The following is a 57671-nucleotide window of genomic DNA, read 5'->3' as shown; positions in this document are numbered from 1 at the left end:
AGAACCCGCTCGGCGTGATGGTCATCGGAACCGATCCGGCCCACGACGAAGAAACGGCCGCCCATCAGGTCGCGGGGCGAGCATTGGCGAACGACAACGAAGCCCTGCTGGTCGATAACTTCGCCAAGAGTTTGAAGCTGTCCGTCGATTCGCAAATCCGCTTGCTGTCACGCGCCGGGATCAGCGAGCTACGTGTCGTCGGCCTGGTCGAGCCGAGTGGCATCGCCGGATTCAACGGCGGTTCGGTCGTATTTGTCACGTTGCCGGCAGCGCGAAAGCTGTTCAAGCTGGACGACCAGGCGACAGCGATCCCCATTGTTCTGACCGACGATGCCGATTTGGACAGCGTGCAAGCCGCGATCACACCGTTGCTGCCAGAGGGTCTGGTGGTCCGCTCTCCCGCCACGCGAGGTGACCTGGCGCAGCATAGCCTACTAGGTGCGGAGCAAGGGCTGTCGGCCCTGAGCGTGGTTTCGATCGTGGCTGGTGCCTTCGTAATCCTCAATTCGTTCCTCATGAGTCTGGGAGAACGGCGGCGGCAACTGGCGATTCTCCGCGCGATCGGCGTGACGAGCAGCCAAATCACGAGCCTTTTGCTACGAGAAGCTCTGATCCTGGGTGTCGTCGGCATGGTTATCGGCATGGCCGTCGGGCTGCTCGTCTCGGTGATGCTCGTAGGAGGCATGGAGCAACTGCTCGGCGTGACGCTGCGACGCCTGGAGCTTGCGCCACAGCCGTTTATCCTCGCCGCGCTGTTTGGTCCAGGCATGGCCGTAATGGCAACCCTTTCGCCGGCGCGCCGTGCCGCTCGGCGCCCGCCGTTACCCGACTTGCTAGGTCTGCAGGTGCAAGGCAACGATGCGATTGTCACGCGCATGCTTCGCATCGGGGCCGTGATCGGCATTGCTGCCATCGCCGGTGTCGGAGCGTTCATCGGTCGCTGGCTGCCGGGCCCTCTGCAGCGCGCGGTGCCAGCACCGCTATTGGGTTTGATTCTGATTAGCGGCGTTCTGCTGACCCCTGCCCTGTATCCGTACGTCGCGGCCCTGATTGCCAGACTGCTCAAGCCGGTATGGGGGATCGAGGGACGGTTGGCCGTACAGCAACTATCGCGTAATGCCCTGCGCAGTGGCCTGACTGCCGCTGTGCTGTGCGTAGCCTTGGTGATCTCGATCGCAATGGGGCAATCGATCCGCAACAACATTCGCGACATCGAGCAATGGTCGGTCCGCACCTTCAAGGCCGATTACCTGCTGCGCAGCACGCTGCCTGAGTTGAGCTACGCCGTCACCGCGCATTTGCCCGAAGAGCTGCGTAACGAGCTGCGTGCGCTGCCCGACGTTGCAGCCGTTCACGAGCTGAATCTGGTGCAAGCAAAGACCGGCGACGAGGCGGTTGTGATCGTCGCCCGATCGTTCGACGCCGAAGCGACCGAAGCTCTAGATATCGCCGAGGGGTCGCAAGCCGATATCACGCGAGGCCTGTTGGCGGGCGAAGCCGTGATCGGCACAGCGCTCGCGCGGAGATTGAATCTGAACGTCGGAGACTCGCTGGAGTTGAACACCCGCCGTGGCAGTCGCACGGTTCGCATCGCGGGCACCGTGACGGAATACATCGCCGGTGGAATGGCAGCCTATCTCGAGCGGAAGGCTGCCCAGCAGTTATTCCAGTTCGATGGCGTCGACGTTTATATGGTGACCGCGCAACCTGGGGCGACCGCGGCCTTGGGGAAGACTATGGCGACCTTCAGTGAATCCCGCGGCTACATGTTGCAGTCGAATGCCGAATTTCGCGCCCGTATCCATTACATGATGGCCGGGGTCATTGGCTTTCTGTGGCTACTCCTGGCATTGGTCTTTTTCGTGGCCTCGCTAGGCATCGTTAACACGCTAACAATGAATGTCATGGAGCAAACCCGAGAAATCGCCGTGCTCCGCAGCGTGGCCCTTTGCCGGTCTCAGGTCCGCCGGATGATCCTGTTTCAGGCCCTCAACCTGGGCTTGTGCAGCCTGGTCCCGGGGGTAGCTATCGGCCTGTTGCTGGCATTTTTGATGAATTTGTCTACCCATGTCCTGCTGGGGCAGCCGGTCGAATTCTATGCCGACGGCTGGTTTGTGCTGGCATGCAGCGGGGCCTGCCTGCTGATCGCTTCGGCGGCCGCCTGGATTCCTGCCCGACGCGCTTCGCGACTTGAGATCGTTCGTGCGTTACAATACGAATAGCACGTCCCACTGCGACCACTCGGTCTTGGCTTTCGGGTTGCTTCTTCGAGGCGACAACGACAGCGCAATGCGAACGCAAAATTCACGATCTTATAAGTATTTAAAACTTGCACGATGCCGTGGCGTCACAGACGCGGCATTTGCTAGTCGCTTCACGTTGCGCGACGGGTGTATAATGACGCGATCAAGTCCGACTGGCCCAGGTTTTGGTCTTGATGCGAAACCCGCTATGCCGTTACTTTCCTCCCGGAGCATGACGCACCGCCCATTCGCACGCCGACGATTTGACGTATCTTCCTTCGCCGGTCGAAATGGTGTTTGACAGGGAGCGCACGATGGTGAGGAGTTTCAGAGTGGTAGTTTTGGGCCTTTGTCTGATCGGAATTTCATCCGCGGGCAGGGCTGAAGAGAAAAAGGGATCGCTCGTAATCATCGGCGGTGCCTTACGTTCAACAGACAGTCAGGTCTGGGAACGTGACATTTGGGAGCGCATCGTCGAGTTGGCAGGAGGCGAAGCCGCGCAGATCGCGGTCTTCCCCACCGCTAGCGGAACTCCGCTGGATAGTGGCGAGCGGGCCGTGGCCGCGCTGCGAAAGGCCGGCGCCGATGCTTTCGTTGTCCCCCTGGGCCTGATGAATGTCGACGTTGACTTCCGCAAGGTGGTCGTCGACGAAGACATGGTCGAAAAGGTCCGGCACGCGACTGGAGTCTTCTTCACTGGCGGCGATCAAAAGCGAATCACCAAAGCCCTGCGGACAGAAGAAGGCGAAAACACGCCGCTTCTGGAAGCCATCTGGCAAGTCTACAACGATGGCGGCGTCATCGCTGGCACTAGCGCCGGAGCTGCCGTGCTTAGCCGTGTCATGTTTGCCGACCCCGATACCGTGCTAGCGACTCTGAAAAAGGGCGTGAAGTTCGGTAAAGAGATCGACGAAGGACTCGGTTTCCTCGATCACGGCTGGTTTATCGAACAGCATTGCCTCACCCGCGGCCGCTTTGCCCGTGCGCTGGTGGCCATGCACTCGCAAGGGCTGAAATTCGGCATCGGCGTCGACGAAAACACCGCCTGCGTCGTGCGCAACGGAACCGAGGTCGAAGTCGTCGGCTTCAAGGGGGCCGTCGTGCTCGATCTCTCGAATGCCAGCCACGATCCTGATGTATCGGGCTTCAACCTTAAGAACGTCCGCATGACCTATCTCGATCACGGTGACACCTTCGACCTGACCACCCTCACCGTGACACCGGCCAAGCAAAAAGTCGCTGGCTCGATGCCGCATGGCGAAGAGCTCGACTCCGAAGCCGAACCGTTCATGTTCCCTGATATCCTGGCCAACACCACGGTGGTCGAGGTGCTCAGTCGGCTGATGCAACGCCGCAAGGTCGAGGCGATCGGGCTGGCCTTCGACGGACTGGCTGCTCGTCAAGAGCCGACGCAGGGCTTCGAATTCCGCTTCTATCCCGGCGAAGATAGCGCTGGATGGTACGGAGATGTTCCGGCCGGTACGGGATTCACGGTCAGCAACATCCACTTGGATGTACGGCCGATCGAAATCTCGGGACCGCTTTACAAGTAGTAGCTGTAGCCGCACGCTCGCGTGCGGACCGCTCGCTTTCTATTCATGACGCGCTGCATCGTCGACGGTCGTCGCGCAGCAGGGTCTATTGCAGACCTGCCAATTGGCATGCGTAACTCACTCCATGCGCCACGGCCTTCCCCGCTAAAGCACTCGAAGGCACGTGATCGCTTCACGGTCACATGTGGGTCGCAGCGCCTTTGCCAGCGGCCTTTTCGCAGGCGCATGTCGTATTTGTAATCTGTCCTAGTTGTCCGTAGTTGTGACAATGAGGTCACGCCCAAGCTTAGCGCCAGCCAAATTCTGGACTTTTCTACTACAACTATAGTTGATACGATCTGGCCCTCGTCTTGCAGGACAAGACGGAAGTCAGGGGCTCGTTTCGAATGTCCGACCTCATGGAGGAATGCCGCCATGCCCCTTCAGCCACGATTCTTCGCGATCGCGCTCATCGCATTCGCGCTCGCCGGGATCAGTGCTACGAACAATCTCGCCCAGGCCGTACCTCCTGCTGCTCAAGCCCCGTCGCTTGTGCCGGGACAAATCGAAACCCGCGCCAGCCGCGTATTTATTCGGGTGGGAAAGACCGGCCTGGGGCACGAGCATGGTGTCGAAGGCCACATCAAGTCCGGATCTGTGCAACTGGGGGCGACGGCCAACGCGGGACAAATCGTTTTCGACGTCACCTCGTTTCAAGCTGATACCCCCGCCGCGCGGCAATACGTCGGACTGGAAGGGACGACCGACGCCGATACGCAGCGGCAAGTAAACGCCAATATGCTCGGCCCCAGCGTGCTCGACGTGCAACGCTACCCCACGGCGACGCTTAAAGTGAATTCCATTCAGCCGGTGCGTGTCGATCGAACAGATGCACTGCCCCAGTATCAGATTGACGGAGATTTCACGCTCCATGGCGCCACGCGCAAGGTTCGCATCCTGGCCGAGGCGTCATCGGCGACGGGCTACACGCGCCTACGCGGGAACTTCGCGATCTTGCAGACCGACTACGGCATTACTCCGTACAGCAAGGCTTTTGGTGCGATCGGCGTTGCCGACAGCCTGACCATTTACGGCGACCTGTGGATCGCCACGAGCCCGGGAGCGAAGTGATGATTCAAAATCGCCGCTTGCAACCCGAGCTGATGGATCAGCCCGACCTCGATCCAGCCCTGCATGTGCAGGCGCTGCGCGGCCTGCAGCGAATCAACGTAATCAGCCGCAGCGCCGCGATACTCTGGCCGCCGCTCGCCGCGTTGGCGAAAGAGACGACGAGGCCTCTGCGCGTGCTCGACATTGCCTGCGGCGGCGGCGACAACGCCGTGGCCGTGGCTCGTCTGGCGACTCGCGCCGGAGTCTCGATAACCATTGACGGTTGCGATATCAGCCCCTGCGCCGTCGAGGAGGCGCAGCGCCGTTCCACAGCTGCGCAATTGAGCAATGTGCAATTCTTCGCCCGCGACGTGCTGGCACAGCCGCTGCCAGACCGCTACGACGTGATCATGACGTCCCTGTTCTTGCATCATTTGCCAGAGCAGCAAGCCGTCGACCTGCTGGCCAGCATGGCGAAAGCAGCGCACCGCGCTGTATTGGTCTGCGATTTGCAACGCAGTTGGCTCGGCTATGGTTTGGCCTGGGTCGGTTGTCACATGTTGACCACTTCCCCGATTGTCCACGTCGACGGCCCCCGTTCGGTGGAAGCCGCTTTCGCCGCCGATGAGATCAGTAAGTTGGCTATGCGCAGCGGCCTGGATGGCGCGATCATTACGCATCACTGGCCGCAACGCTGGCTGCTCGCCTGGAGGAAATCATGAACGTCGCGCCAACGATTAACATCGCCCAGGCAAGCGCTCCGCTATGGGACGCGATCGTGATCGGCGCCGGACCCGCAGGTGCGATAGCGGCGCTTGAGTTGGTGCGACGCGGCCACTCGACATTGCTCGTCGAGCGTTGTGCGTTTCCCCGCGCAAAAGTTTGTGGCGGCTGTTTGAATAGCGGTGCCCTGGTAATGCTGAAGGAACTCGGACTCGAGCACACGCTTAGCGCCGGCTATGCGGCCCCGGTCAATCGATTTGTGGTGCATGCGCGCAAGCGCGCGGTGGCACTCGATCTGCCGGCAGGCGCAGCCATTGAACGTGCGGCCTTCGACGCGGCCCTCACGGCCGCCGCGATCGACGCCGGCGTCGCCTTCCTTCCCGAAACAACTGCCACGGTTACCTCCGGCGACTCGCCCGACAGTGCATCACGAACCGTCACACTGACCAGTACGGACCAGCAAATCTCCACCGCCCACGGTCGAGTCGTCTTGGCCGCGGACGGACTGGGGCACGCCAGTGTCCGTCACCTGGAAGCGTTCCGCGCGAGTACCGTCGCCGAGGCGCGAATCGGTCTGGGGCTAACCGTTCGCGAACCCCACGGTGCCTACGATTCCGGCGCGATTCACATGGGAGTGGCCCGGCACGGATACGTGGGGCTCGTGCGCACGGCCGACGGGAATCTGAACGTCGCGGCTGCCGTCGATCCCGCGGCGCTGCGTGCGGCCGGCGGCCCCGCCAATCTCATCAACGAAATTCTGCGCGAGGCCAACATGGCGATGCTGTCCGCCGTCGATACGCGTGCCTGGCGCGGGACTCTTCCGCTGACGCGAGCGAGCGGCACGCTCGCCGATCGGCGTGTGTTTCTGCTCGGCGATGCGGCCGGCTATGTCGAGCCATTTACAGGCGAAGGAATGGGCTGGGCCATTGCCTCGGCCACGGCGGTCGTTCCCTATGCCCAGCGGTTGATCACTACAAGCGACGAATCGTGCGAGCTCACATGGCAAGCCGTGCAACAGCGGCAGATCGCGCGCGGGCAATTCGCCTGCCGCATCTTGGCGCCGCTCCTGCGCCGCCCGCTGATCGTCGAAATGGCGCTTCGCGCGCTGCAGGCAGTTCCGTCCGTGGCCAATCCACTTGTGCGGCGCATTCAGTCGGGGCCCGTCCCTTTGCAAACGAGTATGTCATGAGCGTGGAAATTGCAGGCATTGGAACCGCCGTGCCGGAACATCAAATCGAGCAAGACGATGCCGCCGAACAGGCGTCGCAAATCTGCTGCCAGACGCAGGTTCAGCAGCGTTTGGTAAAGACCCTCTATCGTCGCGCCGGGGTGCGTACGCGACATAGTGTCGTCCTCAATTCGGACACCAACGGCCGGCCGGCGGAACAAAGCTTTTACACGCAAACCGAATCTGGTCCCACCACGGGCCAGCGCATGGTCGCCTACGAGGCCAGCGCCGCGCCGCTGGCCCTGGCGGCAGCACGCGAGGCGTTGGAAAAAGCAGATGTCGCACCCGCCGAAATCACCCACCTGGTAACGGTCTCCTGCAGTGGCTTTGCATCGCCGGGTTTCGACTTGGCATTGATCAGCCGCCTCGGCCTGACGTCGGAAACGTCGCGCACGCACGTCGGATTCATGGGCTGCCATGGCGCACTAAATGGCATGCGCGTGGCTAATTCGTTTGTCCAACATGATCGCGCAGCTTGCGCCCTGTTGTGCGCGGTCGAACTCTGCAGCTTGCATCATCAATACCGCTGGGATCCCGAGCAGATTGTCGCCAACGCGCTATTCGCTGATGGTGCCGGCGCGCTGGTCCTGCGCGGCCAAGAAATGAATTCCGCGAACTGGCACGTGGTCGCCCAGCGCTCGGCCGTGATCCCGGACACCGAGGAGATGATGAGTTGGCGCATCGGCGATCATGGTTTCCAAATGACCCTTTCGGCCCAGGTGCCGCAATTGCTTGACGAGCAACTGCGGCCGTGGCTGGCCGGCTGGCTCAATGAATATGGCCTGGCGATCAAAGATATTGGCTCCTGGGCTGTCCACCCGGGTGGCCCGCGCATCCTCGACGCCTGCGCAAGCGCCATTGGCCTGTCCGAAGAATCGCTCGCTGACTCGCGCGAGGTGCTTGCCGAGTTCGGCAATATGTCGTCACCCACCATACTTTTCATCCTCGACCGCATGCAGCGGCGCGACGCCCCACGGCCGTGCGTCGTGCTGGCCTTTGGCCCGGGTCTGACGATCGAGGCGGCTCTGCTGCGCTAAATGCCCCAACGTGAGAAAGGATTCCCATCGATGATCGTTTGTCCAACCGTTCGCAAGCAAGATATCCGCAGCCATTACAATCTGACGACCTTGTTCTATCGACTCCTGTGGGGTAGACACATTCACCATGGATTGTGGTCCGGCGATGAATCCGCCACGGTTGCCCAACAACAATTGACCGAGGCCGTCGCCCGCGAAGCCGGCATTCGCGATCATGACGAAGTGCTGGACGTCGGCTGTGGCATGGGGTCGTCGTCGATCTATTTGGCCTCTCAGTTGGGCTGCCAGGTGACGGGCATCACGATTAGCGCCGTGCAAAGACGCTGGGCACAATGCGCCGCGCGCTGGCATAGCGTCGCGCGCCGGACGCAATTCCTCTGCAACGATGCCGAACAGGCGGCCTTCTCGCCGCAATCGTTCGACGTTGTATGGAGCATCGAATGTACCGAACATCTGTTCGACAAGCCTCGCTTCTTCCGCCGCGCCGGCACCTGGCTGCGTCCCGGCGGGCGGGTAGCGATCTGCGCCTGGCTGGCCGGCGAAACGAACGACTCCGACTCCATGTTGCGGGTCCATCGTGTTTGCGAGGGATTCTTCTGCCCCTCGCTAGGAACCGCGGACGACTATCGCCACTGGATGGAGAAAGCCGGCCTTACGAATGTGCGCTTCCTCGATTGGACGGCCGCCGTTACGCGTACCTGGGAAATTTGCCAAGAGCGCGTGCGCCGTACGGGCGTGCGCTGGCTGGCCCGGGCCGTTGACCAGAATCAAGTGCTCTTCCTGGATCGATTCGAGGCCATCTTGCAGGCCTATCAAACCGGCGCGATGCAGTATGGATGCTTCATCGCCGAACGCCCCCGCTAATTGACTCCCGCGCGCACGGATGCGAAGAACCGCTGGAATTCTGTTTGGCCTCGCCACGCACGGCCTGTTCGCCGTGACCGTGTACTATCTCTTTTGGTTTCTCAAAGGAGCGGCGCCCGCTGCGCGCTCCTCTGGCAGTCTGTGGGTCGATGTTTTGCTGGCCGCACAGTTCGCAATTCCCCATAGCATTCTGCTGCTGCCCGCTGTGCGTCAGCGGCTCACTCGCTCCATCCCCTCGGCGTTCTACGGCTGCTTTTATTGCGTGGTTACTTGCGTCAGCTTGCTCGTGATGTTTGCCGCCTGGCAGCCGCATTCAACCATCATCTGGCAAAGTCAGGGCGCGACCGCGACGGCCATTACCTTGGCTTTCCTCAGCTCCTGGGGGGCGCTGTTGTATAGCTTGCACCTGACCGGCTTGGGATATCAAACCGGCTGGACCCCCTGGTGGCATTGGCTGCGAGGCCAGCCATTGCCTGCGCGCCGCTTCGAGCCGCGGGGCGCATACCTGTGGCTGCGTCATCCGGTCTATCTCAGCTTTCTTGGCCTGGTCTGGTTTACGCCGGTCGTGACCGCCGATCGCCTGGTACTGATGGGTGTGTGGACGACTTACATCTTTCTCGGTAGCTGCCTGAAGGATCGCCGTCTGCTGTTTTATCTGGGTGCCAGCTATCGGAACTATCAAGCTGCGGTAGCTGGGTACCCCGGCATGCTGTTCGGACCGCTCGCGCGTCGCGCGCTGCCGAAGGATGAGCCGGCGCGAAATCGACCTGGGCACAAAGCACGATCCGACGTACCCTTCCGCCAGGCCGCCTAGGGATCGTATTCGATGCCCCTTCACAAGCGTCGTTTTCAACTACTTTTGATTTATGCGCTGTGCTTGCTGCCCGTCGTCGCCGACGGTGCCCGGCATGCGCTGCGCATGAACGCGAACTCGCCGTTCGAGTGGGTTCCCGAGACCTTCCGGCCGCGCCAGGAATACGAGCAATTTCGCCGCACGTTTGGCTCAGGCGAAGTATTGATCGTCAGTTGGGACGGCTGCACGATCGACTCGCGTTCGCTCGATGTCCTGACGCGCAGCTTACGACGGGCAGATCTCTTTCGCGATGCGCACGGCCGCGCGCTGGTAGAACAGGTCCTCAGCGGTCGCGAGGCGCTGGCCGATCTAATGGCCAACCCGCTGCGATTGTCGCGCGTCGACGCGATCGGCCGGCTGCGCGGCACGCTGATTGGTCCTGACAGCGAAACAACGTGCGCGATCATCACGCTCACCCCCGCGGGCCTCGCCGAGCGCGGGCGCGTCGTCGATCTGGTTCGCGCCGGTCTAGCCGAACATTGCCACGTCCCCTATGACTCGCAGCATTTGGCCGGTCCGGTGGCGGATGGCCTAGCAGTCGATCGTGCCAGCCACACCTCGCTCGATCGCTTTGCGATTCCGTCGGCGATTTGCGTTTTTCTACTGTGCTGGTGGTGCCTGAAGTGGCTGCCGGGGGCCCTGCTGGTCTTTGGTTTGTCCTTGTACTGCGAAGGCGCGACGCTGGCGTTGATTCATCTATGCGGCGATCAAATGAGCGCGCTCTTGATCGTGCTGCCACCGCTGGTACAAGTCGTCACGGTTTCGGGCGGAATCCACCTGATCAACTATTACCTCGACGCGCGCCGCGAGTACTCGGCCGAAGATGCCGCCTGGCAGGCACTTCGCCTGGGCTGGTTTCCATGCACCTTGGCGGCCGTGACAACCGCAATCGGCCTGGGGTCGCTTGTCGTCAGCAATCTGGCGCCGATTCGCAGTTTCGGCGCCTATGGTGCGATCGGCACTGTGTTGACGCTCGGTGTCGTGCTGGCATTTTTACCTGGCACATTGGCGGTGTGGCGACCAAAAGCCTTGGCGCCTGCGCTCGAAACGGACGCGACCGGGCACGGCCGCCACCCCTTGTGGGATCGGTTGAGCAACGCCGTGATGCGCTATCATCTGGTGATCGTGGCGACCTCGGTGTTGGTCATGCTCGGCGCCGGCTGGGGAATTCCGTGGATCACGACCTCGGTGCATATCGAGACTCTGTTCGGCAGTCACCATCGACTGCTGCGCGACTACGCCTGGATCGAAGAGCACGTTGGGCCGCTGGTGCCTGTGGAAGTGGTCGTCGAATTTCGCCGCGATTGTCCGCTAACTCTGGCCGATCGTTTCCGCGTTGTTGAACAAGCTCAGGCTCAATTGCACAAGGTGGAACACGTCCAGGGGACGATCTCTTGCGCCAACTTCCTTCCCTTCGTGCCCACGGACATCAATCGTGCCAGCCGCGAATACCATGATTACCTGACGGACATTCTGCCTGAAGCCTCGCCGTATTTCACCGCGCACAGGTATCTGCACCAGACCGCAGTGGCGCAGCAGTGGCGCATCACCGCATTTACCAGCGCGCTGGGCAACCTGGACTACACCGACATCCTGGCCGACATCAAGCAACACCTGGTGCAGGAATTCACTCCCACCAACGCGAAGACTGGAATGACCTGCCGTGTCACTGGAGTCATGCCACTGGTTCATGCGATCCAACAGGCCCTCAAGCGCGACCTGTTCACCAGCTTCCTGTCGGACTTCGCCATGATCACGATCGTGATGACGATCGCACAAGGAGGCATCCTGGTCGGCCTGGTCTCGATGATTTCGAACTTCTTTCCAACCGTCCTGATGTTCGGCGTGCTGGGCTGGATCGCGATGCCGCTCGATATCGGCTCGGTCATGACGGCCAGCGTAGCCCTGGGAATCGCCATCGACGATACGTTCCACTATCTGACGTTCTTCCGCCGTGGGCTCGAGAATGGCCAGTCGCGGCGCGACGCGGCTTATGCCGCGCATCAGCACTGCGGTCTGGCCATGGTGCAAAGTTCGCTCATCTGCGGACTGGGGCTCGCGGTCTTCTGGTTCAGCGACTTCCTTCCGTCCAGCCGCTTCGCCTGGATGCTGTTAGCACTGTTGATGATCGGCCTGGCCGCCAACCTGGTGCTGCTCCCGGCGCTTGTCGTGGGACCCTTGGGCAAGCTTTTCGAGGCGCAATACCCGCGCACCAAAACTGCGAAGAACCCGGCGCGAACCGTCGTGCCGAAGCGTCGCGAAACGGAGCGCACCGCAGCGTAAAGACGGTCGACATCGGGTCGGCTCGTGCAAATCATATCCCGCGCAAGCCAACAGCGGGCATATCTACATCGCGCGACCGTCGGTTCGCAGGCGATGGCCGTCGATCTCGTAATCGCGGGCCGAGATGCCGAGTGATTGCAGCGCTCGTGCGCTCCAGACCGGCCACGGGGACCAAAGCGAGCGGCTCGAAGCGCACACGTCCATGGGAATCCAGAGCAACAACACGGCCGCGACAGCCACGATCGCTGGCGCCAGAGGAAACCCGGTCCGCCGTGCTGAATCGACAGGCGCTACGACGGACTGCGATAGCTTGCGTGCTCGCTCGGCTAACAGGCTGGCCGAAGTTCCGGTGGCCGCGTTGGCCAGGCTGGATCGCGCAGGACCACAACCGAGTTCCGCCAGACGCAGCATGCTACGCAGCAGAGCCGCCGCGGTCTCCGCCGTCGGCGCCGCCAACTGGTCGCAGGCGAATTCTCGCGCCGCGTTAGATTTCTTCCCCGCCCACCACACCGCCGGATGAAACCATAGCGATGCTTCGGCCACGCGCTGCACAAACAGCCGCAGCGGATGGGCGAAGGACAGGTGTGCCGCTTCGTGCCGGATCACCGCCGCAATTTCGTCCGGCGGAAACGACAGCACGGTTTCTGGCAACACGATCGTCGGCCGGTGAAGTTGCCAACAAAAGGGACTAAGCGTCTCGGTAGTAGCGCGAAAGCGAATTGGTCGCGCGTCGCGACCCGCACGGCCCTGCATTGCTTTCGATCGTTCGAACGCAACCCTATCACAGCTCACGGCCAGCGTTCCCCACGGAACCGGCAATCGCGCGGCGTCGATCGGTGCCGAGCGGCCCAAGAGCCAGGCGGCGCGCAAAGAGCCGACGACGATCCGGCCCAGCATCAGCAGCGCGCCGGCCATCCAAAGCCTCACGATCCACATGATCGCACCGGCGTGTGCTTCCAGCCGCAGGCCGACGTCGGGATCAACCAGCACGGCTGGCACAGGCAGCATACGCAAGTGCGGCAGACAAAAATCGCAAATCGGCACCAGCAGCAAGGCCAGCAAGCAACCGCTCCATAATCGGTCGCGGTCGCGATCGTCCCGGAAATACCGTTGTCCCAGGAATTGGGTCACTCCGACGACAACCGCCACTTGCATCGTCAACGAGCAAAGAATCTCGAGTAGACGCGACGCGTTCATTTCTTCTGCTCCACGCGGCGCAGCGCTTCTTTGAGCGCCTGAATGTCCGCTTTCGAAACCGAGTCGTCGTTGACGAGATTCAAAACCAACGAAGGCATCGAGCCGCCGAATATTACGTCCCGCAAATCCTTGAGCAGGTCGCGCGAGACCTCATCGCGCGACACGAGCGGTTTGTAGACGTACGCGCGACCGCGCTTGGTGCGATCCAACACCTTCTTTTTTCGCTCTAACACGCCCAACGTGGTCATGACGGTCGTGTAGGCGAGCGGGCGCGACAAATTAGCGCAGACGTCATGGACCGTTACTTCGCCGAGGCGCCATACGACGTCCATGATCTCTAATTCATAGCGCGTCAGCTGTCGTCCTGCCATCGTTTACCCCTGTCGTGCTTCGGATGCTGGCTTGCGTCAGTCCCTTGCAAACCCACGCTTTGACAGCTGGCGATACGTCATTTGATCAATTTCATCGGGTATCGGAGTCACGTGTCCATCGGCCCACAGGAAGTTTGTGCAGCCGGGGTGCCGACTGGAGAATTCCGACTCGTCCGCGTCGGCCCGATTGGGGCCATCCCAGGCAAGGCCCGCAACGCGTGATGCTGCGTCTTCGCCAGCCACTTCGAAACCCACCCAGGTCGTTGGACATTGGGCCTCGGTTCTCTCGCCGATCAAGAACGTCTCGCTCAATCCGCGCTCGAGCTCGGTAAATCGGAATGCGCGTGTCTCGATAAATGCGCCGTTTCCCGTCGTTCCCGCCACGTCATCCGGATCGCGCGTGCCAAACATGGCCACAAAATTCGCCGAAGCCAACCAGACAAGCACCTGGTCAGACCGCTGCCCGGAAATGGCGTGCGTGCCAACTTCCTTATAGAGCGCAAACAACGGCTCATGGACGTCCGAAGGGCAAATTGAAAGCGATAGCGCTGTCCGACCAGGCGTGATATTCACATTCGACGTCAGCGGCGCGGTCATGTCGAGCGAATGGGCCAACGCCCCCGCCTCGCTAAAAGGCAACAGAGGAACGAACCAACCAAAGGCGGACTGTCCCGTCGGCTCCAGCGTCCAACCGGGCGGCAGTGCGCCACGTGCCTCGTGATGGGCGTGTAAAGCCAGACCGATCTGATGCAAGCGATGGCTACAGTCGATACGCCGTGCCGCCTCGCGCGAGGAGTTAATCGCCGGCAACAGCAGCCCGACCAACAGGCTCATCACAGAGCAAGCGATGAGTAATTCAACGATGGTAAACCCGGACGGCCTGGCAGCGCTCCCCGCGCGTGAATCGTGGACCTCCATGTCGATGCTCCAAACTCACGAATTCACTCGTCCGTCGCCGGCGCGAGGCCGGCGAACGGGGTCAACCTATCCGGAAAGGTCCGCCAGATCAATCTGGGCCTGACAGCATCGCAACGTGCAAGCAGGTCGTTACGCGGTTGGCACGGGCACGCCGGCCAGTGGCATCGAAATGATATCCGGTATCGGGGAAATTTGGGTTTGACCCCGGACCGCGCGTTCCGCCGATCGGCGTGGCGGCTTGGGGTTCACGGCGTACAGCATTCCGTCGCCGCGTGGCCCATCGTTGAACGTGAACGCGGCGTAGCCGTACTTTTGCAAAGCGCTGAGCAACTCTTCCGGACCTTGCTTGTGCCATTCGAGCATGATGGCTTGAAAGCGGCCCAGCAACCCTGCGTCATCCAAGCTGCGGAAGATCGGATACTCCGAACCCTCGCAGTCCATCTTCAAGACGAGATTGGCATCTGGATGAGCTTCCAAAATGGGAAACAGAACAATGGCGGCGTCGCGCAACTCGATGCGTTGCAAATTCAGATCTTGCCGCGAAGGAGTAAACGAGCGCGGCATGCCGTTGACACCCAAGCTCCCCTTGCGTTCTTCAATGTAGGGAAGTTCTTCGACGGCATCGCGATCCGATAGTCCGAAATTCTGCGCCGTTATCTTTTCTTCACATGGCCAATTAAGCCGCAGGTTGGCACGTGCGAGAGCGTAGGTGCCGGGAAACGGCTCGAAGCTGTAGACGTGCTGAACATTCGGATCCTTGGCGAACGACAGGCTGGCGATGCCGATATTCATGCCGATGTCAATGACGATCGTCTCGGCCGAGGTGCGAAAGTTGTAGCATTGCCGATCGAAGACTTCAGTCAGGATGAACAAGTCCTCTTCGCTCTTGATCGAGAACTTCAGCCCCTCGATCGTTACCAGTTCGGCGCCGGCGCGGGCCGGATCGCTGGTGAACGTGGCTCCCAAGTCCAGCAGCATTCGTCGATAACGTTGCGTGCGACGGATAGCGCGTGCCTTGGTGGCCAAGCGACTAAGAATCTGAGTCATCGGAAGTGCTCTCGGTTTCCGTGGATTTTGCCAGCTTGTGATTCGATGCGCGGCGCGCCGCGGCCTGGTTCGTCAGGTCCAACGAGGCAAGCCTCGTCGCGCGGCGCGCGTGCGTCTGGCAAATCCTAGGTCGCTCGACCGATCCGCGCGACGATTCCCAGGCAATCGCCGCAGTGGCACGAGAAAACTCGAGAGAGCCGTGCTGAGCAGATTGGCGCACGGCCCTGCGCATTCGTCCCGACTGAGCGAGGCGGAAGAATTGCTACAACAGAGACCTCGCTCGACGTATCAAGCAGCGCATCAATTGGTCAGGCGTTGGCCCCATCAATCGATGGCGGCAGAGCTAGCATGATGTCGGGCACTACCTTACGGCCCAGTGCGCGGGATTCCACCGCCACGATCCATCGGCAACCGCGTCCCATTCGCCGGAAACCCAGACGGCTTGGGCATTGCTATTCGCGACATAGTGGCCTGGCACCCAAACCCACGTTCCGCGCCATTCCCAATGTCCAGGCGCCCAGGCAAGATTGCTCGCGGTCGCCGGAGGCGCCGGCTGTGTCTCGGGCAACGGCGCCGGCGGGGCTATCTTCTGTGTGACCACCGCCCCCTGGCTGCCTGCGGCCCAATGCCCAGGCAACCATTGATACTGTCCGCCAACGTGCTGCCAATAACCGGGGGTCCAATAGGCACGACGGAAAGGAGGTGCGACCCATTTACCGTCGACCCACATCCACTGATCCGGCGTGCGTTCCCACGAGCCCGGCACCCACACAGTCTGCGGCGACGGTGCGACGGTGATCGTCTCTTGCTGAGGCGGAGGCGGCTCGACGATGGCCGGCGACGTCACCAAGGGGGGCGTTTGAGCAAATGTCACACTAGGAACCGTCATTTGAATGGCGATGGCGGCGGCGATGGCAACAAGGACGCGCATAAATACTCCGTTAGCAAAGAAGCGTAAACCAAAATGTTGCAGCCCCGAGCCGCACGAAATCCGGTATTAATCTAGCCCCGGCGATCAAGAAAAGTAAATGCCAGCTTGCGATCTCATCCCCTGATCGGCTTGACGAACGAGTAGGGGGAAACACCCTGGAGAAGCGCACTCGCGAAAGCGCTTCCGCCGAAGCGCCGCATCCGGGTCGAATTGCGCTTCGCCAGAAGTGCCACGACGCAACAAAAGAGGCCGCCGAGCGTAGGTGACCGCCCCACGGCCGGACAAATCCTTCGGGATAGGAGAGATCACGAATCTACGGGAGCAGCCCCGACCGTCATTCGGACGCGACTCGCAATTCAAGCTCGTCATGCTCGAGCAGCGCCTTATCGATATGATCTTCCGCATCGTCAAAAGATCTAATCGCTTTTTCCGGGTCGATCTGATCCCCCTTGACGAGGTCCGATAGCGTAGAAACGTGCTCGGCTTCCTCGTCGACATGCTTTTCGATCTTGGCCAGGGAATCGAGCGCGGCCTTATTACCGGCCAGTTCCTTCTTTTCCTCCGCAAGATACTTCTGTGTCAGCTTGACGTTGCTCGCCAATTCCTCGACGTGCGAGCGGGCGACGATGGGCGAGACGGGTTGATTCGTCCGGCGAGACCGTTGCGCAAACAGGCGCAGATCGCGCGATGTGTCGCGCGAGTGACGCATTGACCGCGCCGACGAGCGGCTCTAGGCATCTCCTCGAACTTTCGAGCCGGCATCGCGGATTTGTGCGAAAGCAATTAAGCCGCCACCAACAACCACAGCGACTGCCACCAACGGAACCAGACCGTTTCTCTTTCGAATGAACATGAACAGGTTCCTCCGACGAGTTGCGTGCGATGGAATCGTGTCCGCCATGACCCCTTCAGCCGGGATGATAAACCTCGGTCGGCGCGGATCAAGATTTTCGCCATATCTGCACGTCCACGAATAAACGGCGATGCATGAGACAAAGCGCCTGACAAAGCCCCGAAGAGAAATTGGGCTGCCATGACTCCACCCGACGCACCGTCATTTCAGGTGCCCAACCCAATCGAATCCCGCCACATTCCACGGCACGGACTGCCTCGCCATACCCCGCATGCGGATAGCGGGCCAGAGGGATTGGGTGATCGAGAAATTGGGAACTCTGTTGCTCCAACATCCCGTATGGCGCGGTCGAGATGAACCCTTCTCACGAGTTGTCGCAGCCGCCGATCCGATGACTCCTTCGGCACAAATCGGCTTCGCCGGATTTCGACGGCGCTCGGCCGTGGCTACCCATTCATTTTGCGCAATTGCTGACAACGAGCCGCGCTGAAGGCGCATCCAAAGGATCTTCTCCAACTTCGGTGTCCCGGCGGCCGTATTTGACCACCGGGTGGCACTTTTTTTGTTGTCGAGGATGCACCGCAATCTGCCTCCGCGCAACAGAAAGTCGCAGTCGTAGGGATGGGCCCGGCAATGGCGATTCGTCCCTTCGTACCGCCATGCAAGGCCAATTTGCCCCTCCCTTTAGACGGGGAGCTGCCGTTTCATAACGAATTCGTAAGAGGAGAGCACCTGGCTCTTCGTGACAAATTCGTAAGAGGGTGCCGTTTTGGGCAAGGACAAATTGACGACGTTGATCTCACGTAATACGATCAAGTGATGCGATTCGTCGGACGTTGTTTCTCTCTGCGTTTTGGCAACTGCTGGGTTGTCGGGAGGGAACCAACGGACGGAATGGATCGTATTCACCATGTGGCGGCCGGTGTCGACGTAAATGTTGGTGGTCGTCCTCTCTTTCGTGGTGGCATGCCAGCGCTAAAGAAGATGTGCTGATCATCTTCCCCTCCTTGATTCCCGTTAAGTGATTCAGTTCGCGACCTCAGAAGCAATCAACGAGCGAAAATCCATGAAAGTCTCGCCGCTCCCGGCACTCGTCTTGGCACTGGCCGCTCTCTCCTTGCCTGCTTGCAACAGGCACGTGGAAGAGCAGCACCACGAAGCCCATAAGATCACTGCCACGAATCCGCAATTGCAACCGGTCACCCTGACGCAACCGTATGTCTGCCAGATCCACTCGCAGCGGCACATCAACGTGCGAGCGTTGGAGATGGGTTACCTCGAGGCGATCCAAATCAAAGAAGGGCAGCGCGTCAAGGAAAATGATTTATTATTCACTGTTCGTCCCATTCTCTACCAGTCGAAGCTGGATGCGGAGAATGCCGAGGCCAAGCTCGCCAGTCTGCAGTTGACGTACACTCAGAAGCTCGCCAAGGACAAAGTGGTCTCTGAAAACGAAGTGCTCTTACGTCAAGCCGAGTTGTCGAGGGCTCAGGCCAAGGCGAATCTTGCGGCGGCCGAACTGGATTTCGCCACGGTCAAGGCCCCCTTCGACGGTATTGTCGACCGCTTGCACCATCAGCAGGGGAGCCTGGTCCAAGAGGGAGAGGTCCTCACGACCATGTCGGACAACAGCCTGATGTGGGTTTATTTCAACGTCCCCGAGGCTCGCTACCTCGAATACATGCAGGATCCGCATAAGGACGATCTGAAAATCGAGCTCCAGCTAGCCAACGGCGAGAAGTTCAACCAGTTGGGCAAGATCGGCGCGATCGAAGCCGACTTCAACAACCAGACCGGCAATATCCCCTTCCGCGCCGACTTCCCCAATCCGGACCGCCTGCTGCGTCATGGTCAGACGGGCACCATCTTGCTCAGCCGCGTGCAGAACGACTCTATCGTCATCCCGCAACGCGCGACCTTCGAGGTCCTGCAAAAGCGGTACGTGTACATCGTTGACGCCGAGAACGTGGCCCATCAGCGCGAGATCACCGTCCAAAATGAATTGGAAGACCTCTTCGTCATCGAGAAGGGGATCAGCGCCGAGGACAAGATCGTTCTCGAAGGGATCCGGCAGGTTCGCGACGGCGACAAAGTGGAATACGAGGATCGTGCCTCGGAACAGGTTGCTCAGAACCTGAAATTCCACGCGGAATAGTCACCGCGGTGCGGTCCTGAAGTACGGAAATTAGCGAGATCCCCTCAGAAATATGTTTTCACAATTTCTCCATCGACCGGCGTTGGCGATCGTTATCTCGATCATCATCCTGTTCTTGGGGGGATTGTCGATCACGACCCTGCCAATTTCGCAGTTTCCGAACGTTGCGCCGCCGAGCGTCGTCGTTACGCTCGCCTATCCCGGCGCCAGTGCTCAGGTGTTGGTCGACTCGGTGCTGGTCATCCTGGAGCAGTCCATCAATGGCGTACAGAACATGCGCTATATGGTCTCCGCCGGAACGAGTGCCGGCGAGGCCACGATCCTGATCATCTTCGAGCCCGGCTCGGATCCGAACGTGGCCGTCTTGAACGTGCAGAACCGTATCCAAACGGTCAAGCAACGGCTTCCACCGATCGTCGAGTTGGAGGGCATCATCGTCCTCCAGTCCATGACGAGCATGTTGATGTACGTCAACATCTACAGCACGGATCCGTCCCATAATCAGGATTTCCTCTATAACTACGCGTTCGTTAACATTGTTCCCGAGATCAAGCGCGTCCGGGGCGTCGGCAGCGCGAATATTCTCGGCAGCCGCGCGCTAGCCATGCGGGTGTGGTTGAACGTCGATCGCATGAGGGCCTACAACGTCTCATCCGACGACGTCATGGAGGCCATCAGAAAACAGAGTATGCTCGGGTCCCCCGGGCGACTTGGCCAGGCGACCGGCAGAACGTCGCAAACAATCGAGTACGTGCTGACCTGGGTCGGCCGCTACAACAAGCCGGAGCAGTATGAGAATATCGTCTTGAAGGCCAATCCTGATGGTGAGATCCTGCGACTCAAGGATATTGCCGAAGTCGAACTCGGCCCTTCGTATTATAATATTTACTCGAATATGGACGGCTATCCTTCGGCGGCCATCGTTCTCAAACAAATCCCCGGCACCAATGCCGCCAACGTCATCGACGAAGTCAAGGAGAAACTCGCCGAGATCAAGGAAAGTTCATTCCCTCCGGGTATGAACTTTCAGGTCAGCTACGACGTTTCCACGTTCCTCGAGGCGTCCATCGAGCAGGTGCTCCACACCTTGCTCGAAGCCTTCGTGTTGGTCTCTCTGGTGGTCTTCCTGTTCCTGGGGGATTGGCGTTCCACGCTCATTCCGACCCTGGCGGTGCCGGTATCGTTGATCGGGACGTTCTTTTTCCTGCAGTTGTTCGGCCTGTCGATCAACCTGATCACACTCTTCGCGCTAGTACTCGCGATCGGCGTCGTGGTCGACGACGCGATCGTGGTGGTCGAGGCCGTGCATGCCAAGATGCACGAAAAGCATCTTTCGCCTTATCGAGCGACCAAGGAAGTTATTAACGAGATCAGCGGTGCGATCATCGCCATCACCCTCGTGATGACCGCGGTCTTCGTTCCGGTGACGTTCATGACTGGGCCGGTGGGCACCTTCTACCGCCAGTTCGGCATCACGATGGCCACCTCCATCATTCTCTCCGGTGTCGTCGCCTTGACGCTTACACCAGTTCTCTGCGCGATGATCCTTAAGCCGCATACCACTCATAAACGGCGGACTCCGCTCGCCATCTTCCTGCGCTTCTTCGATCGTGGCGTCGAGAAGGTGACAACCGGCTATGCCGCGTTCTTGCGGCCGATCGTGACGCGCCGCGCGCTGACGATGTTGGTCATCACGGGCTTTGGCGTCGGCATTTTCCTCGTGAATACTGTGCTGCCCACCGGCTTCATCCCGCTCGAAGACCAAGGGATGATCTACGGGATTCTCCAAACGCCGCCTGGCTCGACGCTCGAGTACACCAACTCCAAGAGCACCGAGCTGCAGGAAATCGCCAAGTCGATCGAAGGCGTGAATTCGGTTTCCGCGTTGGCCGGCTATGAGGTTTTGACTGAGGGCCGCGGCTCGAACGCCGGTACGTGCCTCATCAATTTGAAGAGCTGGTCCGAACGCAAGATGACCTCGAAGCAGATCATCGAGGAACTCGAGCGTGCGTGCAAACAAATGACCAATGTAAAGCTCGAATTCTTCGAGCCCCCCGCCGTCCCCGGCTTCGGCGCTGCCGGCGGTATCTCGTTGCGCGTCTTGGATAAGACGAACACGATGAACTACGTGCGCCTGGGCGAGGAGACCGAGAAGTTCCTCACCGCGTTGGCAAAACGTCCGGAGGTGAAAAGTATCTTCACGTTCTTTGCCAGCAACTATCCGCAGTACGAGCTGGTCATCAATAACGACGTCGCCATGCAGAAGGGCGTGTCGATTAAAGATGCAATGGACAATCTCTCCATCGTCGTGGGCAGCACCTGGGAACAAGGCTTCATTCGCTTCAACCAGTTCTACAAGGTGTTCGTCCAAGCCTTGCCGCAGTTTCGCCGCTACCCTGAGGATTTCGAGAATCTGTTCGTCAAGAACGACAAGGGGGAAATGGTTCCTTACTCTTCGTTCATGACGCTCAAGAAGCAACAAGGCTTGAACGAGATCAACCGTTACAACCTGTATCCCTCAGCTCCGATTCAGCTTTCGCCGGCCCCCGGCTTCAGCAGCGGTCAAGCCATCGACGCGATCAAGCAGGTCGCAGCCGAAACATTGCCGCGCGGTTACGGCCTCGGTTGGGAAGCCCTCGCCTATGACGAGGCGAACAAGGGAAACCTGGCGATCTTCATCTTCATCATCGTGGTCGTGTTCGTTTATCTGGTGCTGGTCGGACAATACGAAAGCTTTATCCTGCCGCTGGCGGTCATCATGTCGCTACCGGTGGGCATCTTCGGTTCGTTCTTATTCCTGCAGGCCATGGGTTTGGCCAATGACGTGTACTGCCAGATCGGCCTGGTTATGCTCGTCGGTCTGTTGGGCAAGAACGCGATTCTTATCGTCGAATTCGCCGTCCAACGACATCATGAAGGTGTGAGCATCAAGGACGCAGCCATCGAAGGCGGTAAGCTGCGCTTCCGGCCGATTCTGATGACGTCCTTCGCGTTTATCGCCGGTCTGATTCCCTTGGTTCGCGCCAGCGGCCCGGGGGCCATCGGCAACCGCACGATTGGCACGACGGCTGTCGGTGGAATGCTCTTGGGTACCATCATCGGGGTATTGGTTATCCCCGGCCTGTACTATGTGTTCGCGGTGATGTCCGGGGACCGTAAGCTGCTGCAGGATGAGACCGGCGAACCTCTTAGTGAGGTCCTCGAGCATAAGCTGCCTTCCGACGAACCGGAACACGGCTGATCCCCCTGGGTTTGCCGTAGGCCGATCGTCGAGGATTTATGTTCTCGCTCGCTGCGTGACACGCACGACGAGACATTGCCGACAACCGCCGCCCGACCATCCACGTTCGCCCCGCGTTGTTAGCACTTGCCACGTACGTCGCGGAGTTTGCTGAATCAGCGCTGCGGCGTTGTGTCCGGTTGCTAGCAGGTCCGTCAAACTCACCGCAGCCGTTTCCGGACGCAGCGACGCAGATACGTCGGCCGGACGACGTGTCGTGGCCATCCCATCAGCCGTCGCCTGATTGGCGAAACAGGGCGGTGCGTGATTCACGAACAGCTACTCGAAACGATCTCGGGATCACAACTCACGAACCACTGTCCTGATGAGAGTTGCGCCTGCTATCAAGCTATCAGACGGCGACCGCATAGCGTTGCAGCGCTGGGCGCGTGGACGTTCGACCCCTGCGCGATTAGTGCTGCGATCGAAAATCGCCCTTTTGGCCGCCTCTGGTTTGCATAACGAGGAGATCGCTCGAGACCTTCGCTGTAGCACCAAGACGGTCTGTCTGTGGAGACGCCGCTTCGCCGAACGCGGTCTCGCCGGAATTGAGAGAGATGCCCCGCGGGGTGGCAAGCGCACCGAAAAATCCGCACTGCTGGCTCAGCAGATCCTTCACAAGACGCTCCATGAGCCACCTCCCCATCGTGCCCGCTGGAGCACTCGTTCGCTAGCAGCGGCTCTCGGAACTTCTCCCGCCATGGTGCAGCGCGTGTGGAAGAGCCACGGCCTGACAACAAGCTAGCAATGCCTGCACTACCTCTTAATTTCCCATCTGCTTGAATCGCGATTGCTAGCATCGACATCGCGGGCGCTGCGCGCCTCAACGGTGTTAGCTTGTAGCGACTGATCGCAATTCATCACCGCATCGCCACTCTCGTCGACGATGCAAGTCTTGGATATCGCACTTTCGTACGAGCAGGACGCTCGTGTGCGATCACCGCTGCCGGGAAGGTTAGCTTCATGCGACGGAGCCGGTCTGGCTTGGCGCTCAAGTTATGGGGCGCGCTGCCAACCATGTATTCCGTTCCCGCGTGGGCTCGGGTCGGGCAACCTGAGCGGATTGCCGACAAGCGAAAGCTCATCAAGGACGAGACGGATGAAGACCTTAGCGAGATCTTCGAGAACCAAATACTTACCAATCGCGATCATTTCAGCGTGCGCCTGTGGCCTGCTGATCTTATTGCCTGCCTGCGGAATACCCAAGCTCCGCGGGCCGCAGGTGGCGGCGCCAATTCCGCCAGACTTCAACGGCGTGTCCACCGCCGACAATACGTCGTGGATGCCGCCCGCCGCGTTTTTCAACAATGACGGACCGCTGCTCTCGTTGATTGACCAGGCGCTGGTCTTCAACCAGGAACTGCGCATCCTGGCTCAGGATATCGCGATCGCCAACAACGAGATCTGGCGTCGCTCGGGTGCTTACTTGCCCTTTGTCAGTCTTGGGGCAAACGCGTCGTACGATAAGCTCAGCACTTACACCCCCCTGGGCGCCGACCTCAGCCAGATCGTGACGCCCAACGGCGGACCATTTCCGAACCCGCTGCCTGATTTCTTGCTGGGGGCCAGCCTTACCTGGCAGGTCGACATCTGGAGGCAATTGCGCAATGCTCGCGACGCGCAAGGAATGCGCTACCTCGGTACGATCGACGGACGAAATTTCATCGTCACCCGCATGGTCGCCGAGATCGCCGAGAACTATTACACGCTGATGGGGCTCGATCGACAACTCGAGACCTTGGATAACACCATCGCGTTGATGGAGCAAAGTCTGCAACTGGCCAAGGCCCAGAAGGAAGGGGCCCGAGGCACTGAATTGGGCGTCCAACGTTTCCTGGCCGAAGTTCGCAAGAATCAGAGCCAGAAGCTGATCATCTATCAGGAAATTGTTCAGACCGAAAACCGCATCAATTTTCTCTGCGGTCGTTTCCCGCAGCCGGTGCAACGCACATCGGCCGCCTTCCTCGATTTGCAACTGCAGGCGCTGAACGTCGGTGTACCGTCGCAACTCTTGCAGAATCGCCCGGATATTCGCCAGGCCGAGCGCGAACTGGCGGCTTCCGGCATCGACATCCGCGTAGCCCGGGCTAACTTCTTCCCACGGCTGATCATCACCTCCGGCGTGGGCTACGAAGCCTTCCAGCCTAAGTACATATTCTTCACCCCCGAGTCCTTGATTTACAGCGTGGCCGGCGGACTGGTCGCTCCGTTAGTCAATCGGCGAGCGATCCAGGCGGATTACATGAACGCCAATGCACGTCAGTTGCAGGCGCTCTACGAGTATCAACGCACGATCCTGAATGGATTTACCGAGGTGATCAACGCCGTGGCTAAGGTGCAGAATTACAGCCGCAGCATCGAGATCAAGAAGCAACAACTGGTCGCCTTGGAAGAGGCCGTGGATATCGCGGGCAAGCTCTTCCAGAACGCTCGTATCGAATACCTGGATGTGCTAACTGCCTTGCGAGACCGCAACGACGCAAGAATCGTCATCATCGAAACCAAGCAAGAGCAACTGTCCGCCGTGGTGAATGCGTATCAGGCGCTCGGCGGTGGTTGGCGTAACGTGGGCGGCCCGATCCAGGTCATGGTCCCGACTCCGCCGCGGTTCCGGATACCGTTCCTACAGCCCGAGGCGCCGGCCGAGGAAGTACCAGCCCCCGGCCAGGACCAGGAAGCCATACCCCCTGGCCCGCCGGTTCAAGGCCAGCCTGGCCCCGCCGGGCAAGGGCCCAATCCGCCAGGCCCCGCGATCCAGGGGCCGGCGCCGCGTGGCCCCGTCATTCCTGGACCGGTCCCCCCTGCCCCCGCGATGCAGGCACCGCCATCGGTCGAGAATCGGCGACAACCGTCGCGTATACCTCCCGTATCGTGAGCTATGCAAGCCGCGTGAGGCCTAGGGCGAGATTCTCTCATCTCGTCCTAGGCCTTCACAATTTCCGTCCGGCGGAAAGCGATCACGACAGGCGATGAGTCGCTTGAAGCATGAGTTCGCGAAGCGATGCGAGATCAGGCGTCCTCGGCTTTCGGAACGCATCAGGCACTCTATTCCCAAGACGCGGCCTATTTGCCGAGCGTGGTTTCTACGTTTCGACCGAGGGATGCAAGCGCCCCATCGCGCACTTACAATTCTCGCGACGTCTGGCGTGAGATCTTCCCGGCGACTGCGTCTGTCCAAAGCCCGTCATTTCTGGGCCAAAACCGCCTTTTTTCTCGGGGCAATCGCAACCTCAACCTCGTCTCCGCGGGAGACTATAATGTTAAGCTCAAGTTGCTTGCCCCGATCGAATGCGGAACGTCTCCTTCGTTTTTCACCTGCAGTGAGTCAGTTAGATGGCGGATACGAGAACGCTCGAGCAGCTGCGCCAACATTATGAGATTGAAAAGGAACTGGCCAACCGGCTGCGCAACGCCACGAAGGAAGAGCGCCGTACGCTGTTTGGCGAAGTCTACGACGAAATGTTTCGACGGGTGCCCTTGCATCCGCAACACGTTCAGAAGCAATCTCCCGAGATCAAGGCAGCTTCCGTCGCCCGGCAGTACCAATTTCTCAAGCGCTTCATCAAGCCGAGCGACACCTATCTGGAAGTCGGTGCCGGCGACTGTGCCGTGGCACTCGAGATGACGAAACACGTCAAGCAGGTCTACGCCGTCGATGTCTCGGACGAAGTGACCAAGGGCTTTACACCCCCCTCAAACTTCAAGTTGATCCTCTCCGACGGCACGAGTATTCCGGTGCCGCCGAACAGCGTGCAAGTGGCCTACAGCAACCAACTGATGGAGCACCTGCATCCTGATGACGCGCTGGAACAACTGCAAAACATCTATCATGCCTTATCGCCGGGCGGGAGATACGTCTGCATCACCCCTAGTCGTCTCAGCGGACCGCACGACGTTTCCGAGGCGTTCGATTCCGTGGCGACGGGATTCCATTTGAAAGAGTACACGGTCACCGAATTGAAGCCCCTGTTCAAAAAGGTTGGCTTCGCTAAGTGTTCGTTCTATGTCATGGCCAAAAACTTCGTCGTGCGGATGCCAATGTTTGCGATCCTCGCCTTCGAGGCCTTGCTCAACGCGCTCCCCAGAAGCCTCAGCGTTCGCATCGCCCGCAACCCAGTGCTGTAACGTTGCGTGGCCATCCGCTTGGTGGGGCACAAGTAGTCGGAACTCCGTTCCAAAATTCGATGCTTGGCCGTCTCGTATTCTGACCCGCAACTTTGCGGCTTCGTTCTCAACTGTTGCGATTCTTCTACCGGCATGCAAAACTAGCGCGTTGCATTCATCCGCAAGGGCTCACGCGCCGCCGCCGGCCGGAGTAGATACTTTTGCCCGACACTTGCCGCGGCCTCGCTGAATCGCCCGTCGGCCGCGCATCCCCCTGGCGCACCGCGATCCTTGCTCTGGTCGTCGCTGTCGCCGCGGCAGGAGTCATAACGTGCCGCTTCGCGCCACGCTTTGGGCTGTGGCGAGGACTATCGTTCGGCGAAGACTTGCCGTGGGGCCTTCGCCATGAACCGGAATTGGATCGGGCGCTCGTTTCGTTGGCTCAGCTCGACGACCCCTGCGCGCCGATTACGAATCCGACTCATCAGGTTATCGCCTGGCGGCTCTTCTTTCCCGTCAGTTGGCACTTTTTCCACTTACCCAGGTCCTGGTATGTCGCCCTGCCGCAAATTGGTTGCGTACTCGCTCTCTGGGGTGTCGCATGGCTGACGCACCAACGATTTGGACGTTGGTGGCCGACATGCCTAGCCACCGGTCTGTTCGCCGCTCTCCCGTGGTTCTTCGTCTCCAGCAGTTGGCTAGTGCATTTCGACTCGTGGCTAACTATTGGACTACTGACGGCCGCGTTTGCGCCGTCGCGCTGGCTACTGGCGTTTGCCTGCCTCATAACACCGTGGGTCGATGAACGTTTCGTCCTCGCCTTGCCGGCGACGATGGCAGTGCGAGCCATTGCGCGGCGGCAGATCGAACAAAAGCAGTGGCGCGAATTGTTGCTGGACCTGGTCGTGGCCACGGTCGCCAGTGTGCCTTATCCAGCGATTCGCGCTGTTGCCTGGCTGCGTGGCGACCCCGGTTCGACGGCTTACGTGAAGGACCACTTGAGCGCCGTACGCGACGTCGCATGGACGAGTTTTGCCAAGGCGCTCTGGTCGGGATATCGCGCCGGATGGCTCGTCATCGGCGCCGCGATTGTCCTGGTTTGGCGCCGCGTCGGCGCAGGCTGGGCTTTGACCTTCGTCTTCCTCGTAATTGGCACAGCCGTCGGTGGGCTGTTTATTGCCGCCGACATGTCGCGCTCGTTGATGATGAGCAGCCCTGCATTTCTCTTGAGCATTTGGCTATGCGAGGAGTGGCGACTTCAAACGATTCACAAACCGTTGCCAGGCAGGCCGGCAATGCTTGCCGCAATGTTCCTACCGGCGGTGGTGCTCGCCAACCTGTCGTTACCCGCTTATCACGTAATGTGGATGCGCAGCTGGCAAGTTGAAACACTGGCGACCGAAATCAAGAACTGGATCGATCCGCCGCCCCTACTAGTGGCGGGTCAAGACCTGATTCGAGGACGACAGTTCTTGGAGCAAGGCAGCACGGCCGACGCGCTACGAAGTTACGACTCCGCGATCCTCCACGCGGAAGGCGCCTACCCGCTGGCCCTTATCGAACGCGCCAATCTGCGGATACAGAACGGCAATATCAGCGGGGCCGAGTCGGATGTGAATGATGCCCTGCGCGAAGTACCAGATTATCCGTTCGCACTCTTACTTCGCGCGGCCTTCCGCCTGGACCACGGCCAGGCATCGCTCGCCGCTGCGGACTTACAACGGGCCCTGTCCAAAGCGCCGGCCGACTGGCCCTATCGTGAGAAGGCGCAATCGCTCCTCGAAAAAGCCACGGGCAATCGCACGCCGCAAAATGGCCCATAACAACCTCGGCAATTGCGGTAGGGCGCGGCAGAATCGGCTGCCACACGGAAAGCGACTCCATTGGTGCGACAGGTGGCAACGAAAGCGAACGCCTCGGCTGGTATCGAGCAGTCGGGCGGGATTAACTCGGACGCTGCCGCGATTGTTTCAGTTAATCTGCCGGCAGTTTGTTTAGCTACAGCAAGTCGATACCGTCGATCCCCCCTGCAGACAAGGCCGCGAAACGCGAGCAACGTGCCGTCGACGCAACGTCAACTCCACAACTCTGCGATAGGCTTCCCTTCCGACAGAATTGGCACCGGCCGACCCATGCTATCAGGAAAGACGCGCGCGGTATTAATGCCCAAAAAGTTATAGACCGTGGCCAGAACATCTCCGGGCGAAAAAGGATGCGTCACAGGATACATGCCCTGGCTGTCGGTGGCGCCGATCGTACGCCCAACATTCATCCCGCCTCCGGCAAACAGTACTGAAAACGCACCGGGCCAATGGTCCCGTCCTGCTTGGGGATTAATCTTGGGTGTGCGGCCGAACTCGCCGGAGACCAATAAGAGAACGTGCCGATCAAGGTGCCTTTGATACAAGTCCGTTACCAATGCGGCGAGCGCGCGATCGACGGGGGGGAGCGACTTGTTTTTGAGCGTGGTGAAGTTGTCGACGTGCGTATCCCACTCTCCGCCGGACAGCACCGTGACGAATGTAACGCCCGCTTCCACCAATCGTCGTGCAAGCAGACAACCTTGACCGGCAGACGTGCGGCCATATAACTCGCGCGTAGCGGTCGGCTCCTGGCTCAAGTCGAAGGCCTTTTGTGCATGTGGGCCGCTGACCATTTCAATGGCCTGGCGCGAGAACTTGTCGAGCGCCAGAAACTCGCCTGCGCGGTCACTGTCATGCCGCAACCGATCGAGTTTGTGCAGCAGGTCGGTGCGGTCTTCGAGACGCGCAACGGTCATGTCACTGGGGAAGTTAAGATTCCGTACCTTATATTGTGCAGAATTCGGATCGCTTTCGATCGTGAACGGATTGTAAGCAGCGCCGAGAAAAGCGGCGGCGCCCAGCAACTGTCGCCGCGGAATGCTGACATAGGCTGGCAAGCCCTGAACGTTCGCTCCTCGCGCCTGGGCCACTATTGACCCACATGATGGATTCACGTTCCTCGTCGTTGACGGGGGCGGGCGGTGGCCGGTCATCATCCAGTGCGATGCCGGCAAATGGCCCGGCTCGAGGTGGGCCACCGATCGTACGATCGTCAGATATTTCAGTGCACTCGCCAGATGCGGCAAGTGCTCGCAAATCTGCACACCAGGAACACTGGTAGATACGGGAAGAAACTCTCCGCGAATTTCAGCCGGTGCGCCAGGCTTCAGGTCATAGAGGTCAATCTGGCTCGGCCCCCCTCCCATGAACACATGGATCACTGCGGTATCAACTGGCTGGGCCGCTTCGGCGCGACAGCGCAAGCAGTCCGCCAACGTGAGATTGCCCAGTGCCAGTGAGCCGATCTGCAGCACGGTCCTGCGCGAAATGCGGGCGTGATGCGAACTTGGATCAGGCGACATGTCGTCGTCCCCTCACGGCTGGCATGCGCTATCGACAGAAATCAGCGCCTCTCGAGAAATTCTAACAAGTGACTGGGTATGTGCGTAAGACACGTTCAAAAACCTGATCGCGACATTTGGGAGGCGGCCGGTCGAATTAGAATCTGTGGGAGGAGTTTCCGGCCCATTTCGTCTATGCATGAATTGGCAACAGCGAAAGCGTCGCACGAAAGCATTATCTGCAACTGACGGATGAGCACTTCGCGCGGGCCATCAAGAGCAAACCGAAAGCGGCGCAGCAGGCGCACGCAGAGGAGCGCACCGAGTCGCACGAGCAACCATCAGCGCATAAGAAAGCCCCGGTTTTGCCGGGGCCAGCGGTATCCTGCGAATACTTGCCATTATGTCAAGTACCCCCACGGGGAGTCGAACCCCGGTTTTCGGGCTGAGAACCCGACGTCCTAGGCCTCTAGACGATGGGGGCGTGCGCGCGCCAAGCAGGCTGACTCGATCTCGATCGAACCGCGCCGCCGACGAACTCTTTCGCCCATCGCCGCGGGCCTGTGGCCCGGGCTGTCCTCTGCAGGACAGGGCGAAGCTAGTTTGGTACCTCCTTATCGCCTGGCTGTCAACCCGGGGTGACGGCCTACGCGATCGGGTGATCATAAATTCTCAACGACTCGTACCAAGAGACGATTCCCCTCGGTCGCCTTCAATGCCACCCCGGCAACGAGCGAGAAAGGATTCGCATCAGGCCTCGCTCGGACATAGCACCACGGCCGGCTCAATTCTCCGTATCCAGCGTCTGCAATGACTTCTGCCAATCCTCCCATTCGGCCGCGACCTCTTGACCCCGATGTTTGCGGACTTCGCTCAGGGCGACTTGCACCAGCGGCGCCATGCGCGAATCGGTGAGGTTCTTGCGAATGGGCCACAGCTCCATCAAATCGGTCACGGCCTGCTGGTATTCCCCTTTGCGAGCGCGCATTAAACTGGCGCCGGCCAGGCCAAAGGCCCGCTGATCCGGCTCGGGGCTGCCGGCCAATTCTTCGAAGACCATCAACGCCTCGAACTGTCGGTCCATTTGCAGATAGAAAAGGGCCAATTCCTGATTGGCCTTGGCGATCGATTCTCGGTCGCGCGGAAAATATTTGGCGACGCTCTTCAGCCAGGTCTCGCGATTGGTCGGCGACATCGAGGCAAACATGAATTGTTGCCCGCCGTCTTCGTACTTGCGGATCTGGTTTTGCCCGGCGGTGGCGAGCAGCGGCTTTTGCGTTTCCCACGCCAACAATCCGCCGGCGGCAAACGCGGCGATCGTTCCCACTGCGACCAATGCATAGAATCGTCGGCGAATGATCGGCAACGACGATGTTCTCATCACGGCCGCCAGGTGCTGCGTGGCGGCGCCGATCGTAGCCAGCGCTTCGCGCTCCTCGGGCGGCAACTCGTCACTATCTTCCCAGGCGTCGTCGCCCGGCAATTGCAGCATGCGCAAATCGTGCATCAGGTCGCGGGCCGTGGCGTACCGGCCCTGCGGATCCTTGGCCAGCAATTTGTGTACGATCCGGCACAAAGCCGGTGGAAGATCGGTGCGAATATTCTCCAGTCGGCTCGGCTGAGTTTTTAGATGCTGCACCGCGATTGCCAAGGCCGACTCGCCACGAAAAGGCGTGCTGCCGGCCAGCATCTGGTAGCAAGTCACACCAAAGGAATACAAGTCGCTGCGCGGATCGAGCGGCCGCCCCTCGACCTGTTCCGGACTCATGTACAGCGGCGTTCCCATCGTCACGCCGACCTGTGTTAGGGCGAGACCAGCGCCGCCGCTGGCTTGTCGGGCCAGCCCGAAATCCGCCACCTTCACCTCTCCTGATCGCCCGATCATGATGTTCTCGGGCTTGATGTCACGATGCACGATGCCGCGTTCAGCGGCTTTTTGCAGCGCTGCCGTGACTTGCCGCATAATCTTTACAGCCACCGCGACCTCGGGGGGGCCACGGCGGTTCATCCATTCGCTCAGGTTCTGCCCTTGGACATATTCCTGGGCGATGTAATGCACCTGGTCCGCGCACCCGACGGCGTAAATCTGCACGATGTTCGCGTGAACCAGGCTGGCAGCGGCGTGCGCTTCGTTATGAAAGCGTTTGACATAGCTTTCATCCTTGGCGAGATCACTTTTCAGCACTTTGAAAGCAACCTGCCGGCGCAGTGACCGCTGTTCGGCCAGATAAACCTCGGCCATGGCTCCTTGTGCCAGGCGGCGCAGCAAATAGAAATCGTCGAACTGCCGACCGGAAAGATCGACGTCACCAGCGGCATCGCGTGCTTTCGGAGAGACGTCCGCCATGCTGATACGCCGAGGGGTCTCCGCGGGAATATTCTTACTGCTGCAGTCTGGCCGACGGGAGCGTGGCCATAACGACTTCTCGCCGCCGTTCCCTACGCACGCATGCAAGCAAAAAAACGCGCGCCTCGCGTTACCGTGCGCAGCCCACGACTCGCGCGCATCGACCGTTCAAGTATGAACCTGCGCAGCTCAAATGACAACCGAGCGAGCCACGGCAGCAACCGCGCAGAATGCTTAAGCCGTACAAACGGTTACATCTTTTGTCCCAAGGATTCGGCCACACGCCGGCAGAGCGCCATCGTCTCGCCGAATTGCTTGAAGTTCAGCGACTGATAACCGTCAGAAAGCGCATTTTCCGGGTCAGGATGCACTTCCAGAATCAACCCGTCGGCGCCGGCGGCCACGCTTGCCGCGGCCATCCGCGGGACCAGATACGTGTGCCCTGTGCCGTGGCTCGGATCGACAACGACGGGCAAGTGCGTCTTGGCGTGCAGATAAGCCACTGACGCCAGCGGCAATGTGAAACGCGTGTGAGATTCGAAGGTACGGATACCGCGCTCGCATAGCATGACGTCGGGATTGCCCGCGTCGAGAATATATTCCGCCGCCAGCAGCAATTCCTCCATCGTCGCGCTGGGGCCGCGCTTCAACAGCACGGGCTTCCCTCCCTTGCCGGCCGCTTCCAGCAAGCGATAGTTCTGCATGTTGCGCGCGCCGATTTGCAGCACGTCGGCATAACGGGCCACGAGTGCCACATCCTCGGTCGCCACGACTTCGGTGACCACGGCCAACCCAGTGGCCTCGCGCGCGGCAGCCAACAGTTTCAGACCGTCTTCCTTCAGCCCCTGAAAGCTGTAGGGACTGGTGCGCGGTTTGAAGGCGCCGCCACGCAGCGCCGTCGCGCCCGCCGCCTTACATGCCTTCGCGGTGGAGAGCAATTGCTCTTCGGTTTCGACTGAACAGGGGCCGGCGATGACGCCGATCGTGCCCCCGCCGACAGTCAGGCTACCGGCGCGGACGACCGTTGGCTCCTTCTTCACTTCGCGGCTGGCAATCTTGTAGGGAGCCAGGATCGGCAGCACCTCGGCGACGCCGACGCCGCTCTCGAGCGATTCTTTCAAGCCATTGACCTCGGGGCCGATCGCCGCCACGACGGTGCGTTCGACGCCGTGCAGCACGTGCGGCTTCAACCCTAAGTTCGTGATCCGTTCGACCATGTGGTTTACCTGGTCAGCCGTAGCATCTTTATTCATCACGACGATCACCTTGGGTACTCCTCTATGCGGATTTGATAATCTTCAAAACAAAAAAAGCCCCGAAGACCACAGCGGGTCGTCGGGGCTTTGGAAAAACTCTGTCGCGTGAGGTTTAGATACCTCCTCCGGCCCCGCGACCCGTCGGGGTAAAATAAAACCAAAACCAGTAGGTCGTAGCCGCGGAGTTCATGGAAGTATTCTGCGCTCGAGAACCGCTCGTCGCAAGACATCGGGCGTCGTTTCACCTGGCGCCGATGACTGGCATTACCTCTTACTCTGCCCGGATGACCGGAAACGGCGTTGGACTGTCCGCCAGTGAATCCTAGGTCAAAAACGTCTCCGGTGGCCTCCAAGGCCTAATACTAGAGAGCCTACCACCGCCCCGCAGGTTCAGGGGGCTGGCCGGCTGTTCGGTTTGGCCCGTAGCAGCATGTTTTCCAATCGCACCTGAGAATCGGGTGCTTGAACGACCAGCAGGCATTTGCTGGCTTCGTCGAATTCTACCGCCCCCAACCCGCCTCCCTCGGTCCACGTCGTGGCTTCGAACTGGCCGCGTAGTCGTGACACGATTTCCTTGGGGTCGAGCCGCGCAGCCAGCAAATCGGCCATCGGGTAAAGCTCGAAATCGTACCGGTCCGGCAACGATTGCCGTGCAAAGACTTGTACGTTGCGCTCGTCGACGATGCGGTAGGTCATGCCAATCGGTGTCAGCAGGGACGACAGAGCTTCATAAAGCGGTTGCTTCTCGACCACGACCTTCGCCGGCTGATGCGACCATAGTCCGGCTTGCGCCAGTGATGCTTCGTCGACGATGATTCGCGTCGCCGTTGAGCGACTCAACCACGACAGAACGTCAACCAGCGGCGTCTCGAGGCTGAAATTTGCCGTCACCACCTTGTCGAGATTCGCCTTCGCCAGCGCGTAGCTCGATTTGAGCGCCACTTCTTCCGGTTTGAGGTTTTCTTTCGTCGCGAGCCCGCGTGCCTGGCGCAGCTTGTCGAGAAACACGGCCACGGCATGTTGCACGATTGGATCCTGCTCGACCGTGAATGCCCTGTCGACCACCTTTATGCGCCCTTTGCCCCCCTTTTCTTGCCAACTTGTGGGACAAACGAATGTCGGCACAAGCGCGGCCAGCCGGGCCACTTCTTCGCCGCCGCCAGGAGCTAGATCGCTTACGTCGTACGATGTGGAAGTGGGTTTCGCCGTTCTGCGGTCAGGCGAGGTCACAATCACCTGCTGCCCTTCGACCAGGAACATCAGGCCTCGCTTGGCAAGAAGTTCCGTCAGCGCATCACCGACCGTCGTGTCCTCAAGCGAAATCGAGAACTGATCCCCGGGCCGCACACTGACCATTGCCAGTGCGTCGACATCCAGCGAAATCGGAATCGTGCTCATACGTGACAGAAAATCACAAAAGTCCGCGAGCGCTACACGCTTGAATTGCACCGACGGCAGCGGATCGGCCAGCCGTGCCACTACGTCCACGGGGGGCATCGATTCTTGCCCCACGACCATCTCACCGTCCGCGACGGCGGCTGCGCCCTCACCATCAATCGCCGCCTTGGGCATCTCATCGCCTTCGGGCGCGGCATCGACGGGGACGATCGGCTTTGCCAGGTGCCCCGGAGCCGCGGGATCTATATTTCGAGCATTGCCGGCCGCGTCTGGTGTGGCTGCAGGCGCAGCACCATCCCCCGCTGCCGCGTCTTCCACGGACGGATCTACGGCCAGGTCCGCTAGGTCGCGACGATGATTTTCAGGCCGATTGGCGGCGACATCAGCCGCTCCGTCGGCTGCCGCCCCATCATCGGCGGCACTATTTGGCGCGACGTTGTCGGATGGCTCCCGCCCGGCAGCGGGCGTAGCGTTTGCTACGTCGTCATTCACTTGCGGTACGGGAGAAACGGCAGCATCGTCCTGATCATGCGCGGTAATCGCCACACCAGGTGCTGATGCTACGCTCTCACTCGGCTCGCCGCCCGAACGAAACATGATCCAGGCAAATAGCGCGAGCACAGTCAGGACGACAGGTAACGTAAGCAACACCAACCGATGCTGCGATACGGCATCCACCAGGCGCGATACAAGACTTGGGCCAGGCTCAGCAACGGGAATCGGAGGGACGTCATCGGGATTGATCGGCGTTGGCGACGTGCTCGGCGCCGCCGATGACGTAGCGCCGGCGGGCACCATCTCAGAGGCCTTCACCGGAACCAATGGCGCGGAAGCGGTCGACGCCCCGACAGCAGATGCCGCGGCAGGTTGCCCCGCTGGGTTTGGCACTGCGCTTGTGACCTTCGCTCCCTTCTCCGGAACGAACGCCTTGGTGACGATCGTGCTACCCGTCGCGGGCTCAGCGGAAATCTTACTCGCCGTTTCCTGAGTTGGTGGAACCCACCCAGCCGGCGCGGCAACTTGCACCATGCTGCCGCACTTCGGACAAGCCAAGATCTTGCCAATGGCGGCGGCGTCGCGCACCTTCAGCCGGGCATTGCAGGTCGTACAGCAAATCGCGAACAATTCCATCTTTCGCGCTCCCAGCGGTCGTCAGCCCCGCGCCGTAGGGGCGTCCGTGGGTTTACGGTTGCTCAGCGAGTTCAGCAGGCACGGCTTCCCCTCGTTGCCTGGCTGCGGCCCGCGTCGTAATGATCAGGGTCTCTCCGCCCCCTCCGGACGAGGGACCGACCACATATATCAGCTTACCGTCCGGGTTGGCCCGGATCATGACTTTTCGCAAAATTTCTCGAGCCGATTGCTCCTTTTCGTCGAGGCCGAAAGATTGATTTTTCGTAATCCCCTCGAGTTGCAAATCCGCGCCACGAATCAAGACCTCGGCCCCGATCTCCTCCCCCACCATTTGCAGGGCTTTTTCCAAGGTCGCCCGGTCGAAAACCAGTGATATTTTGCGATCCAGTCGCTTGGCCAACGGTTCAGGTGCGGCGGCCTTGGTTGCCGACCGTGCGCTACCGGCCGCCCCCGAGCGAAGTCGCTCGGCCAGCGCCAGACGTGAGCCCAGGGCCAAATTGTGTGCGGCCACGCTCGGCAAATAGGCCCGCAACACCACCTGCCGCCCCTGCGTCCCCACGACGGTATATCGACCTAATTGTTCAACCATGAGTGGAAAATCGAACAGCACGTCGCGACTATAGTCGCTCAAATCCAGGGTGCGTATGTACTCGCTCACGCGCTTGGGCAAGCGTGCCATCCGCTCGCGAAACGAACGAGCCAGGTTGGCCGTCGGCGTATTGAGAGGAGTGCTCGCGCGGAGTTCCAAGAATAAGTCGTCACCAGAAAGATGCGCGCTGACGAGAGCAGCTTGCGGCAAGCCGTGCGTCGACATGTCGATCGATCGCGCCCCGGCCGTGGACGTTGCCGGTGCAAGGTCTTTTGCAGGCGTCTCGCCATCTGCTTCGTGCCCCGAGAGAAACCAATCCAGCGGCGCGCGCAAACGCGATCCGATCCCTGGGAACCAATCGGTGCTGCCGGTGTGCAGAATTCCTGGCGAAGCCAGGATCGTGATATCGCGGTCTCGATCGCTCAGAGCCGCCAGGTCCTCCATCTCACGGCTGAGCGCCGGAGGGTTTTCGCCAGCCGGAATCACTTCATCCTTAATTAGCTCCGCCGGCCCGATGACGATCGTTTTGCCCGGTGTATCGGCGTCTGGAAACCAAAATCCTAGATCACCTTTCTTGTAGATCGTTATCCCATCGTTCTCGACGGCGGAGGGATCGCCCCAGGCCTTCAACAGCGTTTCTATCGACTCCGGCGGCTCGCGCAGTGAAATCACGACTGACGGACGCGGCGCACCGTTGCTGCCGTCCAGAATGCCAATCAGCACCGCGTCGATACCGGAGAGCGGTGTGCCCGCGAGTGTCGGTAGCGCCGTGGCGACGAATTCGGCGAACGGCCCGAGCGTGCGCGGATCGAGAAGCTTTTCAGCTTCGGGTTGATCGGCAAATTGCGCAGGGCGCAAGGCCACGATCACTTCCGCGCCGGGAGCCAGGTACTTCAAGTCCAGCGGCGCGCCCTGAGTAGGCGAAACCCACATGGTGCCGTCCACGGCCACGATCGGATCGGTCGTCGTCGCCGGATTCGATTCATTCGGTTGCGCCATCACGGCAGCGTCAGATGGTTCGGCTGCGCTTCCTGCCTGCGAATCGGTTTCGTCGTTGACGGCGGTCACGTCGTCCGTCACCGGCGTCGCTGTACTCGGTGCTCGCTCCGGCATCGCCGGGGATAATGCAACGATTTTTTGCGGTGCTCGCATCCCGGTCAGAAAGTAAGCCCCGCCGCCAATGACGAGCAACAACACGGAAACACATGCCACGATGAGCGGAACACGATTGCGGCGTGTTGGATTTCGTTTGAAGGCTCTGGCGGACGTTCCACTTTCGCTGGGACTAAATATCGTTGGCACACCGATATTTACCCCGGATGACGACGTTGCGTGCCCTGCCCCGTTCGCGGCCAGCCAGTCGTCGAGCCGGGCCCGCGCCGGAGGACTCGGCAGTGGTTCGAAGTTCTTTTCCAACTGCTTCAACAGGACGGCCACGCAGGTCTTGCGATCTTCGGGTTTCTTGGCGAGCATTCGCGGCACGAGTGCCGCCAGTGGCTTGGGAATCGCCGGATTCACCTTATCCAAAGGGAGCGGGACTTCCTGGCAATGTTGTTTCAGACGATGCTCTCGATCCCCCGTCGGGAACGGTGCGTTCCCAGCCAGCATCTCATAGAAAACACACCCTAGGCTGTAGATATCGCTTTCCATGTTCGGTGCCTCGCCGGTCACGCATTCCGGCGGGCAATAGTTCACCGCGGCCTCGTCAATGTCGAACGTGACGTGCGCGCCGATAACGGCCAGCGGATCACGTGCCAGCGGGAACGTCGGCAGCCGCGCCCGCCCGTCGGCCGTCAGCCACACACGCGCGGGCCGTACAGCACCATGCCCCGTGTGCGCGTCACCGAAGGGGACCAACCCCGACATCACGTCGCAGGCAATACGCAGGGCCTCTTTCGGAGGCAACGATTTCCCGCCAGCCAGCCGATCCGCGAGGGTCGCGGTAGGCAATTCTTCAAGAACTAAAAACTTGTAAGACTCGAGTTCGACCAGCGTATGACAGTGAATCAGATACGCACCGTAATGAGCATGCCGCGACAAGGCCGCGGCAGTTGCCGCCTCGCGCCTGAGTTGGTCGACTACGTCAGGATCCGTTAGCGCCCCGCTCAAAAAATAGAGCGTGACAGGGATCTTCGTCGGCCGATGAATTGCGCGGAACAGGCCCGGTTGGCCAGCCACTTCCATGCGATCGGTGACAAGATAATCTCCATACACAAACGGGCCCGACTTTCCGGCCAAAAGAATTTTGGCCTGATAGCGCGTCATGGCGCCCGAGTTGAGCATCCACTCGGGGAGCGGAACCGTACGCGCGATCGCGCCGGTTTCACGCGCCTTCGCATACGCGTCCGCCAAACGGCGACAATCCTCTTCGTCGTGCAAACCGCTGGCGACGAGCAAGTGCCAGAATTCGTGGACGCTAAGTGCCATGAAATCCTAGTTGATTGCCCATGCCGCGTATTAGTGCCTTAACCACCGCATCGACGAATTGAGGTGCAACGCTTGCAACCCCATTCCCCATCGACAGCACATTTCAGTCTAAGTCCAATCGCCGACGGGTGCCAAGTGCCGCACGCCAGCAGTCGTTCTTGAGCCACCGGGAGGGGAGGGATATGATTCCCTTGCCAGAAGTAGGGAAGATCTATTCGTCACTCGATCGACACAGCGTCGGCTAGTCGACGGCCAAGGATTTCCTCTCTGCCAACTGAAATGACGGCTGCTCAGAATTAGAACAGATGACCTATTCCCCGCCAAACAGTCCTGGCCCCGGCTATCCACCGCGCGGCGAACGTAGTAAGAGTGTCGGACGACATCAACATATTCCGGGATACCCTGAACGACGCGATTGACCGGGCAAACACGGGGCGAGCGATCCCACCAAGGCGGAACGATGAAAGCGTTTGATTCTACGCAGCTCTATTTCAATCGGGCGGCGGATCAAATCGATCTCACCGAAAACATGCGACGACTGCTCCTGATTCCTAAACGGGAAGTGCAGGTGCAGGTCGCCATCGAACGGGATAATGGCGAGATCGCCACGTTTGTCGGCTACCGTGTTCAACACGACGACGCCCGCGGACCGATGAAAGGGGGCCTTCGTTACCATCCCGACGTCGACATGGACGAGGTTCGCTCGCTGGCGGCACTGATGACCTGGAAGACCGCGGTCGTGGATCTTCCTTATGGCGGAGCCAAAGGGGGCTTGGCGATCGATCCCGCCAAGTTCAGTACGCGCGAACTGGAGTTGATTACGCGCCGCTTCGTCGATGGCATTCACGACGTGATTGGCCCTGACACGGACATTCCGGCCCCCGACATGGGAACGAACGCCGAAGTCATGGCCTGGTTCATGAATCAATACGCCAAGTATCACGGTTACAGCCCTGCTTGCGTGACGGGCAAGCCGGTTGAAATGCATGGCCTGCCTGGGCGAGAAGAAGCCACCGGCCGCGGCGTCGGCATTCTCACCTACAAAATGCTGGCCCGACTAGGACGCAAAGCGGCCGACACGCGAGTCGCAATCCAGGGCTTCGGCAACGTCGGCTCACATACCGCGAAATTTCTGCATGAAGCCGGCTTCCGCATCGTCGCTATCGGCGATTACAGCGGCGGCTATCACCGGGCCGAAGGACTCGATATCCCCGGTATGTTGCGATACGCGCTCGATCATCGAGGAGGTCTGGCTGGCTACGATGGTGCTGCCGCAATTTCGAACGAGGAATTGCTGACCCTGGATGTCGACGTGTTGATTCCGGCGGCGTTAGGGGGCGTGATCACGCACGCCAATGCCGACGATATCCGCGCCAAGATCATCATCGAAGCGGCTAACGCGCCGGTCTACCCGGATGCCGACGATGTGCTTGCCGCGCGCGGCGTGGTGATACTGCCCGATATCCTGGCGAACGCGGGGGGCGTTACGGCCAGCTATTTCGAGTGGGTGCAAAATCGGCAACACTATCGCTGGGATATCAACCGCGTTCGGCAGGAACTCGAACACGTTATGACACGGGCCTTCGAACGCGTCTGGGAATTGGCGACCGAACGCAAAGTCAGTCTTCGCACGGCCGCGTACATCGTGGGCATAGGACGTGTCGGCCAGGCCACGGTTCTGGGAGGAATCTCTTGACGCTAGACGCCACGATCGACAGCACCGTCTTGATTCACATTCCTGTTTTCCAGGGGCTGTCCGATGCGCAGCGTCAGGAAGTCGTACGGCTGGGAGAATTAAAATCGCTCGCGCCGGGCGACCTTTTGATACGCCAAGGACAAACCAGTCAGGATTTGTGGCTCCTTCTGGAGGGAACCTGCGAGGTCTTCAAGCAACTCACCTCGCGCCCGGCCACGGCCGAGCCAACCCTGCTGGCGGTGCTCGAGCCCTTTAGCAGCATCGGCGAGATGTCCTACTTCAGCCCGGCCCCGCACTCTGCCAGCGTCCGCGCGAAATCCGCGTCCAAGCTCTTTCGCTTACCCCGCGCCAGCTTCGACGACCTGACGACGCGGCATCCGGCGCTCACGTCGCGACTGGCCGCCAACACGATCGGCATTCTGGCCGAGCGGATGCGGCACATGGACGATTGGGTCGTGGAACTGCTGGCCCACAAACCGGCCGATCCACGCATTCCGGAATGGAACGAACTGCGCCGCCGTGTATTCGACGGCTGGAAGCTGTAAACGCTCTAGGGAATTTCCGGCCTGGCTTGGTTCCGAGGTTTTCGACCGGCCAGCACTTCACCCGTAACCGCCGCGGGCCTTCGACGAAGAGCCCGTCGTCGCCACCCCGGCCCGCATCACCTCTTCGAGAATCTCGCACGCCCGCTCGATCTCGGGCCGATGAACGTCTAGATGCGTGACAGCCCGCAGCAACTGGGGACCGAACGGGTGCGTCAATACGCCGCATTCGGCCAAGCGATCGTGCAATTGAACGGCCGTACCCCATTCGGGCGCGATGTGAAAGATCACGATGTTCGAGTCGACCTTGGCCGGACGCAACTCCAGTTCATCGATCGTGCGTACGGCCGTGGCCAGCAACTGCGCGTTGGCATGATCCTCGTCCAAACGCTCGACATGATGCTCAAGCGCGTAGAGAGCGCCGGCGGCAACGATGCCCGCCTGCCGCATGCCCCCGCCGAGGACCTTGCGATGCCTCACCCCCTTGGTAATCAGGTCGCGCGGTCCGGCGAGCGCCGAGCCAATCGGCGCACCAAGGCCTTTTGAGAAGCAGACACTAACGGTGTCGAAATGCTCGGCCCATTGCCGCGCTGCAATTCCGGACGCGACGACGGCGTTGAACAACCGAGCACCGTCCAGATGCGTCGCTACCCCCTGATCGTGCGCCCAGCGACAGACCTCGGCGATGTTGGCCAGCGGTACCACCCGGCCACCGCCGCGGTTGTGCGTGTTTTCCAGACAGAGAAGTCGCGTTGGGCTGCAGTGGGGATCATCGGCACGCACCAGGCCCGCGACCTGTGCAACGTCGAGGACGCCGTAGTTTCCTTCGACCGAGCGGCTGCTAACGCCGCTAAGCTGCGCGGCGGCTCCTTGCTCGTAGTTGAAGATGTGACATTGCGCTTCGCAGATCAGCTCGTCGCCGCGCTGGCAATGCAGCCGCACGCCGATCTGATTCGACATCGTGCCCGACGGCACAAACAGGGCCGCCTCTTTGCCCAGCATCTCGGCGATCCGCTCCTGCAAGCGGTTGACGGTCGGATCATCGCCGAACACGTCGTCGCCGACCTCGGCCGCGGCCATTGCCGCTCGCATGCCGGGCGTGGGGCGGGTCACCGTATCACTGCGCAGGTCAATGGCACGCGTGGTCATGGATTCCCCTAGGCGAGTGTGTTGGTCGGCAGGTTCGGGGGGCGGGCAAAAGCAGGTTCCGACAGCGTTCTAACGCGCGCCGCCGGAGGTCACAAGGCGAACGTCCTGCGTGGCGTGTGGATGCTCAATTGTTCGTGATCCATGAGCGCAAGGCCAGCGATTTACCAAAAACCCAGCGTGCTGACGTTCAAGTGAAAGCGTCCGCACCCAACAGCCCTTCCGCGATCCACGACCACCGATCACAATTGGGGTTTCCGCGAAATCTGCTCATGCGCCCAATGACCGTTACTCTCGTACGATTGCCGCAACTTGACTCGCGCCGCGACGACTTTCGCGCGGCTCTGGCGGCGCTGCGCGAGAAGCTCAGCCCGCGTGGGGACCTGGTAAGCGAGGCAGGCAAACAGCGGACGATCGAAGTCTTTGGCGAGGCGCTCGCACCGGCTCAGGTCGTCGAGCGAATCTGCCGCGACGTACGCGATCGTGGGTTACCGGCGGTGCTCGACTATTCGGCGCGGATCGACAAGGCCTCGCTCACGGCCGACACGATTCGCGTCCCTGCCGCCGAACTTGCCGCCGCGCACAAGGCGGCGGCGCCGGAATTCCTCCGCGCCATCGAGAACGTGCGCCGCAATATCCTGCAATTTCAGACCGCGGTCCTGCATCGCGATGCCACGGTCGAGCGAACCGACGCGGTGCGATTGCGGCAGCGCTATTTGCCCCTCACGCGCATCGGAATCTGCGTTCCTGGCGGCGCCGCGGCTTATCCTTCCACGGTATTGATGACCGCCGTCCCGGCGCAAGCTGCCGGAGTGCGCGAGTTAGCCGTGGTGGCCCCGCCGACGCAGTTCGGCGCGTACAGCACAGATTTGCTCGCTACGTGTCACGCACTCGGTATTAACGAGGTCTACCGCCTGGGGGGCGCGCAGGCTGTCGCCGCCCTGGCCTATGGCGTTGAGGGTTTGCCGAAAGTCGACAAGATCGTGGGACCGGGCAGCCTGTTCGTGGCGCTGGCCAAGAAGTTCGTGTACGGCGAGGTCGACATCGATTCGATCGCCGGCCCTAGTGAAGTGGTCGTGGTGGCGGACAGTTCCGCTCGTGCGGATTTTATCGCCGCGGACATGATCGCTCAGGCCGAACATTCACCGGCTTCGAGTGTCCTGATTTCGTGGCACGAGCCGCTCTTGCGCGAAACTCAAGTGGAATTGGCCCGGCAGCTCGCACCGCTCGCGCGTGGCGATTTGGCACGGCGCAGCCTGGAAGAATTCGGCGCACTGGTGCTGGTACGCGACGAGGACGAGGCAGCGGCTGTGGCCGATGAGATTGCACCCGAACATTTACACCTCGCGACCAACGATCCAGAACAGCTACTCGCCAAGATTCCGCACGCCGGCGCGGCGTTTCTAGGACATTACAGCCCCGTGGCCTTGGGCGATTACGTGGCGGGGCCGTCGCATGTGCTGCCGACCGGTGGCACGGCACGGTTCGCCAGCGGACTTTCGGCCAACGACTTCCTGCGCCGCACGAGCGTCATCTCATATTCGCAAGAGGCCCTGATGGCCGCGGCCGAAGACGTCCGCGCCCTGTCCGAACGCGAAGGCCTTACGGGCCATTACGCCAGCGTCGCGATCCGATTACCGAAAACATAGACAATAAGAGGTTTGCACCACCGAGACACGGAGGCACTGAGAACAGACGAATAGCAAGGGACAAAGGGACTCGGAGCTGAGTTCCTGTTGCACTGATCACTATCCTTCCCTTCTCCGTACCTCGGTCACTCCGTGGTGAGAATCACTTCTACAAAACAGCATGTCTTATTTTCGAACTGACATTGACGCGCTTCAAGGCTACACCCCCGGCGAGCAGCCGCAGGCGGGCAAGTTCATCAAGCTCAATACGAACGAGAATCCTTATCCCCCTTCACCGGCCGTGGCGCGCGCCATTGGCGTGGTACTCGAGCGTGGGCTGGCCCGCTATCCCGATCCGCTGGCCACTGGCTTTCGCGAACGTGCCGGCGCTGTGCTCGACGTGGATCCTGATGGCATTCTCTGCGGCAACGGTAGCGACGAAATCTTGACGCTCGTCACCCGGGCCTTCGTCGCGCAAGGAGAATTGCTACGCCTGCCGCATCCCAGCTACATCCTCTACAAGACCTTGGCCGAGATTCAGGGTGCCCGCAGCGAAGAGGTCTCCTTCGAGCGCGATTGGTCGCTGTCCGATCGTTTTTCATCCGCCACGGATCAATTGCGACTGGCCTTCTTGCCGAATCCCAACAGCCCGTCCGGCACGATGCTCTCTCCGGAGCGGGTCTTGGAACTGGCCGAGCGTCTCCCCTGCCCTCTGCTTGTCGACGAGGCATACGTCGATTTTGCCGAGACGAACTGCCTGCAGCTAGTTTCGCAATGCGAGAAGGTGATGGTATCGCGTACCTTGAGCAAATCGTACGCGCTGGCGGGCCTGAGATTCGGCTTCATCGTCGCGCAGCCGCAGATCATTGCCGGCTTGCGAAAGGTAAAAGATTCCTACAACTGCGATGCCCTTTCGATTGCCGCGGCCACGGCGGCCATCGACGACCAGGCCTGGCTGGCCGCCAACCGCGCGAAAATCGTCGCCACCCGCGCCCGGTTGGCCGCGGGCATGCGATCGCTCGGTTTCGATGTCGTTGATTCTCAGGCGAATTTCGTATGGGCCACGCACGCCGATCGCCCGCTGAAACCACTTTACGAGCAATTGAAGCAAAACCGTGTCCTGATTCGTTACATGGATTACGCCGGATGGGGTAACGGTTTGCGAGTTTCCGTAGGCACTGACGAACAGATTGATGCCTGTCTCGCCTTGTTGAAGACTATGATTTAGCATCCCGCGATGGAATTCTTGGAGTCGGCGCCGGCACCGACCCGTTGCGAAAGATTAAACGCTGACTGCATGAGCACCAAAAAAGACGAAGCACGCGCCGCTCTGCGAAGTCGCATTCTGGCCAATCGCGTCGTCGCGATCGCCATGGTAGTAGCCGTATTGGTGACGGTGTATTTCTGGTTCCATGACGCAGGGCCGAGGCGGCACATCTTGCGCATGACGGCCGGCGACCCGCTCAGCCATCGGTACGGAATGGCTTTATTGCTCCGCGAAGAGGCCAACAAATACAACCTCGAATTGGAGCTGGCTGGCAATTGGGAATCACAGGACGCCTTGTCGAAAGTTGCGTCGGGCGAACTCGACATCGCGTTGACCCTGGGCGACTTCGACATCCCGGACGAACACCTGCGGCAGGTCGCAGTGCTGAATCGCGAAGCCATGCACCTGTTCGTCAAGCCTGACCTGATTGCCGGAGGGCTGGTTGGTTTACGCGGGCATACATTGAGCCTCAATACCGCCGGTTCGAACACCCAAAAAATGTCGCGCCGCATGCTGCAACTGGTCGGCCTGGAGAGCGAACGCGATTATAAAGAAATCGACATGACACATGCCGAGATCATGGCTTCGCCGGCCGATCAATTGCCGGACGGCATTTTTGTTATTTCGGCGCTCCCCTGGGGCGAGGTCGGTGAACGGCTCGTTCATGAACTCAATTATCGACTGATGGAGCTGCCGTTCGGCGACGCCTTGGCGTTACGCAACCCGTCGGTGCGCGACGCAGTCATTCCCGCTTTCAGTTACAGCATCGATCCTCCCGTGCCGGATCATCCCTTGCATACGCTCGGACAGCAACTGCTGGTTGTCGCCAATCTTGATACGCCCAACGCCGCTGTCGAACGGTTGATGCGCGTGATTTTCGAAAGTGAGTTCGGACGGCGCGCACGATTACCATCCCTTCGTCCCAGCGGCGCCGATGTGGTCAGTGAGTTTCCGATGCACGCTGGGGCGCTGCAATACTTGCATCGAAACGAGCCGCTGATCAAGGCCGATTCGATCGACAAGGTCGAGAACTTGCGCAGCTTCCTCGTCTCGGCCGCCCTGGCCTGCTTCTTGTTCTGGCGGTGGCAGAAACGCCGCAACATGATCGGCTTCGAAACGTACATCGACGCCGTCAGCGAAGTTGAATACTCGGCCGTGATCATGGAACGCGGCGGCAAGGTAGACTTCAACGAGTTGCGTTCCTTGCGCCAACGCCTCAGCGAATTAAAGGGCGAAGCGCTCGAGCGCGAGGCCGAGGGCGTCCTCACGGGCGAAGAACAAATGACTGGTTTTCTGACGCACGTCATGGACGTGCGCAACTATTTGGATTCGATGCTCAGTCGCGAACCGCAGCCGCAGGCGGACGGTCAACGTGCAGCCACTGGCCACGATCAAGAAAATCCCCACAACTCGGAGCACAGATGACACACGCCTGGCATGACATTTCTCCCGGCCCCCGGTCGCCCCAAGAATTCACTTCCGTGATCGAGATCCCGAAGGGTTCGAGCGTCAAGTACGAACTTGACAAGGAAACCGGTCTGTTGAAGCTCGACCGCGTGCTCTACTCGGCCGTCTACTATCCAGCCAACTACGGCTTCATTCCGCAAACCCTGGCCGAAGACGACGATCCGCTGGACGTGCTCGTGCTCTGCCAGGAACCAGTGGCCCCTTTGACCCTGGTCCGTTCCAGGCCCATTGGGCTGATGACGATGATCGATACCGGCAAGCGCGACCACAAAATCCTGGCCGTTGCGCTCGATGATCCGGAATACAGCAGCTATCACGAAGCCGACGAACTGCGTTCGCACAACCTGGCGATGCTGCAACGATTTTTTATGGATTACAAGACGTTGGAAGGCAAAGCCGTCGAAGTCGAGGATTTTCAAGCCGCGGAAGCCACGATCGGCGTGATTAATGAAGCCCTCGAGCGTTATAGCACCGTCCGTCGGCGTGGCTTCCAAAAGTCGCCGAGCAAGTAGAGGCATCCCTGGGCAGGCACGGCCGAAAGTGCCGAATTTACGTGGTATTCTTGAGGCATGGCACGCACCGCAAAAATCAGTCGCCAGACGGCCGAAACCCAGATCGAGCTTGCGCTCGATCTGGACGGCTCAGGGCTTGCGCAAGTCTCGACCGGCGTCGGCTTTTTCGATCACATGCTTACGCTGTTGGCCAGGCATGGCGCGCTCGACCTGACCGTTCACGCCCAGGGCGACCTGCACGTCGACCAGCATCACACGGTCGAGGACGTCGGCATTTGTCTGGGGCAGGCGCTACGACAGGCGCTCGGCGATAAGGCCGGCATCCGCCGTTATGGCCATTTCACGCTGCCGATGGAAGAGACGCTCGTCACATCGGCCGTGGATCTGAGCGGACGCTACTTCCTGATCTTTCACGCCGAGTTCACCCGCGCCAAGATCGGCGATTTCGACAGCGAGCTAGTCGAAGATTTCTGGCAGGCCGTGGCGGCCAACGCCCTGATGAATCTGCACATCGTGTTGCACCACGGCCGCAACAATCATCACATCGCCGAAGCGATCTTCAAAGGCACGGCCCGCGCCCTGCGCATGGCGGTCGAGGCCGATCCGCGCATGACGGGCATCCCCAGCACGAAGGGAACATTGAACTCCTAGCGCACCATCTCCGCGGTTCCGTGGTCTCTTTTGATGCCGTTGGTGCCGTGTTTTTCCGTGCATGCGGAAAAAGCATGGCACGATACTGAGCAACATGCGCGGCGAGAGTCGCAGCCGCACAGCATTACGTCGTCAGCGGCATCCGCTTCATCTGCGAATGGCTGGCCCGTGCCTGCAGCACGACGGCCAGCGCGCGATAAGAGTCTTCCAGGCTTGAGGTATTTCGCACCAGGCTGGTCACGGCACGGTGAAATTGGCTGAGCAATTGTTCGCCGACAGGGCGTTCGCTTTCCAACGATTCCTGATGTCGGCCGAAACTGTCGAACCACACCAGCGTGCTGGGCAGGTCGACGAAGGCGATTCCTTTTTCGCAGGCCACCTGCAAGGCGGCAGGAGGCCGATAAGCCAGCGCCTCGTGCCAAGACGAATCCATGTACCGACCGCAACTGATTTGCGCCGTGGCTCCTGTGCCAGGATCGCCGGGCCCCGAGAAATCGAGGCTCATCATCTGGTAATCGTCTTCCAGCGCGTCCTCCGCAGCCCGGTGCCGCATTCCCAGCACCGACGTTGGCGGCCGGCCGACGACGTACGTACACCAATCCACCAGTTCGATCAGGTCGCTCGTCGGCGAGCTATGAATGCTCGCCTTCGTGGCCGCCGCCGAACCGTGTTGCTCGGCCGGGACGCGCGTGTGGCAAAACAACAGGCGTGGGCTGCCCAAACGCGTGGCGATCAATTCTTTTAATCGCAGCGTCGCGGCCGATTGGCGGCGCGGGAATTCGGCCATGAAAGCCACGCCTGCGCGCTCGACACGCTCTTTTACCTGGCGCGCCTGGGCCAGGTCGAGTTCCATGCTGAACGCACAATAAATGGCTTTGCCCGCGTCGCACGCCGCGAGGATCGGCAAGCACCCATACCACTGCGGCGAGAGCATCAAGACGGCGTCGATGTCATCGCGCCGGGCGAGCGCGCGAAAGCCGTCGACCTGTTTGGCGTTGAATTCTCGCGAGGCTTGCTCGGCTCGCAGCGCCACCTGATCGAAGATGGCACGCACCTCGTAACGGTCGCTAAGAGCGCGTAGCGCAGCCCGATGTCGGACTTCCCAGTTACTGCCCAGGCCGACAAGGCCGACGCGAAGCTTCATTGAGATTGCAAAACGAGAGGCAGCGGGCGAACCCGCAGATCATCGATGAGACCGACAGCCTTGCAAAACGCAGGCCGAAAGGAAATTGCTCATGCCGAAGGAACGGGATTATACCCCCTAACGCGGGATTACCTCAACCGGGTGGCGAAGCGAAGTCCAATTATTTTTAGACGTTGTGGCGTTATCCAGCCGGCGGATACACGACTCATTTTTTTCGCAACACCTTACAAAACCTCCATACGGAAAATTCTCCGCATTTTATCGTTGCAGATACATATCCCCTGGTTACACTGACCGAACTCTTCGGGCGATTGTGCCAGCCGGCAAGTGCGAGCTGCGACCGACAGGGAGGAACCAGAGTCGTGATAACGGAGCACCTGTAGGAACGGAAATCGTATAGCCCGCGCCCGTCCGTGTAATTCGCCCGCCCACGGCTTGCCAACGGCAAGCCTTCAATACCCGCGACCATCCCCCGGTTTGGCTTACCCGGCAGTGACAGCCGGCGGCCCCACCCCCGACTTCATCATCTAGGAGAACGACATGACGACGATCTCTCTGGCGTTCGTACTGCAAACCGCCCTCGTGGCGACGACTGCCAACTCCAATACGTACACCGAAGCTCGTGAAAAAACGGCCCAGACGGGCAAGCCGCTGGTCGTGCTCGTCGGCGCGGATTGGTGCCCTGCCTGCCAGACCATGAAGAATTCGGCCATGCCGCAAGTCGCCCGACGAGGGGCTCTGTCGAAGGTTGCCTACGCCGTGGTGAACACCGATCACGATTCCGGTCTGGCGCAACAGCTGATGCGCGGCGGTTCAATTCCGCAATTGGTGATGTATCGCGAGACCCCCACGGGTTGGAAGCGCGAGTCGCTGGTCGGCGCCCAGGATCCGGCCGCCATTGAATCGTTCATTAATCGTGGCCTCGAAGGCTTGAAGGCCCCCGATACTTCGCTCGGCGAAGCCAGCCGCCCGACGGCCGAAGAGCGCGAGTAGTCGCGCCGCGTTTGCTTTTGACAGAAGAGCGAATCCCTCAACGTATCAACCATCGAACCCTCGGCGCTGGCGGTAGGCTGGCGCCGAGGGTTATTTTTCGCGCGCCGCGTTGGTCGACATGCTCGTGGTCGCCGTCGGCTTGCAGCACTCGCGCACCTGCGGTAGAAACGATCGCGCGTGCGACTGCGGATTTCGGTCGCGTCACTCTCCACTAGCCTGCCTGCGGAACACTCATGCCACGCATTCTGGTCACTCCCACATTGCTGCGCGGTGTGCGCGGCAAGTATTGCGAAATACTCGAGGGCGCCGGTTTCGAAATCACTTATCCCACCGTCCCCGAGCCTGAACTGCGCGGCGCCGCGCTGGTTAAGGACCTGCAAGGCGTTTCCGGGGTGCTGGCCGGCTCCGAGCCATACACGCCCGATGTGCTGAAGGCGTCGAAACTACGTGGAATCGCGCGTGCCGGCGTAGGCTACGACGCCGTCGATCTGCCGACGTCGAACGAGTTGAAGATCGCCGTCACGATCGCGCCCGGCACCAACGAACATTCGGTCGCCGAGCAAACGATCGCGCTCCTCTTTGGCGTCTTTCGCGATGTCCCGCAACGTGATGCAGGAGTGCGCAGTGGTAAGTGGGGGCGCCGTCCATTGTGGCGATTGGCCGGCCGCACGATTGGGCTGGTTGGCCTGGGTCGCATCGGCCGCGCCGTCGTGCCACGGGCCGTCGGGCTAGGCTTGCGCGTGCTCGGTTACGATCCGATCGCCGATCGCGACTTCGCCGCCAAAAACGGCGTGGAACTCTGCTCGCTAGATGACCTCTTCGCTCGTTCGGACATTGTCAGCCTGCATCTTCCCTCCACAGCCGAAACGCGCGACTTGATCAACCGTCGCACGCTCGGACTGATGCGTCCCGGCTCGGTGTTGATCAATACGTCGCGTGGTGGACTGGTCGACGAGGACGCGTTGGTCGAAGCGCTCACGAGTGGGCACCTCGCGGGCGCAGGACTTGATGTCTTCAAGGTCGAACCGCTGCCCACGTCGAGTCCGTTAGCAAAGCTCGAAAACGTGGTCTTGGCGCCACACATGGGCGGAGTGGACGAGGAATCGGCCGAGGCCATGGCCTCGAAGGCGGCCCAATGCCTGGCCGATCTCTCGCGCGGCCAGTGGCCTGATGGTTGCGTTGTTAACGAGCAACATATCCGCACCGGCTGGCAATGGTAACTCAAGCGGATCGCTTCGTCGCGCCCACTACGTAACAGCCTGTCGGCGGAAACCTGTCGCCTATTAGCGGCGCAGATTGACGGCAAAGTTCGTGGGTGCGGCCACGGTCTGGACGGGGGCGAAGCGCGATTGCGTGTTCTGCCTCGCACCTCCGTGCGGATAAAAGACGAACCCCAGATACGCATCCACAGTGCCAGAACTGGCCGGTGTGATGAAGTTTCCCTGGCCGAATAGGGCCAACCGCTCGGTTAGCGGCACCTGCATTTCAGAGCCGAACACAAACGTGTTGTGCAATTCGCGCAGGTCGCCGAGCACCGCGTTCACCTGCCCATGCTCGTTCGCCAGCCCACCCCAGAAGGTCGTCTGTACGCCATTGCGCCACAGATACTTGTAGTAGGCGTTCGTCTGCGTGATCGGCACCAACGTAATGGGAATCGCGCCAAACGTTCCACTATCGCTGTTGGCGCTGATGGCCGACCAGACGCCAATCGTACTCCGCGGTGAAACCTGATAGCCAACGTTGAATCGCCACTGCCCCAGGCTAAATCGATCGTAGTAATCCTCACGCAGAAAGTCATAAGCCAGCCCCCAAAACAGACCAAAGTCCGTTCTTTGGAATATCCCGACCGTGGTGTAGCTCTGCGTGCGGCCGGTCGAGCCTTCGATCCGTTGCACGACTTGCACGGCGTCGCCGGTGGCATCGATGGCTGTGCCGATTTGCGCGCCGAGCCCCCAAGACTCGACGAGCGGCACAGCCCAATTGACGGAAGCCCTACCGCCGAACTGAGCGTTGATGCCGAAATCCTGCGGCTGCTTCGAACCATCGAGCCCGATGAACACCGACAGGGGGTCAAGCAATCGATAACTGGGAGCCGATAACGCGTCATTAACGCGGTTGCCATCAATTAGTCTTGTCGTCGCGCCGATCGGATCCAACAGCGATTCGTCTTCGTCGGCGGCGTCTGCTGTCAGCGAATCGAAACGACCAGACACCGGTGCCGCGGGCAAGCGAACGGCAGCCGGCTCCTGCGCCTTCGCCACTACCGCATCGTGCACAAGCGCTAATATCAAGATACAGATGGCGCGGCAAACCACCGCAGTTGCTGCCCGCGGCGGGGGAGACATCAGGGGGTGATTGCCTCGCACCATCCCTGGCGCCCTTTTTGGGTAAGGATCGATCCCTCGTATGAAGACATTGCGTCCGCCTCACCGATATCGGCGAATGAATTGCCGCAAGGCATAGGCGCATTTGCACAATTGCGTTGTGACGCCTCTTTCGACCGTAGCGGCGCAGAGAGTTTTTCTCATGCTCAACACGCAACGACTAGCAGTCGGCTATACGCCGCCCAATCCCGCACAGTCAGAAATTTGCGTCGCTAAGTGATCGTATCTAGAATCAGCCCGAACAGCGTTGCCCGCACCTTGCCCCCCATTTCGGCTGGAGAGGGGCGCCCATCTCTGCAGTTTTGCCTCGCCGCTTTGGTTATAGATTTGTAACACGAATTCCCGCTTAGGAAACACCATGAGCGATCTTCCCCTTCCTCACCTTTCACGTCGCGGCTTCGTTGCAGCCGGTGCCGCGGCCACGGGCGCCATCGTTGGCGCGGATTTGCTCGCAGCGCCGGCCATCGGCAAGGTGCTGGGCGCGAACGACCGCATTCAATTCGGCGTCATCGGCGTCGGAGGCATGGGCTCCGGCCACGTCGGCGAGCTAGTCGGACGCGCCGATCGTGACAATGTCCGTTGCGCCGCCGTCTGTGACGTGTATCAAAAGCGGTTGAACCATAATCGCGAGCGCTCAGGCGGCGAAGCGTTCACGGACTATCGCAAACTGCTCGACCGCAAAGATATCGACGCCGTGATCATCGCCACCCCCGATCATTGGCATTCGAAGCAGGCGATCGACGCGATGGAAGCCGGCAAGGACGTCTATCTGCAAAAGCCGATGACGCTGACCATCGAACAGGCCCTGCAGGTGCGCGATGCAGCCAAACGACTAAAGAAGAAGCTGCAAGTCGGAACGCAGTACGCCTCGGAGCCCGAGACGTGGGCAGCGCGCAAAGCAGTCGCCGACGGGCGTATCGGCAAAGTAGTGTGGTCGCAGAACGGCTACTGCCGCAATAGCCGTGATGGACAATTCAATTGGCCCATCGACGCCGACGCCAGCCCCACAGCCACGGGCGAAAACCACGTCGACTGGGACATGTGGCTCGGCCATGAGTTCGGCTTGGCCAAGAAAATCCCCTGGAACCCCGATCATTTCTTCCGTTTCCGCAAATATTGGGCCTACAACGGAGGCGTCGCCACGGACTTGCTCTATCACGCGCTCGCGCCGCTGGTGCTGGCCGTTGCCGGACCGAGGGGGGAATACCCGAAGAAAGTCGTCGCTGGTGGCGGTCAGTACATCGAAAAAGATGGCCGCGATATTCCCGACAGCCACTTCATGCTGATCGAATATCCCAGCGAGCACACGGTCTTCCTGGCCAGCGTCATGACCAACGACAACGGCATTCCACGCGTCATTCGCGGTCAGCATGGCACGATCGAATTCGGCGGCGGACTGAAATTGCGCGGGCAGCCAACATGGAAAGAAGAATTCACAGCGGCCAACGGTGGTCAGATGGAGCTCACGATCCCCGCCGAACAACGCCGCGACCATGTCGGCAACTTCATTGACGCCGTGCGCGGCCAAGCCGAGTTGACCTGCAACGAAGACCTGGGCTGTGCCCTGATGGTCGCCATCAAGATGGGCGAGGACGCCTATCGCGAGAACAAGGTCCTGCTGTGGGACGCCGAAAAAGAACGCGTCGTCACGGCATAATTCTGGTAAGGCTTACGTCCCATTTTGCAAGCTTGCTCAAAACACCTCCTCGTTACCATGCAGACCAAGAAGTCGTTCGCGGCTTTCATCGCGGTTTTGAATATCCTCCTCTGGATGAATGGGCGAGTGGCGGCCGCGGCGGAGGATCTCGCGCCGAATACGCTGACCGCCGCCGAGAAATCGGCCGGCTGGCAATTGCTGTTCGATGGCCGCACGTTGGACGGCTGGAAGCCGAGCGAAAACCCCGAGTCCTTTACCGTCCGCGACGGCATGATCATCGCCCAAGGTCGTGGCACGCCGATCGAGGCCCAAGCCCCTCATCCAAAATGCCACTTGTTTTACATGGGGCCCGATGGCCATGCGTCGTTCACCGACTTCGAATTTCAGGCCGACATAAAGTGCCAGCCAAAAGCCAACAGCGGCATCTATTTTCACACCGAGTTCCTTGCCGATGCCTGGCCGCAGAAGGGCTTCGAAATCCAGATCGACAACGACCCCGCGCACCTTAAAAAGTCAGGCAGCCTGTACGGCGTGGCTGATATCACTGAGTCACCGGCCCGCGACGACGAGTGGTTTCGTATCCATCTCACGGTCCGGGGCAAAAGGGTCGTAATCAAGGTGAACGATCAAACCGTGGTCGATTGGACCGAACCCGCCGGCTTCGTGGCCCGTCACCCTCCCTGGTACAGCGAGCGGAAACTCGGCGCCGGCACTTTCGCGCTGCAGGGGCACGACTCGGAAAGCACCGTCTACTTCCGCAACATTCGCGTGCGGCGACTAAGCGAGTAGAAGAAATCATTGCAGTGTCCGCGGCAATGCATTCCCCCCCCCGCGAACATTAGGCGGATCGATCACGCATCCGATAGAGCCCGGTACTTGCCGCAGAAATACAACAGCGGTTTTCCGTCCGTGGCCTCTCCTTCGACGATCTCGCCTACGAAGATATCGTGGTCGCCGCCAGGCAGGATCTCGGTGACCTTGCAGTCGACGTGCCCCAGCGTGCCGGCCAGGATCGGTGCGCCAGTCTGGCCGGTTTTGAATTCTAGGTCGGTAAAGACCTTCGGCCCCGGCGTGGCGAAACGCTGTGACAAATGCTCTTGGTCCGCCGCCAGGATGTTCATGGCGAAATTCCGTTCGCGCATCAGATACTCATGCGAATGGGCCCGCTTCTCGACCGCCACCAGCACCAGCGGTGGATTCAACGAGAGCGACGCCACGGCATTGGCCGTCAGGCCCGAGTAGTTTCCCTCGCGCCCGGTCGTGATGACGGTCACGCCCGTGGCGAATCGCCCCATAATCATCCGCTGCAACTTGGCATCAAACGGCACGGAATTCTCCTCATCAGTCGACTCTATAGGCTCGTAGACTCGTCACCTTAGGTAGCCCACTGCCGAACGTCAACCGCGGGAAGGCCTCGGCCAAGCCCGATACTCCCAACGATTTGGCCGCTGGACGATCCCGGGCCGTGGCGCTAGCCGGAGCGACGCACGACGACTATAAACGGCGCGGACCGAATCACACGGTCGCTTGCGCATCCACGAACCCCAGGAGGTTCTTATTGTGAAAATTCATACGCATCTTCGTCACTTGGCCGGCTGCCTGTGCGCATTGCTGGCTGCTCTCGGCGGCTCGCGAATCCATGCCGCCCCCGATGGCTCGGCCAAGCTCAATGTCCTTTTCATCGCCTCGGACGACTTGTGCAACCGCCTGAGCTGCTACGGCGACCCGATGGTGAAGTCCCCCAACATCGATCGCCTGGCCGCGCATGGTATGCGCTTCGACAAGGCCTATTGTCAGTATCCGCTCTGCAATCCCAGCCGCGCCTCGTTCCTGACGGGCCTGCGTCCCGATACGACCGGCGTGCTGGATAACAAAACGCATTTTCGCGAAGTAGTGCCGAACACAGTAACTCTGCCGGAGCTATTTGGCCAAAACGGCTACTACGTCGCACGCGTCGGCAAGCTCTACCATTACGGAGTGCCCGGCCAGATTGGCACCGACGGTCTCGACGATGCGCAGTCCTGGCAAGAGGTGATCAATCCGCGCGGTCGGGATAAAGACGACGAAGACAAGATTTTCTCGATCAGACCAGGTACGGGCCTCGGAGCCACGCTTTCTTGGCTAGCCGCCGACGGCGCAGACACCGAGCAAACCGACGGACGCGGAGCCACCTCGGCCATCGGGCTGTTGGAGAAACATGCCGCCGAACCGTTCTTTCTGGCTGTCGGCTTTTATCGTCCACATACGCCGTACGTGGCGCCAAAATCATATTTCGGCCTTTACCCGCTCGACCGCATCGCCCTGGCCGGGGGACCGGCGGATGATCGCAATGACATTCCGGCGCTCGCGCTGACGGTAAAGCCTGCGAATTACCAGCTCAGTGATGACTTGCAGCGACAAGCTATCGAAGCCTATGCCGCCTCGATCACTTTCATGGACGCGCAGGTCGGCCGATTGCTCGACGCCCTCGATCGTCTCAAGCTGACGGACAAAACAGTCGTCGTCTTTATGAGTGACCACGGCTATCACCTCGGCGAGCACGGGCTGTGGCAGAAAATGACCCTCTTCGAGGAATCGTGCCGGGTACCGTTAGTAATCCGAGCGCCGGGCATGAAAGCCGTCGGGCAACCATGCACGCGCCTCGTGGAATCGATCGACGTTTACCCAACTGTGGCCGATCTGTGCGGTTTGAAAGCGCCGCCGCAGCTCGCAGGACGCAGTCTGCGTCCACTTTTGGACGATCCAACCCAGCCGTGGAAGGACGCCGCCCATACGCAGGTCCGTCGCACCGAGGGAGTAATGGGCCGGACAGTGCGGAGCGAGCGTTATCGCTACACCGAATGGGATGAAGGACGGCAAGGTGTCGAGCTTTACGACCACGACACCGATCCGCACGAATACCACAACCTGGCAGGCGACGCGGCACAGGCCTCGGTCCTCAAAGAGCATCAGTCGCTCTTGCGAACGACGAAGTAGCGTCCGGAAGCTCAACGACGGCGCGAAAAAAAACCGCCGGGCACAGAAATGTGCCCGGCGGTGAAGAGCCGCATTCAAGTTTTTGCGATCGAACCCGTTGCGGTGTTAGGCCGCACGACGGCGTCGTAGCGCCGCCAACAGCAGGCCAAAGCCACCCATCAGGGATAGGGCTACAGCCGACGGTTCGGGCACGGCGTACAAAGCCTGACCGTCCGTCGCCAGAGCGCTGGCATTGGCCGAGAACGTACCACTCGGCAAGGTCAACTGGATCGCTGCATTGGCCGTCGATCCGGTCGGCACCAGCGTGCCGTACACGGCGCCACCGGCCAGCGAGCCGAGGCTCACCGCACCGCCGCCGCCGAAGTTG

The 57671-nt window shown here is 60.3% G+C and carries 44 protein-coding genes and 1 tRNA gene (1 of these 45 running past the window's edge); 26 read left to right on the top strand and 19 right to left on the bottom strand.

What is annotated here, in order from left to right:
- From VGN12_18380 to VGN12_18340, 9 genes are all read left to right on the top strand, one after another.
- Positions 1 to 2222 carry the 3' portion of an FtsX-like permease family protein gene (locus VGN12_18380; protein ID HEY4311422.1) on the top strand. It extends 298 nt beyond the left edge of the window, so the window shows 2222 of its 2520 coding nt (coding positions 299-2520); its start codon lies off the left edge, out of view; it ends in the stop codon at positions 2220 to 2222.
- A gap of 353 nt (positions 2223 to 2575) precedes the next feature.
- Positions 2576 to 3796: a cyanophycinase gene (locus VGN12_18375; GenBank protein ID HEY4311421.1), complete on the top strand. Its 1221-nt coding sequence runs from the start codon at positions 2576 to 2578 to the stop codon at positions 3794 to 3796.
- A gap of 414 nt (positions 3797 to 4210) precedes the next feature.
- A complete protein-coding gene (locus VGN12_18370) occupies positions 4211 to 4906 on the top strand; it encodes a YceI family protein (protein HEY4311420.1) in 696 nt (231 codons plus the stop codon).
- Positions 4906 to 5607 carry a methyltransferase domain-containing protein gene (locus VGN12_18365; GenBank protein HEY4311419.1) on the top strand — a complete coding sequence of 234 codons (702 nt, stop codon included), beginning with the start codon at positions 4906 to 4908 and terminating at the stop codon, positions 5605 to 5607. Before VGN12_18370 ends, VGN12_18365 begins: the two co-directional genes overlap by 1 nt.
- Positions 5604 to 6797, top strand: a complete 1194-nt coding sequence (locus VGN12_18360) for an FAD-dependent monooxygenase (protein ID HEY4311418.1) — start codon at positions 5604 to 5606, stop codon at positions 6795 to 6797. Before VGN12_18365 ends, VGN12_18360 begins: the two co-directional genes overlap by 4 nt.
- The gene (locus VGN12_18355; protein ID HEY4311417.1) at positions 6794 to 7873 is read left to right on the top strand and encodes a type III polyketide synthase; all 1080 of its coding nucleotides are present in this window, start codon (positions 6794 to 6796) and stop codon (positions 7871 to 7873) included. The genes VGN12_18360 and VGN12_18355 overlap by 4 nt, the downstream gene beginning before the upstream one ends.
- Positions 7874 to 7903: 30 nt before the next feature.
- Positions 7904 to 8737, top strand: coding sequence for a methyltransferase domain-containing protein (locus tag VGN12_18350; GenBank protein ID HEY4311416.1), 834 nt, complete (start codon positions 7904 to 7906; stop codon positions 8735 to 8737).
- Between the two features lie 19 nt (positions 8738 to 8756).
- The gene (locus tag VGN12_18345; GenBank protein ID HEY4311415.1) at positions 8757 to 9551 is read left to right on the top strand and encodes a hypothetical protein; all 795 of its coding nucleotides are present in this window, start codon (positions 8757 to 8759) and stop codon (positions 9549 to 9551) included.
- A 12-nt stretch (positions 9552 to 9563) separates the two neighbouring features.
- Positions 9564 to 11873 carry an MMPL family transporter gene (locus tag VGN12_18340; protein ID HEY4311414.1) on the top strand — a complete coding sequence of 770 codons (2310 nt, stop codon included), beginning with the start codon at positions 9564 to 9566 and terminating at the stop codon, positions 11871 to 11873.
- Between the two features lie 63 nt (positions 11874 to 11936).
- On the opposite strand, the gene VGN12_18335 is transcribed toward VGN12_18340, so the two are convergent.
- The 7 genes from VGN12_18335 to VGN12_18305 all read right to left on the bottom strand — a co-directional run bounded on the left by VGN12_18335 (position 11937) and on the right by VGN12_18305 (position 17190).
- Positions 11937 to 13070: a M56 family metallopeptidase gene (locus VGN12_18335; GenBank protein HEY4311413.1), complete on the bottom strand. Its 1134-nt coding sequence runs from the start codon at positions 13068 to 13070 to the stop codon at positions 11937 to 11939.
- Positions 13067 to 13441: a BlaI/MecI/CopY family transcriptional regulator gene (locus tag VGN12_18330; GenBank protein ID HEY4311412.1), complete on the bottom strand. Its 375-nt coding sequence runs from the start codon at positions 13439 to 13441 to the stop codon at positions 13067 to 13069. The genes VGN12_18335 and VGN12_18330 overlap by 4 nt, the downstream gene beginning before the upstream one ends.
- Positions 13442 to 13477: 36 nt before the next feature.
- Entirely contained in the window at positions 13478 to 14275 is a 798-nt protein-coding gene (locus VGN12_18325) for a DUF1559 domain-containing protein (protein ID HEY4311411.1), read from the bottom strand.
- A 213-nt stretch (positions 14276 to 14488) separates the two neighbouring features.
- Positions 14489 to 15406, bottom strand: coding sequence for an FkbM family methyltransferase (locus tag VGN12_18320; protein ID HEY4311410.1), 918 nt, complete (start codon positions 15404 to 15406; stop codon positions 14489 to 14491).
- 361 nt (positions 15407 to 15767) lie between these two features.
- Complete coding sequence (locus VGN12_18315) at positions 15768 to 16337, bottom strand: hypothetical protein (GenBank protein ID HEY4311409.1); 570 nt, start codon at positions 16335 to 16337, stop codon at positions 15768 to 15770.
- Between the two features lie 334 nt (positions 16338 to 16671).
- On the bottom strand, positions 16672 to 17046 hold the full coding sequence (locus VGN12_18310; protein ID HEY4311408.1) for a hypothetical protein: 375 nt from the start codon (positions 17044 to 17046) through the stop codon (positions 16672 to 16674).
- Positions 17047 to 17067: 21 nt separating this feature from the next.
- Positions 17068 to 17190, bottom strand: coding sequence for a hypothetical protein (locus VGN12_18305; protein HEY4311407.1), 123 nt, complete (start codon positions 17188 to 17190; stop codon positions 17068 to 17070).
- Between the two features lie 1066 nt (positions 17191 to 18256).
- Between VGN12_18305 and VGN12_18300 the strand changes: the two genes are divergently transcribed.
- The gene (locus VGN12_18300; GenBank protein HEY4311406.1) at positions 18257 to 19345 is read left to right on the top strand and encodes an efflux RND transporter periplasmic adaptor subunit; all 1089 of its coding nucleotides are present in this window, start codon (positions 18257 to 18259) and stop codon (positions 19343 to 19345) included.
- A 52-nt stretch (positions 19346 to 19397) separates the two neighbouring features.
- Positions 19398 to 22586, top strand: coding sequence for an efflux RND transporter permease subunit (locus tag VGN12_18295; GenBank protein HEY4311405.1), 3189 nt, complete (start codon positions 19398 to 19400; stop codon positions 22584 to 22586).
- Positions 22587 to 23037: 451 nt separating this feature from the next.
- On the opposite strand, the gene VGN12_18290 is transcribed toward VGN12_18295, so the two are convergent.
- A complete protein-coding gene (locus tag VGN12_18290) occupies positions 23038 to 23256 on the bottom strand; it encodes a hypothetical protein (protein HEY4311404.1) in 219 nt (72 codons plus the stop codon).
- A gap of 624 nt (positions 23257 to 23880) precedes the next feature.
- On the opposite strand from VGN12_18290, the gene VGN12_18285 reads away from it, so the two are divergent.
- From VGN12_18285 to VGN12_18275, 3 genes are all read left to right on the top strand, one after another.
- Positions 23881 to 25500, top strand: coding sequence for a TolC family protein (locus VGN12_18285; protein HEY4311403.1), 1620 nt, complete (start codon positions 23881 to 23883; stop codon positions 25498 to 25500).
- A 458-nt stretch (positions 25501 to 25958) separates the two neighbouring features.
- Positions 25959 to 26750 carry a class I SAM-dependent methyltransferase gene (locus VGN12_18280; protein HEY4311402.1) on the top strand — a complete coding sequence of 264 codons (792 nt, stop codon included), beginning with the start codon at positions 25959 to 25961 and terminating at the stop codon, positions 26748 to 26750.
- A 200-nt stretch (positions 26751 to 26950) separates the two neighbouring features.
- The gene (locus VGN12_18275) at positions 26951 to 28552 is read left to right on the top strand and encodes a tetratricopeptide repeat protein (GenBank protein ID HEY4311401.1); all 1602 of its coding nucleotides are present in this window, start codon (positions 26951 to 26953) and stop codon (positions 28550 to 28552) included.
- Positions 28553 to 28803: 251 nt separating this feature from the next.
- Here the strand turns inward: VGN12_18275 and VGN12_18270 are convergent, their stop codons facing one another.
- From VGN12_18270 to VGN12_18245, 6 genes are all read right to left on the bottom strand, one after another.
- Complete coding sequence (locus tag VGN12_18270; protein ID HEY4311400.1) at positions 28804 to 30114, bottom strand: DUF1501 domain-containing protein; 1311 nt, start codon at positions 30112 to 30114, stop codon at positions 28804 to 28806.
- 390 nt (positions 30115 to 30504) lie between these two features.
- Positions 30505 to 30577, bottom strand: a tRNA-Glu gene (locus tag VGN12_18265).
- 300 nt (positions 30578 to 30877) lie between these two features.
- A complete protein-coding gene (locus tag VGN12_18260) occupies positions 30878 to 32440 on the bottom strand; it encodes a serine/threonine-protein kinase (protein ID HEY4311399.1) in 1563 nt (520 codons plus the stop codon).
- 251 nt (positions 32441 to 32691) lie between these two features.
- Complete coding sequence (gene aroF / locus VGN12_18255) at positions 32692 to 33693, bottom strand: 3-deoxy-7-phosphoheptulonate synthase (GenBank protein HEY4311398.1); 1002 nt, start codon at positions 33691 to 33693, stop codon at positions 32692 to 32694.
- 393 nt (positions 33694 to 34086) lie between these two features.
- On the bottom strand, positions 34087 to 36225 hold the full coding sequence (locus tag VGN12_18250) for a hypothetical protein (GenBank protein HEY4311397.1): 2139 nt from the start codon (positions 36223 to 36225) through the stop codon (positions 34087 to 34089).
- 52 nt (positions 36226 to 36277) lie between these two features.
- The gene (locus VGN12_18245) at positions 36278 to 39241 is read right to left on the bottom strand and encodes a serine/threonine-protein kinase (GenBank protein ID HEY4311396.1); all 2964 of its coding nucleotides are present in this window, start codon (positions 39239 to 39241) and stop codon (positions 36278 to 36280) included.
- A gap of 460 nt (positions 39242 to 39701) precedes the next feature.
- Between VGN12_18245 and VGN12_18240 the strand changes: the two genes are divergently transcribed.
- Both VGN12_18240 and VGN12_18235 read left to right on the top strand, forming a co-directional pair.
- Positions 39702 to 40937, top strand: coding sequence for a Glu/Leu/Phe/Val dehydrogenase dimerization domain-containing protein (locus VGN12_18240; protein ID HEY4311395.1), 1236 nt, complete (start codon positions 39702 to 39704; stop codon positions 40935 to 40937).
- Positions 40934 to 41482, top strand: a complete 549-nt coding sequence (locus tag VGN12_18235) for a cyclic nucleotide-binding domain-containing protein (GenBank protein ID HEY4311394.1) — start codon at positions 40934 to 40936, stop codon at positions 41480 to 41482. The genes VGN12_18240 and VGN12_18235 overlap by 4 nt, the downstream gene beginning before the upstream one ends.
- 57 nt (positions 41483 to 41539) lie before the next feature.
- Here the strand turns inward: VGN12_18235 and ltaE are convergent, their stop codons facing one another.
- Positions 41540 to 42628 carry a low-specificity L-threonine aldolase gene (ltaE, locus tag VGN12_18230; protein ID HEY4311393.1) on the bottom strand — a complete coding sequence of 363 codons (1089 nt, stop codon included), beginning with the start codon at positions 42626 to 42628 and terminating at the stop codon, positions 41540 to 41542.
- 269 nt (positions 42629 to 42897) lie between these two features.
- Here ltaE and hisD point away from each other — a divergent pair, with 269 nt between their 5' ends.
- From hisD to hisB, 5 genes are all read left to right on the top strand, one after another.
- On the top strand, positions 42898 to 44274 hold the full coding sequence (gene hisD / locus VGN12_18225; protein ID HEY4311392.1) for a histidinol dehydrogenase: 1377 nt from the start codon (positions 42898 to 42900) through the stop codon (positions 44272 to 44274).
- 160 nt (positions 44275 to 44434) lie between these two features.
- A complete protein-coding gene (gene hisC, locus VGN12_18220; GenBank protein HEY4311391.1) occupies positions 44435 to 45481 on the top strand; it encodes a histidinol-phosphate transaminase in 1047 nt (348 codons plus the stop codon).
- A gap of 69 nt (positions 45482 to 45550) precedes the next feature.
- The gene (locus VGN12_18215; protein HEY4311390.1) at positions 45551 to 46945 is read left to right on the top strand and encodes a TAXI family TRAP transporter solute-binding subunit; all 1395 of its coding nucleotides are present in this window, start codon (positions 45551 to 45553) and stop codon (positions 46943 to 46945) included.
- A 56-nt stretch (positions 46946 to 47001) separates the two neighbouring features.
- Entirely contained in the window at positions 47002 to 47499 is a 498-nt protein-coding gene (locus tag VGN12_18210; GenBank protein HEY4311389.1) for an inorganic diphosphatase, read from the top strand.
- A 57-nt stretch (positions 47500 to 47556) separates the two neighbouring features.
- Complete coding sequence (gene hisB, locus VGN12_18205; protein ID HEY4311388.1) at positions 47557 to 48150, top strand: imidazoleglycerol-phosphate dehydratase HisB; 594 nt, start codon at positions 47557 to 47559, stop codon at positions 48148 to 48150.
- A 124-nt stretch (positions 48151 to 48274) separates the two neighbouring features.
- Here the strand turns inward: hisB and VGN12_18200 are convergent, their stop codons facing one another.
- Complete coding sequence (locus VGN12_18200) at positions 48275 to 49294, bottom strand: Gfo/Idh/MocA family oxidoreductase (GenBank protein HEY4311387.1); 1020 nt, start codon at positions 49292 to 49294, stop codon at positions 48275 to 48277.
- 540 nt (positions 49295 to 49834) lie between these two features.
- On the opposite strand from VGN12_18200, the gene VGN12_18195 reads away from it, so the two are divergent.
- On the top strand, positions 49835 to 50287 hold the full coding sequence (locus VGN12_18195; protein ID HEY4311386.1) for a thioredoxin family protein: 453 nt from the start codon (positions 49835 to 49837) through the stop codon (positions 50285 to 50287).
- A 233-nt stretch (positions 50288 to 50520) separates the two neighbouring features.
- Positions 50521 to 51507 (top strand): phosphoglycerate dehydrogenase, encoded by a 987-nt coding sequence (locus VGN12_18190; protein ID HEY4311385.1) that lies wholly within the window; start codon positions 50521 to 50523, stop codon positions 51505 to 51507.
- Positions 51508 to 51570: 63 nt separating this feature from the next.
- On the opposite strand, the gene VGN12_18185 is transcribed toward VGN12_18190, so the two are convergent.
- Positions 51571 to 52548 (bottom strand): DUF6666 family protein, encoded by a 978-nt coding sequence (locus VGN12_18185; GenBank protein ID HEY4311384.1) that lies wholly within the window; start codon positions 52546 to 52548, stop codon positions 51571 to 51573.
- A 481-nt stretch (positions 52549 to 53029) separates the two neighbouring features.
- Between VGN12_18185 and VGN12_18180 the strand changes: the two genes are divergently transcribed.
- Together VGN12_18180 and VGN12_18175 are read left to right on the top strand one after the other, a co-directional pair.
- Positions 53030 to 54328 (top strand): Gfo/Idh/MocA family oxidoreductase, encoded by a 1299-nt coding sequence (locus VGN12_18180; GenBank protein HEY4311383.1) that lies wholly within the window; start codon positions 53030 to 53032, stop codon positions 54326 to 54328.
- Between the two features lie 57 nt (positions 54329 to 54385).
- Positions 54386 to 55117 (top strand): DUF1080 domain-containing protein, encoded by a 732-nt coding sequence (locus VGN12_18175; GenBank protein ID HEY4311382.1) that lies wholly within the window; start codon positions 54386 to 54388, stop codon positions 55115 to 55117.
- 62 nt (positions 55118 to 55179) lie between these two features.
- Here the strand turns inward: VGN12_18175 and VGN12_18170 are convergent, their stop codons facing one another.
- Entirely contained in the window at positions 55180 to 55656 is a 477-nt protein-coding gene (locus VGN12_18170; GenBank protein HEY4311381.1) for a flavin reductase family protein, read from the bottom strand.
- 232 nt (positions 55657 to 55888) lie between these two features.
- On the opposite strand from VGN12_18170, the gene VGN12_18165 reads away from it, so the two are divergent.
- Positions 55889 to 57304: a sulfatase gene (locus VGN12_18165; GenBank protein ID HEY4311380.1), complete on the top strand. Its 1416-nt coding sequence runs from the start codon at positions 55889 to 55891 to the stop codon at positions 57302 to 57304.
- A gap of 105 nt (positions 57305 to 57409) precedes the next feature.
- Here VGN12_18165 and VGN12_18160 read toward each other — a convergent pair.
- Positions 57410 to 57671, bottom strand: a 262-nt coding sequence (locus tag VGN12_18160; GenBank protein ID HEY4311379.1) for a PEP-CTERM sorting domain-containing protein, incomplete at its 5' end; no start/stop codon positions are given.

The organism is Pirellulales bacterium, assembly GCA_036499395.1.
Lineage (GTDB): Bacteria > Planctomycetota > Planctomycetia > Pirellulales > JACPPG01 > JACPPG01.
The sequence above is the reverse complement of the archived record's forward strand: the minus strand, read 5'-3'. Positions and strand labels throughout refer to the sequence as shown.

Excerpts from the sequence above, each read along its gene's own strand:
- VGN12_18370 (HEY4311420.1), top strand. The coding sequence starts at position 4,211 with ATGCCCCTTCAGCCACGATTCTTCGCGATCGCGCTCATCGCATTCGCG.
- VGN12_18365 (HEY4311419.1), top strand. The coding sequence starts at position 4,906 with ATGATTCAAAATCGCCGCTTGCAACCCGAGCTGATGGATCAGCCCGAC.
- VGN12_18360 (HEY4311418.1), top strand. The coding sequence starts at position 5,604 with ATGAACGTCGCGCCAACGATTAACATCGCCCAGGCAAGCGCTCCGCTA.
- VGN12_18355 (HEY4311417.1), top strand. The coding sequence starts at position 6,794 with ATGAGCGTGGAAATTGCAGGCATTGGAACCGCCGTGCCGGAACATCAA.
- VGN12_18350 (HEY4311416.1), top strand. The coding sequence starts at position 7,904 with ATGATCGTTTGTCCAACCGTTCGCAAGCAAGATATCCGCAGCCATTAC.
- VGN12_18345 (HEY4311415.1), top strand. The coding sequence starts at position 8,757 with ATGCGAAGAACCGCTGGAATTCTGTTTGGCCTCGCCACGCACGGCCTG.
- VGN12_18340 (HEY4311414.1), top strand. The coding sequence starts at position 9,564 with ATGCCCCTTCACAAGCGTCGTTTTCAACTACTTTTGATTTATGCGCTG.
- VGN12_18335 (HEY4311413.1), bottom strand. The coding sequence starts at position 13,070 with ATGAACGCGTCGCGTCTACTCGAGATTCTTTGCTCGTTGACGATGCAA.
- VGN12_18330 (HEY4311412.1), bottom strand. The coding sequence starts at position 13,441 with ATGGCAGGACGACAGCTGACGCGCTATGAATTAGAGATCATGGACGTC.
- VGN12_18325 (HEY4311411.1), bottom strand. The coding sequence starts at position 14,275 with ATGAGCCTGTTGGTCGGGCTGCTGTTGCCGGCGATTAACTCCTCGCGC.
- VGN12_18320 (HEY4311410.1), bottom strand. The coding sequence starts at position 15,406 with ATGACTCAGATTCTTAGTCGCTTGGCCACCAAGGCACGCGCTATCCGT.
- VGN12_18315 (HEY4311409.1), bottom strand. The coding sequence starts at position 16,337 with ATGCGCGTCCTTGTTGCCATCGCCGCCGCCATCGCCATTCAAATGACG.
- VGN12_18310 (HEY4311408.1), bottom strand. The coding sequence starts at position 17,046 with ATGCGTCACTCGCGCGACACATCGCGCGATCTGCGCCTGTTTGCGCAA.
- VGN12_18305 (HEY4311407.1), bottom strand. The coding sequence starts at position 17,190 with ATGTTCATTCGAAAGAGAAACGGTCTGGTTCCGTTGGTGGCAGTCGCT.
- VGN12_18300 (HEY4311406.1), top strand. The coding sequence starts at position 18,257 with ATGAAAGTCTCGCCGCTCCCGGCACTCGTCTTGGCACTGGCCGCTCTC.
- VGN12_18295 (HEY4311405.1), top strand. The coding sequence starts at position 19,398 with ATGTTTTCACAATTTCTCCATCGACCGGCGTTGGCGATCGTTATCTCG.
- VGN12_18290 (HEY4311404.1), bottom strand. The coding sequence starts at position 23,256 with ATGGAGCGTCTTGTGAAGGATCTGCTGAGCCAGCAGTGCGGATTTTTC.
- VGN12_18280 (HEY4311402.1), top strand. The coding sequence starts at position 25,959 with ATGGCGGATACGAGAACGCTCGAGCAGCTGCGCCAACATTATGAGATT.
- VGN12_18270 (HEY4311400.1), bottom strand. The coding sequence starts at position 30,114 with ATGTCGCCTGATCCAAGTTCGCATCACGCCCGCATTTCGCGCAGGACC.
- VGN12_18260 (HEY4311399.1), bottom strand. The coding sequence starts at position 32,440 with ATGGCGGACGTCTCTCCGAAAGCACGCGATGCCGCTGGTGACGTCGAT.
- aroF (HEY4311398.1), bottom strand. The coding sequence starts at position 33,693 with ATGAATAAAGATGCTACGGCTGACCAGGTAAACCACATGGTCGAACGG.
- VGN12_18250 (HEY4311397.1), bottom strand. The coding sequence starts at position 36,225 with ATGGAATTGTTCGCGATTTGCTGTACGACCTGCAATGCCCGGCTGAAG.
- VGN12_18245 (HEY4311396.1), bottom strand. The coding sequence starts at position 39,241 with ATGGCACTTAGCGTCCACGAATTCTGGCACTTGCTCGTCGCCAGCGGT.
- VGN12_18240 (HEY4311395.1), top strand. The coding sequence starts at position 39,702 with ATGAAAGCGTTTGATTCTACGCAGCTCTATTTCAATCGGGCGGCGGAT.
- ltaE (HEY4311393.1), bottom strand. The coding sequence starts at position 42,628 with ATGACCACGCGTGCCATTGACCTGCGCAGTGATACGGTGACCCGCCCC.
- hisD (HEY4311392.1), top strand. The coding sequence starts at position 42,898 with ATGCGCCCAATGACCGTTACTCTCGTACGATTGCCGCAACTTGACTCG.
- hisC (HEY4311391.1), top strand. The coding sequence starts at position 44,435 with ATGTCTTATTTTCGAACTGACATTGACGCGCTTCAAGGCTACACCCCC.
- VGN12_18215 (HEY4311390.1), top strand. The coding sequence starts at position 45,551 with ATGAGCACCAAAAAAGACGAAGCACGCGCCGCTCTGCGAAGTCGCATT.
- hisB (HEY4311388.1), top strand. The coding sequence starts at position 47,557 with ATGGCACGCACCGCAAAAATCAGTCGCCAGACGGCCGAAACCCAGATC.
- VGN12_18200 (HEY4311387.1), bottom strand. The coding sequence starts at position 49,294 with ATGAAGCTTCGCGTCGGCCTTGTCGGCCTGGGCAGTAACTGGGAAGTC.
- VGN12_18195 (HEY4311386.1), top strand. The coding sequence starts at position 49,835 with ATGACGACGATCTCTCTGGCGTTCGTACTGCAAACCGCCCTCGTGGCG.
- VGN12_18190 (HEY4311385.1), top strand. The coding sequence starts at position 50,521 with ATGCCACGCATTCTGGTCACTCCCACATTGCTGCGCGGTGTGCGCGGC.
- VGN12_18180 (HEY4311383.1), top strand. The coding sequence starts at position 53,030 with ATGAGCGATCTTCCCCTTCCTCACCTTTCACGTCGCGGCTTCGTTGCA.
- VGN12_18175 (HEY4311382.1), top strand. The coding sequence starts at position 54,386 with ATGCAGACCAAGAAGTCGTTCGCGGCTTTCATCGCGGTTTTGAATATC.